Annotated in this window: 52 protein-coding genes (2 of these 52 running past the window's edge); 11 read left to right on the forward strand and 41 right to left on the reverse strand. The window is 65.5% G+C overall.

Annotated features, from left to right (window positions below):
- Positions 1 to 774, forward strand: partial view of a diguanylate cyclase domain-containing protein gene (locus AC07NT_RS12575; RefSeq protein ID WP_498598704.1) — the final stretch only. 1065 nt of this gene lie to the left of the window's left edge; 774 of the gene's 1839 nt are visible here — the last part of the coding sequence; the start codon falls outside the window, past its left edge; the stop codon is at positions 772 to 774.
- 21 nt (positions 775 to 795) lie between these two features.
- Here the strand turns inward: AC07NT_RS12575 and AC07NT_RS12580 are convergent, their stop codons facing one another.
- The 17 genes from AC07NT_RS12580 to urtA all read right to left on the reverse strand — a co-directional run bounded on the left by AC07NT_RS12580 (position 796) and on the right by urtA (position 13953).
- Positions 796 to 1479, reverse strand: a complete 684-nt coding sequence (locus AC07NT_RS12580; protein WP_498598703.1) for a glycoside hydrolase family 3 protein — start codon at positions 1477 to 1479, stop codon at positions 796 to 798.
- 34 nt (positions 1480 to 1513) lie between these two features.
- Complete coding sequence (locus tag AC07NT_RS12585; protein WP_498598702.1) at positions 1514 to 1915, reverse strand: YciI family protein; 402 nt, start codon at positions 1913 to 1915, stop codon at positions 1514 to 1516.
- A gap of 44 nt (positions 1916 to 1959) precedes the next feature.
- On the reverse strand, positions 1960 to 2349 hold the full coding sequence (locus AC07NT_RS12590) for a VOC family protein (RefSeq protein ID WP_498598701.1): 390 nt from the start codon (positions 2347 to 2349) through the stop codon (positions 1960 to 1962).
- Between the two features lie 12 nt (positions 2350 to 2361).
- Positions 2362 to 2748 (reverse strand): VOC family protein, encoded by a 387-nt coding sequence (locus AC07NT_RS12595; protein ID WP_498599162.1) that lies wholly within the window; start codon positions 2746 to 2748, stop codon positions 2362 to 2364.
- Positions 2749 to 2787: 39 nt separating this feature from the next.
- Positions 2788 to 3282 carry a VOC family protein gene (locus tag AC07NT_RS12600; RefSeq protein WP_498598700.1) on the reverse strand — a complete coding sequence of 165 codons (495 nt, stop codon included), beginning with the start codon at positions 3280 to 3282 and terminating at the stop codon, positions 2788 to 2790.
- Positions 3283 to 3310: 28 nt separating this feature from the next.
- Positions 3311 to 4612, reverse strand: coding sequence for an RNA polymerase sigma factor (locus AC07NT_RS12605; protein ID WP_498598699.1), 1302 nt, complete (start codon positions 4610 to 4612; stop codon positions 3311 to 3313).
- A 10-nt stretch (positions 4613 to 4622) separates the two neighbouring features.
- Positions 4623 to 5036, reverse strand: coding sequence for a VOC family protein (locus tag AC07NT_RS12610; RefSeq protein WP_498598698.1), 414 nt, complete (start codon positions 5034 to 5036; stop codon positions 4623 to 4625).
- The gene (locus AC07NT_RS12615) at positions 5033 to 5512 is read right to left on the reverse strand and encodes an SRPBCC family protein (protein ID WP_498598697.1); all 480 of its coding nucleotides are present in this window, start codon (positions 5510 to 5512) and stop codon (positions 5033 to 5035) included. The genes AC07NT_RS12610 and AC07NT_RS12615 overlap by 4 nt, the downstream gene beginning before the upstream one ends.
- A 15-nt stretch (positions 5513 to 5527) precedes the next feature.
- Positions 5528 to 6055 carry an SRPBCC family protein gene (locus AC07NT_RS12620; RefSeq protein WP_498598696.1) on the reverse strand — a complete coding sequence of 176 codons (528 nt, stop codon included), beginning with the start codon at positions 6053 to 6055 and terminating at the stop codon, positions 5528 to 5530.
- A gap of 12 nt (positions 6056 to 6067) precedes the next feature.
- A complete protein-coding gene (locus AC07NT_RS12625; protein ID WP_498598695.1) occupies positions 6068 to 6451 on the reverse strand; it encodes a YciI family protein in 384 nt (127 codons plus the stop codon).
- A gap of 114 nt (positions 6452 to 6565) precedes the next feature.
- On the reverse strand, positions 6566 to 6922 hold the full coding sequence (locus tag AC07NT_RS12630) for a YciI family protein (protein WP_498598694.1): 357 nt from the start codon (positions 6920 to 6922) through the stop codon (positions 6566 to 6568).
- A gap of 81 nt (positions 6923 to 7003) precedes the next feature.
- Positions 7004 to 8113, reverse strand: a complete 1110-nt coding sequence (locus tag AC07NT_RS12635) for a patatin-like phospholipase family protein (RefSeq protein WP_498598693.1) — start codon at positions 8111 to 8113, stop codon at positions 7004 to 7006.
- 186 nt (positions 8114 to 8299) lie between these two features.
- The gene (gene urtE, locus AC07NT_RS12640) at positions 8300 to 8992 is read right to left on the reverse strand and encodes an urea ABC transporter ATP-binding subunit UrtE (protein WP_498598692.1); all 693 of its coding nucleotides are present in this window, start codon (positions 8990 to 8992) and stop codon (positions 8300 to 8302) included.
- Between the two features lie 2 nt (positions 8993 to 8994).
- The gene (gene urtD, locus AC07NT_RS12645) at positions 8995 to 9876 is read right to left on the reverse strand and encodes an urea ABC transporter ATP-binding protein UrtD (RefSeq protein ID WP_498598691.1); all 882 of its coding nucleotides are present in this window, start codon (positions 9874 to 9876) and stop codon (positions 8995 to 8997) included.
- Positions 9873 to 11003, reverse strand: a complete 1131-nt coding sequence (gene urtC / locus AC07NT_RS12650; RefSeq protein ID WP_498598690.1) for an urea ABC transporter permease subunit UrtC — start codon at positions 11001 to 11003, stop codon at positions 9873 to 9875. Before urtC ends, urtD begins: the two co-directional genes overlap by 4 nt.
- Positions 11004 to 11007: 4 nt before the next feature.
- On the reverse strand, positions 11008 to 12582 hold the full coding sequence (gene urtB / locus AC07NT_RS12655) for an urea ABC transporter permease subunit UrtB (RefSeq protein WP_498598689.1): 1575 nt from the start codon (positions 12580 to 12582) through the stop codon (positions 11008 to 11010).
- Between the two features lie 102 nt (positions 12583 to 12684).
- On the reverse strand, positions 12685 to 13953 hold the full coding sequence (gene urtA / locus AC07NT_RS12660; RefSeq protein ID WP_498598688.1) for an urea ABC transporter substrate-binding protein: 1269 nt from the start codon (positions 13951 to 13953) through the stop codon (positions 12685 to 12687).
- Positions 13954 to 14203: 250 nt separating this feature from the next.
- Between urtA and AC07NT_RS12665 the strand changes: the two genes are divergently transcribed.
- Positions 14204 to 16600 carry a bifunctional diguanylate cyclase/phosphodiesterase gene (locus tag AC07NT_RS12665; protein WP_498598687.1) on the forward strand — a complete coding sequence of 799 codons (2397 nt, stop codon included), beginning with the start codon at positions 14204 to 14206 and terminating at the stop codon, positions 16598 to 16600.
- 125 nt (positions 16601 to 16725) lie between these two features.
- Positions 16726 to 19737: a bifunctional diguanylate cyclase/phosphodiesterase gene (locus tag AC07NT_RS12670; RefSeq protein ID WP_498598686.1), complete on the forward strand. Its 3012-nt coding sequence runs from the start codon at positions 16726 to 16728 to the stop codon at positions 19735 to 19737.
- A 17-nt stretch (positions 19738 to 19754) separates the two neighbouring features.
- On the opposite strand, the gene AC07NT_RS12675 is transcribed toward AC07NT_RS12670, so the two are convergent.
- The 13 genes from AC07NT_RS12675 to AC07NT_RS12735 all read right to left on the reverse strand — a co-directional run bounded on the left by AC07NT_RS12675 (position 19755) and on the right by AC07NT_RS12735 (position 35539).
- Positions 19755 to 20738: a tripartite tricarboxylate transporter substrate binding protein gene (locus tag AC07NT_RS12675; RefSeq protein ID WP_498598685.1), complete on the reverse strand. Its 984-nt coding sequence runs from the start codon at positions 20736 to 20738 to the stop codon at positions 19755 to 19757.
- Positions 20723 to 22465 (reverse strand): methyl-accepting chemotaxis protein, encoded by a 1743-nt coding sequence (locus tag AC07NT_RS12680; protein ID WP_498598684.1) that lies wholly within the window; start codon positions 22463 to 22465, stop codon positions 20723 to 20725. Before AC07NT_RS12680 ends, AC07NT_RS12675 begins: the two co-directional genes overlap by 16 nt.
- 149 nt (positions 22466 to 22614) lie before the next feature.
- Positions 22615 to 24690, reverse strand: coding sequence for a TonB-dependent receptor (locus tag AC07NT_RS12685; RefSeq protein ID WP_498598683.1), 2076 nt, complete (start codon positions 24688 to 24690; stop codon positions 22615 to 22617).
- A gap of 132 nt (positions 24691 to 24822) precedes the next feature.
- Complete coding sequence (locus AC07NT_RS12690; RefSeq protein WP_498642674.1) at positions 24823 to 25941, reverse strand: porin; 1119 nt, start codon at positions 25939 to 25941, stop codon at positions 24823 to 24825.
- A gap of 286 nt (positions 25942 to 26227) precedes the next feature.
- Positions 26228 to 27868, reverse strand: coding sequence for a sensor domain-containing diguanylate cyclase (locus AC07NT_RS12695; RefSeq protein WP_498598681.1), 1641 nt, complete (start codon positions 27866 to 27868; stop codon positions 26228 to 26230).
- Positions 27869 to 27983: 115 nt separating this feature from the next.
- On the reverse strand, positions 27984 to 28634 hold the full coding sequence (locus tag AC07NT_RS12700) for a GntR family transcriptional regulator (protein WP_498599161.1): 651 nt from the start codon (positions 28632 to 28634) through the stop codon (positions 27984 to 27986).
- A 75-nt stretch (positions 28635 to 28709) separates the two neighbouring features.
- The gene (locus AC07NT_RS12705; protein WP_498598680.1) at positions 28710 to 29369 is read right to left on the reverse strand and encodes a cysteine hydrolase family protein; all 660 of its coding nucleotides are present in this window, start codon (positions 29367 to 29369) and stop codon (positions 28710 to 28712) included.
- On the reverse strand, positions 29366 to 30748 hold the full coding sequence (locus AC07NT_RS12710; RefSeq protein ID WP_498598679.1) for an AtzE family amidohydrolase: 1383 nt from the start codon (positions 30746 to 30748) through the stop codon (positions 29366 to 29368). The genes AC07NT_RS12705 and AC07NT_RS12710 overlap by 4 nt, the downstream gene beginning before the upstream one ends.
- Positions 30745 to 30951: a DUF4089 domain-containing protein gene (locus AC07NT_RS12715; RefSeq protein ID WP_498598678.1), complete on the reverse strand. Its 207-nt coding sequence runs from the start codon at positions 30949 to 30951 to the stop codon at positions 30745 to 30747. Before AC07NT_RS12715 ends, AC07NT_RS12710 begins: the two co-directional genes overlap by 4 nt.
- A 1-nt stretch (position 30952) precedes the next feature.
- Positions 30953 to 31876, reverse strand: coding sequence for an ABC transporter permease (locus AC07NT_RS12720; protein ID WP_498598677.1), 924 nt, complete (start codon positions 31874 to 31876; stop codon positions 30953 to 30955).
- Positions 31873 to 32952: an ABC transporter permease gene (locus AC07NT_RS12725; RefSeq protein WP_498598676.1), complete on the reverse strand. Its 1080-nt coding sequence runs from the start codon at positions 32950 to 32952 to the stop codon at positions 31873 to 31875. Before AC07NT_RS12725 ends, AC07NT_RS12720 begins: the two co-directional genes overlap by 4 nt.
- Complete coding sequence (locus AC07NT_RS12730) at positions 32949 to 34553, reverse strand: ABC transporter ATP-binding protein (RefSeq protein WP_498598675.1); 1605 nt, start codon at positions 34551 to 34553, stop codon at positions 32949 to 32951. Before AC07NT_RS12730 ends, AC07NT_RS12725 begins: the two co-directional genes overlap by 4 nt.
- Before the next feature lie 5 nt (positions 34554 to 34558).
- Positions 34559 to 35539, reverse strand: coding sequence for a BMP family protein (locus tag AC07NT_RS12735; RefSeq protein WP_498598674.1), 981 nt, complete (start codon positions 35537 to 35539; stop codon positions 34559 to 34561).
- A 178-nt stretch (positions 35540 to 35717) separates the two neighbouring features.
- Between AC07NT_RS12735 and AC07NT_RS12740 the strand changes: the two genes are divergently transcribed.
- From AC07NT_RS12740 to AC07NT_RS12750, 3 genes are read left to right on the forward strand one after another with little or no spacing between them, the layout of a single operon-like run.
- On the forward strand, positions 35718 to 36515 hold the full coding sequence (locus AC07NT_RS12740; RefSeq protein WP_498598673.1) for a cysteine hydrolase family protein: 798 nt from the start codon (positions 35718 to 35720) through the stop codon (positions 36513 to 36515).
- Positions 36515 to 37702: an amidase gene (locus AC07NT_RS12745; RefSeq protein ID WP_498598672.1), complete on the forward strand. Its 1188-nt coding sequence runs from the start codon at positions 36515 to 36517 to the stop codon at positions 37700 to 37702. Before AC07NT_RS12740 ends, AC07NT_RS12745 begins: the two co-directional genes overlap by 1 nt.
- A complete protein-coding gene (locus AC07NT_RS12750) occupies positions 37699 to 38367 on the forward strand; it encodes a TetR/AcrR family transcriptional regulator (protein ID WP_498598671.1) in 669 nt (222 codons plus the stop codon). Before AC07NT_RS12745 ends, AC07NT_RS12750 begins: the two co-directional genes overlap by 4 nt.
- A gap of 14 nt (positions 38368 to 38381) precedes the next feature.
- Here AC07NT_RS12750 and AC07NT_RS12755 read toward each other — a convergent pair whose 3' ends face one another.
- The 5 genes from AC07NT_RS12755 to AC07NT_RS12775 all read right to left on the reverse strand — a co-directional run bounded on the left by AC07NT_RS12755 (position 38382) and on the right by AC07NT_RS12775 (position 43913).
- Positions 38382 to 39203, reverse strand: coding sequence for an ABC transporter ATP-binding protein (locus tag AC07NT_RS12755; RefSeq protein ID WP_498598670.1), 822 nt, complete (start codon positions 39201 to 39203; stop codon positions 38382 to 38384).
- Complete coding sequence (locus tag AC07NT_RS12760) at positions 39200 to 40039, reverse strand: ABC transporter permease (protein WP_498598669.1); 840 nt, start codon at positions 40037 to 40039, stop codon at positions 39200 to 39202. Before AC07NT_RS12760 ends, AC07NT_RS12755 begins: the two co-directional genes overlap by 4 nt.
- Before the next feature lie 5 nt (positions 40040 to 40044).
- A complete protein-coding gene (locus tag AC07NT_RS12765; RefSeq protein ID WP_498598668.1) occupies positions 40045 to 41061 on the reverse strand; it encodes an ABC transporter substrate-binding protein in 1017 nt (338 codons plus the stop codon).
- A gap of 20 nt (positions 41062 to 41081) precedes the next feature.
- Positions 41082 to 42821, reverse strand: a complete 1740-nt coding sequence (gene atzF, locus AC07NT_RS12770; RefSeq protein ID WP_498598667.1) for an allophanate hydrolase — start codon at positions 42819 to 42821, stop codon at positions 41082 to 41084.
- A gap of 165 nt (positions 42822 to 42986) precedes the next feature.
- Complete coding sequence (locus AC07NT_RS12775; RefSeq protein WP_498598666.1) at positions 42987 to 43913, reverse strand: LysR family transcriptional regulator; 927 nt, start codon at positions 43911 to 43913, stop codon at positions 42987 to 42989.
- A gap of 133 nt (positions 43914 to 44046) precedes the next feature.
- Here AC07NT_RS12775 and AC07NT_RS12780 point away from each other — a divergent pair, with 133 nt between their 5' ends.
- The 5 genes from AC07NT_RS12780 to AC07NT_RS12800 are packed head-to-tail and all read left to right on the forward strand — an operon-like array spanning position 44047 to position 50174.
- A complete protein-coding gene (locus AC07NT_RS12780) occupies positions 44047 to 44901 on the forward strand; it encodes a fumarylacetoacetate hydrolase family protein (protein WP_498598665.1) in 855 nt (284 codons plus the stop codon).
- A 7-nt stretch (positions 44902 to 44908) separates the two neighbouring features.
- On the forward strand, positions 44909 to 46996 hold the full coding sequence (locus tag AC07NT_RS12785) for a hydantoinase/oxoprolinase family protein (RefSeq protein WP_498598664.1): 2088 nt from the start codon (positions 44909 to 44911) through the stop codon (positions 46994 to 46996).
- On the forward strand, positions 46993 to 48750 hold the full coding sequence (locus AC07NT_RS12790; protein ID WP_498598663.1) for a hydantoinase B/oxoprolinase family protein: 1758 nt from the start codon (positions 46993 to 46995) through the stop codon (positions 48748 to 48750). Before AC07NT_RS12785 ends, AC07NT_RS12790 begins: the two co-directional genes overlap by 4 nt.
- Positions 48751 to 48760: 10 nt before the next feature.
- Entirely contained in the window at positions 48761 to 49174 is a 414-nt protein-coding gene (locus AC07NT_RS12795; protein WP_498598662.1) for a hypothetical protein, read from the forward strand.
- A gap of 28 nt (positions 49175 to 49202) precedes the next feature.
- Complete coding sequence (locus AC07NT_RS12800) at positions 49203 to 50174, forward strand: Bug family tripartite tricarboxylate transporter substrate binding protein (RefSeq protein WP_498598661.1); 972 nt, start codon at positions 49203 to 49205, stop codon at positions 50172 to 50174.
- 68 nt (positions 50175 to 50242) lie between these two features.
- Here the strand turns inward: AC07NT_RS12800 and AC07NT_RS12805 are convergent, their stop codons facing one another.
- From AC07NT_RS12805 to AC07NT_RS12830, 6 genes are all read right to left on the reverse strand, one after another.
- Positions 50243 to 51736, reverse strand: a complete 1494-nt coding sequence (locus AC07NT_RS12805) for an AMP nucleosidase (RefSeq protein ID WP_498598660.1) — start codon at positions 51734 to 51736, stop codon at positions 50243 to 50245.
- A 59-nt stretch (positions 51737 to 51795) separates the two neighbouring features.
- Complete coding sequence (locus AC07NT_RS12810; protein WP_498598659.1) at positions 51796 to 52986, reverse strand: GNAT family N-acetyltransferase; 1191 nt, start codon at positions 52984 to 52986, stop codon at positions 51796 to 51798.
- Complete coding sequence (locus AC07NT_RS12815; protein ID WP_498598658.1) at positions 52977 to 53816, reverse strand: glycosyltransferase family 2 protein; 840 nt, start codon at positions 53814 to 53816, stop codon at positions 52977 to 52979. The genes AC07NT_RS12810 and AC07NT_RS12815 overlap by 10 nt, the downstream gene beginning before the upstream one ends.
- Before the next feature lie 277 nt (positions 53817 to 54093).
- On the reverse strand, positions 54094 to 55746 hold the full coding sequence (locus tag AC07NT_RS12820) for a GMC oxidoreductase (RefSeq protein ID WP_498598657.1): 1653 nt from the start codon (positions 55744 to 55746) through the stop codon (positions 54094 to 54096).
- Between the two features lie 11 nt (positions 55747 to 55757).
- The gene (locus tag AC07NT_RS12825; RefSeq protein WP_498598656.1) at positions 55758 to 56759 is read right to left on the reverse strand and encodes an NAD-dependent epimerase/dehydratase family protein; all 1002 of its coding nucleotides are present in this window, start codon (positions 56757 to 56759) and stop codon (positions 55758 to 55760) included.
- On the reverse strand, positions 56746 to 57400 hold the 3' portion of the coding sequence (locus tag AC07NT_RS12830) for a glycosyltransferase family 2 protein (RefSeq protein ID WP_498598655.1). 260 nt of this gene lie beyond the right edge of the window; only the last 655 of its 915 coding nucleotides appear in the window; its start codon lies beyond the right edge, outside the window; it ends in the stop codon at positions 56746 to 56748. The genes AC07NT_RS12825 and AC07NT_RS12830 overlap by 14 nt, the downstream gene beginning before the upstream one ends.

The raw sequence follows: 57400 nt of genomic DNA on the forward strand, positions 1-57400 counted from the left end.
CGGGAAGATCTGATCGGCCACAAGACCAGCATGTTGCGTTCGGGCCGTCACGACACGGCCTTCTACGAGGCCATGTGGGCGAGCATCCACAGCACGGGAAAATGGGAAGGCGAGATCTGGAACCTGCACAAGCACGGCAGTCTGATCCCCCTGTGGATCACGATCACGGCGGTGCGCAACGAGCACCGGGCCGTCACCCACTACGTGGCGATCATGAGCGACATCTCCGAGCGCAAGCTGCAGGAGGAAGAGATCCGCGCCATCGCGTTCTATGACGCCCTCACGGCCCTGCCCAACCGCCGCCTGCTGCTTGAGCGCCTGCAGCGCGCCCTGACCCTGGCGCGTCGCAACGGGCAGCACGGCGCGCTCCTCTTCGTGGACGTGGACAACTTCAAGAAGATCAACGACGAGCACGGACACCATGCGGGCGACCTGCTGCTGCAGGAGATCGCCGGCCGGCTCGGTCGTGTCGTACGCGAGTCCGACACGGTGGCGCGCATCGGCGGCGACGAGTTCGTGATCATTCTTGAACACCTCAACGAAGACCCGGCGCTGGCCCGCACCGAAGCCCGCCAGATCGGCGCCAAGGCCTTGCTGGCCATGGCCAGGCCCTACGACCTCGAAGGCCAGACCTGCCAGAGCAGCGGCAGCATCGGCATCGCGATGTTCAACCAGACCGAGATCGATATGGATGTGCTCATGCGCCAGGCCGATGAAGCCATGTACCAGGCCAAACGTGCCGGCAAGAACACCCTGCACCTGCACGAGGGCTGAGTCCGGCGGCCCAACACAATCTCAGGCGTGGTTGACTTCCTGCGCCGTGAGCGTGTAGTCGGTGCGGTAGGTCGTGGAAACCACAGCCCTGGCACCCTGGGCTTCCAGCTGGGCCGGGCTGAGTTCGGCTTGCGCCAGCGCCTGCAGGCTGGCCAGGCTGTAGGCCGTCACGAGCAGGGCGCCATCGACGCCGGCATCGGCACCGCGTATGCGTTGTTCATTCGTCATCGGCGCCGCCAGTGCGCCCTCCAGCAGATGCGCACTGCCCAGCCCGGAACGCTCGGGCAAGCGGGGCAAAAGGTCCTTGAGCAGCCAGTCGTTCAAGGCGACCTTCCTGTCCGCGGCGGCCGAAAACCGGAGCAGCAGCGCGACATGTCCCATCCCGAAGCCATGGCTGCCGGCAACGGAACACAGGCCCCGGGTCATGCCACGGTAGTGCGGCATCATCTTCGAGGTCCAGGGCGTCGGATTGTTCAGGCGCTGGAGATAGGCATCGGACGCCAGGGTGGCCAGATGTTCCACCTCGTACAACACGCAATACCTGGGCTGCCCCTGCAGCGCCACCCAGCGTGTACCCCGGCGAAAACCCGGGATCGCCAGCCGCTCGGGCAGATGTTCATGGGTGTGCCAGTCGTCGTGCTCAGGGATCACCTCCGGGGCGACATCAAAAGACAGCAGCATGGCGGCTTGACCGAGCAGGGGCATTCTTGTGACTCCATGAAAAATAGCCAGGCCAGACTCAGGCCTGGCGCCATGCTACAGGCGTCTCGTTGCTGATCGCCGTGGCAGCGGCGCGCTCGGCGTCGAGAGGGCGTATCTCCAGGGTCAGCCCATAGGCCACGCAGGGGTTCTCGGCGGCCATCGTGGCGGCCTCATCCAGGCTGGCCGCCACGATGAGCCAGTAGCCCCCGATGAGCTCCTTCGCCTCCGCAAACGGACCATCGGTGATGGCCGTCTTCGAGACCACCCGTCCTTCCCGGGTGAGCCGGCTGCCGGGCTTGATCTTGCCCGAAGCCAGATTGCGTTCGTACCAGACATAAAAACCGTCGATGGCGTTCTGGACCTCGTCCTTCGGCGCACGCTCATCCCATTGCCCGCGGCAGATCACCAGGTAGTCGTTCTTGGCCGTTTTTTGTTTCATGGGGTACCCAGATGCGGTGGAGTTTCTCGGTGTGCCGTGTTGGCCTAAGCCGGCTGCCTGGCGTAACTCACCGTCAGCATCTCCCACTGGTGCCCCTCGGGTTCGTTCCAGTAGACGCTGGAGCCGCCGTAGTCCGTGTTCACCTTGTGATCCACCGGGCCGCGCACCGTACTGCGGTAAGCCATGCCGGCGGCCTGGATGCGCGCAAGGATGGCGTCGAACTCGGCTTGGCTCACACGAAAGCAGTAGTGCTCAACGGGGAAGTCTTCGTCGGTCTCGATGAAGTCCAGGGTCAGGCCGGGGTTGATGTAGACCGGAGCGAAGGGGCCGATGCCCTGTTCGGCCCAGGGCACGCCCAGCAATTCACCCAGCAGCCGCGCAGCTGCCTTCTTGTTGCGACAGGAGACGATGAAGTGATCAAGTGCGATGGCCATGGCATGCCTGCTCTATTGCATGGAGTGCAGGCCGATCATATTGCCTTCGGTGTCGAAGACCAGGGCGATGTGGCCGTAGGCGCCGATGGGGGTCTTGGCCCTCTGCATCCTGCCGCCATGCTGCACGGCCCGTGCCGCCTCAACGGCACAGTCCGTACAGCTGAAATAGATCAGGGTGCTGTTGCCGCCGGCCGCAAAGCCGGGCATGCGCACCAGGGCACCAGAAGCGCCATAGACGGCCTGGTCCATGGGAAAGGCCCACATCTCCATGCTCTGATTGCCTGTTGTCGGGTTGTCCAGGCGCGTGAGCTCCACACCCAGCACACCCTGGTAAAAGGCCTTGGCACGTTTCATGTCGTCAACGTAAATCTCAAACCAGCCCACGGGGTTGTTCATAATCATCCTTTCGATATGTGCAGATGCCTCAGACCAACCGCCTCAGCCAGCGGCCCGACGTAATGCAGCGATGTCCAGCTTCTTCATCTGGAACATGGCCTCGCTCACCTTGCGCACCGTGGCGGGGTCCGGGTGCTGCAGCAGGTCCAGCAACAGATGAGGCACCACCTGCCAGGACACACCGTATTTGTCTTTCAACCAGCCGCACTGCTGGGCGGCGGGATTGCCGCCAGCGCCCAGTTTGTCCCAGTAGTGGTCCACCTCGGCCTGGGTCTCGCAGCCGATCTGGAAGGAGACAGCCTCGCTGAACTGGAACACCGGGCCGCCGTTGAGCCCGACGAAGGACTGCCCGTCGAGCTCGAAGCTCACGGTCATGACCGCGCCGGTGGGCTGGCCGTGGTATTCGAAGCCGACCTCGGTGTAACGCGTGATCGTATGGACACGTGAGTTGGGAAAGATGCCGCAGTAGTGATGGGCAGCCTCTTCAGCCTGTCGGTCGAACCAGAGGCAGGTGGTGAACTTGTGGTGTTTGAGCATGGTGTGGCACCTCGCAAAAATCAGTGTGTCAATGCAATGGAGCGCCGTCCGCGCCCATTTCCTGCGCGCGCTCGAGCAGCAGGGCGCGCTCACGCAGGTTCTGGGTGAGCGCAGCGGCGCGTTCGAACTCCTGCCGCGCTTCCTGCGAACGGCCCAGGCGGGCCAACAGGTCACCGCGCACGCTGGGCAACCACTGGTAGGCCTGCAGGGCCTTGTCGGTGCGCAGCGTGTCGATGATGGTCAACCCCGCCTCCGGCCCATAGGCCATGGCCACGGCCACCGCGCGGTTGAGTTCGACCACGGGCGACGGTGCGGTCTGGGCCAGCGCATCGTAGAGCGCGGCGATGCGGGGCCAGTCGGTGTCGGCCGCCTGCGCGGCGCGGGCATGGCAGGCCGCAATAGCGGCCTGCAGGGCATAGGGCCCCAGGGGCTGGTCCTGCTGTGCGCCGAGGGCTTCGGCCCGTTCCAGCGCGGCCAGGCCGCGGCGGATCAGCAGGTGGTCCCACCGCGTGCGATCCTGCGCCAGCAGCAACACGGGGCGACCCTGCGCATCGGTGCGTGCCTGGGTGCGCGAGGCCTGCAGTTCCATGAGGGCCAGCAGGCCCTGCACCTCGGGTTCCTGCGTGGCCAGCTCACCCAGCATGCGGCCCAGGCGCAAGGCTTCGTCCACCAGGGCCGGACGCATCCAGTCCTCGCCGGCCGTGGCCGTGTAGCCTTCGTTGAAGACCAGGTAGACCACCTCCAGCACCGACGCCAGCCGTTCGCCCAGCGCGTCGCCGCGCGGCAGCTCATAGGGCACACGCGCTTCCTGCAGGATGCGCTTGGCGCGCACGATGCGCTGTGCCAGCGTGGCCTCACTTACCAGGAAGGCGCGTGCGATCTCGTGCGTGCTCAGGCCCGCGATCAGCTTGAGCGTGAGCGCGGCCCGCATCTCGGGCTTGAGCACGGGGTGGCAGGCGGTGAAGATCAGGCGCAGCAGGTCGTCACCGATCTCGTCCTGGCGCGCGGCGTCGAGCGCGTCGACAAAATCTGGCACGACCAGGGCTTCGCGTGCTTCCAGGTCCAGGCCGATCTGTTCCAGGGCGTTGTCCTGCACCTTGTGGCGGCGCAACAGGTCGAGCGCGCGGTGTTTGGCCGTGGTCATGAGCCAGGCTCCCGGGTTTTGCGGCACGCCGTCGCGGGGCCAGTGCTCCAGCGCCGCCACCAGGGCATCCTGCGCAGCCTCCTCGGCCTGGCCGATGTCGCGCAGCAAACGCGCCACGGCCGCCACGATGCGCGCGGACTCGATGCGCCAGACGGCGGCTATGGCCTGATGGGTGGCGGAATGCATGTCGGCGGGTTCAGGCCGTCGTGGCCGGGAATGCGCTCATGTCCATATAGGCCAGTTCCCAGATGTGACCATCCGGGTCTTCGAAGCCATGCTGGTACATGAAGCCGTGGTCCACCGCGCTGCGCGGCACGCTGCCGCCTGCGGCCCTGGCCTTGGCCACCTGCGCATCCACCTCGTCGCGGTTTTTGCAGGAGAGGCAGATCAGAACCTCCGTGCTCTTGCGCGCATCGGACAGGGGCTTGTGGGTGAAGGTCTGGCAGAAGGACTCGGTCAGCAACATGACGTAGATGTCCTCGCTGATGACCATGCAGGCGCCCTGCTCGTTCGTGAACTGCGGGTTGAAGCTGTACCCCAGGGCGGCGAAGAAGGCCTTGGAGCGCGGCAGGTCGCGCACGGGCAGGTTGATGTAGATCTGTTGGTTCATGATGATTTCTCCTTTGAGGTGTTGCTGTCGAGTTCCGCCTGCAGGCGGTCGAAGTTCTGCTCGTTGGCGGGCACGGCATAACGGGCCACGGCCTCGCGTGTGGTGGCATCGTCGAAGCGCATGCGCCAGTCCAGGCGGGTGCCGCCCGCCTCTGCGGAAAGCGTGATCAGCAGCTCGAAGTGCGGGGCGTTCTCGTGCTCCAGCACGATGCGCGCCGGCGCCTCGACGGCATGGAACACGCTGCGGTTGGGGTAGTCCTTGCCGTCCGGGCCGTGCATGGTGAAACGCCATGGGCCGCCGGGGCGGAACTCGCACACCTCAAAAGTGTTGCGAAAACCGGCCGGCCCCCACCAGCGCGCGAGGCGTTGCGGGTCGGCAAACGCGTCCCAGATCTGCTCGCGCGACCGCGTGAAATGGCGCGTGCTGAGGATCTCGCGGGCGGCCAGAGGCGCTGCCTCCTTGTCCAATGTGCTCACGGTGTACTCCAGGGTTCAGGTTTTCTCGGCGATCGCCTTGAGGCTGGCCAGCCCGGCCTCGAAGTCGCGGCCGATCATCTTGTCCATGTCGAAGAAGACACCCATGAGCTTGGCGATGAAGGGACAGGCCCCCTCCATGGCCCAGCTGACCTCGGTGCCACCGGCGCGCGGCGTCAGCGTGAAGGTGATGGCATTGCTGCCCTGCATGGGAGCCACCATGTCCAGGCGCATGTTCACCTTGCCGGGTGCGCTGGCGGTGATCTCCAGGCTGCCCTCGCCCACGTCCTGGTTGCCCTTGAATGCATAACGTGCTCCAGGGCCGGCGGCAGGGCCGCTGTAGCTGCCCTGCATGGAGGGATCTTTCTTGTTGTAGGGGTTCCAGGTGTTGAAGGCGCGCATGTCGTTGATCAGCGGCTGCAGCTTCTCGGGCGGCGCCTGGATCAGCAGGCTGCGCTGCAGGCTGAAGGTGTCGGGCCGCGTGGTGGCAAAAAGAAGCAGGCCGGCGATGGCCAGCACGACGATGATGAGGGTGGTCTTGATCATGGTGTTTCTCCTTCAGGGGGCCACAGTGGCAAAGTCTTCCATCTCGTAGAGCCGGCGCACCTCGATCTCGGCGCTCATGCCCTCACCCACGGGGTTGGGGAAACGGCGCGTCCACTCCAGGGCCTCGTCGCGCGAGCGGACCTGGATCAGGGTGTAACCCGCGATCAGCTCCTTGCTCTCGGTGAAGGGGCCGTCAACCACCTGGCGTTTCTTGCCCTCGTAACGGATGCGCCAGCCCTGCGAGCTGGGCGCCAGGCCCGAAGCGTCGAGCAGCACGCCGGCGCGGGCCAGCTCTTCGTGGAAGGTTCCCATCACGGCCATGAGTTCGGCCATATTGGGCGGAAATTTGCCCGCCTCGGAGGTGGGCGTGGCTTTGACGATGATCATGTATCGCATGTCTGCGCTCCTTCATGTAGATACAGCCGCAAAAAGCCGGCTGACATACCCACGACGAACAAGGACAGGCGAAATCGACAGTTTCGAACCCGGGAAAACCCGGAATCGGCGAAATCAGTCCTCGTAACAGGGTCCGACGCCGCGCACTTCGACGGTGCACCACTCGGCGGCCGGACATTGCTGGGCGATGGCCACAGCCTCGGCGCGGGTCTTGCAATCGATCAGGAAAAAGCCGCCCACCATTTCCTTGGCCTCGGCAAAAGGACCATCGATGAGCTGGGCGCGGCCTTCGCGCACCTGCACGCGCACGGCGCGCTCCTGCGAGGCCAGCGATTCGACCGCCAGCAACTGGCCGCGCGCGCGCAGACCCTCCGCGAATTGCTGCATGCGGCCATAGACTTCGCGGCCTTCGGCCTCGGTGCGTGTGCGGCGCTGACCGGTGGGTTCAACCATCAGCAACATATAAGGCATGGCTAGGGACTCCTGGGCGTCAGAAGAGTATGGAGATGTCTTGGATGCGCGCCATCATAGCCTCGGCCAAACGACCCTGCCTCAGCCGAACAGAGCCTGCATGTCGATGGTCGAGCGACGCCCCAGCGCCGCGGCGTCTGTAGTCAACCAGACGTCGCCGCGCTCGCGACCCTGCCCGTGCAGCCGCTGCAGGAAAGGGCCGTGCGGCAGCAGCTTGCTGTCGCTGCGGTCCAGGCTTTCGAGCTGGCTGGTATCGATCATGTGAAACCGCATGTCCAGCAGGCGCTGTTCCAGCCGGCCGTGGCCGAAACGCGAGGCTGCCGAGAACTGGGTGCTGTGGGTGAACATGCGCATCTCGCGCATGAAGTTGGCGCTGAAACCGAGTTCGGCAATGCGCGTCTCGATCTCGGCCACCGTGGTGGGCGTGACTTCGCGACGCAGCGGGTTGAGCAGCACCAGCAGCACGTCGCGTGCATCGCACTCGTAAAACAAGGGGAACACCGCCGGGTTGGCGGTGTAGCCGCCGTCCCAATAGGCCTCGCCGTCGATGACCACGGTGCGGTGGATCTTGGGCAGGCAGGCCGAAGCCAGCAGCACATCCACGTTCAGCTCGCTCTCACGGAACACACGCAGTTTGCCGGTGCTGACCTGGGTGGTGCCGACAAACAGCTTGAAAGGGCTGTGCGTACGCAGTCTGTCGAAGTCGATCTGGTCCGCCAGCAGATCGCGCAGGGGGTTGAGGTCGAAGGGATTGAGCTGCATGGGCGAGAACTGGCCGGCCCAGCTGGAGAAGAGCTTGCCCGCAGGTGTGAAACCGATGGAGTCGCCCTTGCGCCGGGTCATCAGGCCCCAGGGCATCTGGCGGCCCAGTTCGGTCCAGAATTTGGCCAGGGCCGCACTCGCTCCCTCGCGCCCGCCTTGCAGCCAGCCGTGGGCCAGCACCACGGCGTTCATGGCGCCGGCACTGCTGCCGCTAAGGCCTTCGAATTCGATATGAGGGTCCGCCAGCAGCGCGTCCAGCACACCCCAGGTAAAGGCCCCGTGGGCGCCCCCGCCTTGCAGGGCCAGATTGAGCCTGGCCGGTGTGGTGCCGCGCTGACCGGACAGGGCCCGCTTCCACTGCGCGAGCAGGCCGCTCGCAGGCGGGGTGCCGGACTCTGCACCGGCGGGCGTCGTTTCACTTTCGGCCAAGTCAGCTCCTTGTGGGGGCAGGATGTCTTGTGACATCGTCAGGGCGGGTTAACCCTGAGCCATCATACGAGGATGGAGCGCAGTGTGCATGGCACATCTGACTTTTGCGTCGCGCAAGTGTTGCCAAATGATGCAGCAGCTATCGCATGGTGCGTCCATGCGCAGCGCTGGTGCGGATTCAGGGGGTCAGATTGCAACGAGCTTGCGCACGCCGTCGGCTTCCATGCTCTTGCCCTGGCCGGCGGCGATGACGGCGCCGCGCTCCATGACCACGTACTCGTCGGCCAGCTCCTGCGCAAAGTCGTAGTACTGCTCTACCAGCAGGATGGCCATGTCGCCGCGGTCGGCCAGCATGCGGATGACGCGGCCGATGTCTTTGATGATGCTGGGCTGGATGCCTTCAGTCGGCTCGTCCAGCACCAGCAGCTTCGGCCCTGCGGCAAGTGCCCGCGCGATCGCGAGCTGCTGCTGCTGCCCGCCCGAGAGGTCACCGCCGCGGCGGCCCATCATCTGTTTGAGCACGGGGAACAGTTCGTAGAGCTCCGACGGGATCGGCGTACCACCCGGCTTGCTTGCCAGGCCCATGCGCAGGTTCTCTTCCACGGTCAGACGCGCGAAGATCTCGCGGCCCTGCGGCACGAAGCCGATGCCGGCGCGCGCGCGCTGGTAGGGCGTGTCTTTCTGGATGACCCGGCCCTCGAACTCGATACTGCCGCTCTTGATGGGCACCAGACCCATGAGGGATTTCAACAGCGTGGTCTTGCCCACGCCGTTGCGACCCAGCACGACAGTGACCTTGCCCAGGTGGGCCTGCAGGCTCACGTCGCGCAGGATGTGGGAGCCGCCGTAATACTGGTTGATGTTCTTGACGTTCAGCATGATCAGCGCCCCAGATAGACCTCGATGACCCGCTCGTCAGACTGCACCTCTTCCAGAGTGCCTTGCGCCAGGACAGAGCCGTCACACAACACGGTCACGATGTCCGAGATCGCCTTGATGAAGCTCATGTCGTGCTCGACGACCATCAAGGAGTGCTTGCCCTTGAGCGTGAGGAACAGCTCGGCCGTGCGCGCCGTTTCCTCGTCGGTCATGCCGGCCACCGGTTCGTCCAGCAGCAGCAACTTCGGGTCCTGCATCAGCAACATGCCGATTTCCAGCCACTGCTTCTGGCCATGGCTCAGCGTGCCGGCCTGGGCCGTCAGGCTGCCGGCCAGGTGAATGGTGTGCAGCACCTCGGCTAGACGGTCGGACTGGCCCGAATCCAGACGGAAGAACATGGAGGATTTCACGCCCTTGTCGGTCTTGAGGGCCAGCTCCAGGTTCTCGAAGACGTTGAGCTGCTCGAACACCGTCGGCTTCTGGAACTTGCGGCCGATACCCAGCTGGGCGATCTCGGCCTCGCTGTGGCGCAGCAGGTCGATGGTGGAACCAAAAAAGACCGTGCCTTCGTCGGGCCGGGTCTTGCCGGTGATGATGTCCATCATCGTGGTCTTGCCCGCGCCATTGGGGCCGATGATGCAACGCAGCTCGCCCGGGGCGATGTCCAGGCTGAGCTTGTTGATGGCTTTGAAGCCGTCGAAGCTCACGCTCACATCCTCCAGGTAGAGGATACGACCGTGGGTGATGTCCACCTCACCCGCGTTGCGGACACGGCCGTAGCTCGCGGTCTGGCCGCCGGCTGCGGTTTCGAGCCGCGCTGCGTCAATCGCGGCTTGGCGTTCGCGGTAGCGCTGTGCCCCCTGTTCAAGCAGGTCGGGTGTCATGATTTTTTCTCCCGCATCCCTCTGAGTTTCTTCACCAGCCCCACCACCCCATCGGGCAGGAAGAGCGTGACCACGATGAACAGCCCGCCCAGGAAATAGAGCCAGAACTCGGGCCAGGCCACGGTAAGCCAGCTCTTGGCGCCGCTGACCACGAAAGCGCCGACGATGGGGCCTATGAGCGTGCCGCGCCCGCCCACGGCCGCCCAGATGGCGATCTCGATGGAATTGGCCGGACTCATCTCGCCGGGGTTGATGATGCCCACCTGCGGCACATAAAGCGCGCCTGCGATGCCGCACATCACGGCCGACAGCGTCCAGATCGCGAGCTTGTAGCCCAGGGGGTTGTAGCCCGAGAACATGACGCGGCTCTCGGCGTCGCGTATGGCCTGCAACACACGGCCGAACTTGGCGCGCACCAGCCAGCGGGCCAGCAGGAAGAAGGCCAGCAGCGTGATCCCGGTCAGCACAAACAGGAACATGCGCATGTTGTGCGTGGCAATCGGCATGCCCAGGATGCGCTTGAAATCGGTGAAGCCGTTGTTGCCGCCAAAACCCGTCTCGTTGCGGAAGAAGAGCAGCATGGCCGCGAAGGTCATGGCCTGCGTGATGATGGAGAAGTACACGCCCTTGATGCGCGAGCGGAAGGCGAAAAAACCGAAGATGAAAGCCACCAGACCGGGCACCAGCACCACCAGGGCCAGTGTGGCGATGAAGCTGTCGCTCAGCGCCCAGTGCCAGGGCAGTTCCTTCCAGTCCAGGAAGACCATGAAGTCGGGCAGATCGCTCTTGTAGTTGCCGTCGCGACCGATCTGGCGCATCAGGTACATGCCCATGGCGTAGCCGCCCAGTGCGAAAAACAGGCCGTGGCCCAGCGAGAGGATGCCGGTGTAACCCCAGATCAGATCCATGGCCAGGGCGCAGATGGCGTAGCACATGATGCGGCCCAGCAGGGCCACCGCGTAGTCGCTCATGTGGAAGACGCTGCCCGCCGGCACGACCAGGTTGAGCAGCGGCGCCAGCGCGCACACGGCCAGCAAGGCGACGAGGAAGGCGCTCCAGCCCCGGCGGGTGAGCAGCGGGGAACGGGCAGGCAGGGTCAGGGCCATGGTGGGTTCAGGTTTCGACATGGCGTCAGGCTTCCGCACTGCGGCCCTTCATCGCGAAGATGCCCTGCGGGCGCTTCTGGATGAAGATGATGATGAAGACCAGCACGGTGATCTTGGCCAGCACGGCGCCGGTCCAGCCTTCGAGGAACTTGTTGAGCACGCCCAGGCCCAGCGCGGCGTAGACCGTACCGGCCAGCTGACCCACGCCGCCCAGCACCACGACCATGAAGGAGTCAACGATGTAGTTCTGCCCCAGGTCGGGGCCCACATTGCCCACCTGGCTCAGGGCGCAACCGGCCAGGCCGGCGATGCCGGAGCCCAGCGCAAAAGCATAGGTATCGATGCGCGCCGTGTTCACGCCCATGCAGGAGGCGATGGGGCGGTTCTGCGTGACCCCGCGCACGAACAGGCCCAGGCGTGTGCGACCGATCAGCAGGGCCATGCCGGCCAGCACGGCCAGCGCGAAGGCGATGATGACCAGGCGGTTGTAGGGCAGCGTGAGGTTGGACAGGAGCTGCCAGCCCCCACTCATCCAGGCCGGGTTCTCCACGGCCACGTTCTGCGCGCCGAACAGCGTTCGCACCCCCTGCATCAGCACCAGGCTGATGCCCCAGGTGGCCAGCAGGGTCTCCAGCGGGCGGCCGTAGAGGAAGCGGATCACGCTGCGCTCCAGCGCCGCACCCACCAGCGCCGAGGCCATGAAGGCCACGGGCACCGCCGCGACCAGGTACCAGTCAAAGGCTCCGGGCAGGTATTTCTGGAACACCCCTTGCACCACATAGGTGGCGTAGGCGCCGATCATCATGAGCTCACCGTGCGCCATGTTGATGACACCCATGAGGCCATAGGTGATGGCCAGGCCCAGCGCGGCCAGCAGCAGGATGCTGCCCAGGCTCACCCCCGTGAAAGCCGCGCCCAGGCGTTCACCCCAGCGCAGGCCGTCGTCGATCTGGCGGATCGCGGACTGCAACTGCGCCTTGACCTCGGCATCGTTTTCCACGGAGAGCCGCTCGTTGAGCAGCAGCTTGGTGTCGGGCGTGCGGCTCTGGGCCAGCGCGCCCGCGGCCGTCAGCCGTTGCGACTTGTCCTCGCTGGCCAGCAGCACGGCAGAACGGGCCAGCGCCAGCACACCCTTGACGCGCTCGTCCTGTTCGCCGGCCAGGGCCTTGTCCAGCAGGGGCAGACGCCCGGCGTCGGGTTCCTTGAGCATGGCCCGGGCCGCCTCCAGGCGCAGCTTTGCATCCGGGCTGAAAAGCTTGAGCACCGCCAGCGCGGTGTCGATCTCGCCACGCATGCGGTTGTTGTTGATCACATCCTCGGCATCGTCGGGCAGGGTCGCGGCGGCGCCCGTAGCCGGATCCGTGGCCTTGTCATTGCGCACGATGTAGACCTTGCCCCCCGCCACCTTGACGGCGTCGTCGGCCAGGGCCTGCAGCAAGGCGGCCTTGCCTTCGTCGGGATTGAGTACGGCCTGCTGCAGGGCCGTGATGCGACCATCGGTTTCGCCGATGACGATGGCCTGCGCCTCTGCGGGCGTGAGGGCCTGGGCTTGTGCCGCGAGCAACAGCGCGGCGAGTGACAGCAAGAAGTATCTGAGCATGGAAAGAACCTGTAGGGTGGGCACGGGGGGCCGCGCCCACGCTGCAAATCCCGTCACCGGGACAGGATGCCCGCAGCAGCGGGCATCCTTCAGATCAGACGATCACTTCTTTTCCGGCTCGTCCTTCTTCTTGTCGTTGCCTTCGATGTAGGGAGACCAGGGCTTGGCCTTGACCGGGCCCGGGGTCTTCCACACCACATTGAACTGGCCGTCGGCCTTGATTTCGCCGATGAACACGCTCTTGTGCAGGTGGTGGTTCTTCTCGTCCATCTTGCTCACGATGCCCGAGGGGGCCTTGAAAGTCTGGCCGGCCATGGCGGCGATGACCTTGTCCACGTCGGTGGACTTGGCCTTCTCGACGGCCTGCTTCCACATGTGGATACCGATGTAGGTGGCTTCCATCGGGTCGTTCGTCAGCGGCTTGTCCTTGTGGCCCGGGATGTTCTTGGCCTTGGCATAGGCAGACCACTGCTTGATGAAGGCGTCGTTGTCCTTGTTCTTGATGGTCATGAAGTAGTTCCAGGCGGCCAGATGGCCCACCAGCGGCTTGGTGTCCACGCCGCGCAGCTCTTCCTCACCCACGGAGAAGGCGACCACGGGCACGTCCTTGGCCTTCAGGCCGGCGTTGCCCAGTTCCTTGTAGAAGGGCACGTTGGAGTCACCGTTGATGGTGGACACCACGGCGGTTTTGCCACCGGCAGAGAACTTCTTGATGTCAGCCACGATGGTCTGATAGTCAGAGTGGCCGAAGGGGGTGTACTTCTCGTCGATATCGCTTTCCTTCACGCCCTTGCTCTTCAGGTAGGCGCGCAGGATCTTGTTGGTGGTACGCGGGTAGACGTAGTCGGTACCGAGCAGCACCCAGCGCTTGGCCGAGCCGCCGTCCTTGCTCATCAGGTAGTCCACGGCAGGGATGGCCTGCTGGTTGGGCGCTGCACCCGTATAGAACACGTTCTTGGACAGCTCTTCACCCTCGTACTGCACGGGGTAGAACAGCAGGCCGTTCATCTCTTCCACAACCGGCAGCACCGACTTGCGCGACACCGAAGTCCAGCAGCCGAAGATCACCGACACCTTGTCCTGGCCCAGCAGCTGCTTGGTCTTCTCGGCAAACAGGGGCCAGTTGGAAGCCGGGTCGACCACCACGGGCTCGAGCTTCTTGCCCAGCACGCCGCCCTTGGCGTTGATTTCGTCAATGGCCATGAGCACGGTGTCTTTCAGAACCGTCTCGGAAATGGCCATGGTGCCGGACAGGCTGTGCAGCACACCGACCTTGATGGTGTCGGCGGCGTGGGCAGACATGGAAGCCAGGCCCAGGGTGGATACGGCGGTGGCAGCAGCCAGCGCTTTCAGGGTAAATCGACGTTGCATGTGTGTGACTCCAAGTTGATGAACAAGAATCCGTCTCGCAGTACAGGAGTACTGAACGTGAGCCTTGTACTGCGATGGCTTCACTCTATGGATGCAGGCGCCCGGGCGAAATACGCCGGACGGCGTATGCCCGGCAACAGGCGGCAGGCCTGGGAAGCGCCCCCGCTCCAAAAAAACCACCGCCGCGCCATCTGTATGGTCTTCCGTAAGGGATGCGCCCATAATCCAGACCTGTTCACGGCCGCTGCAAATGTTCACATTTGTCCGCTCCCTGGGTTTCAAGACCCGGATCCTGATCGTGATGCTGACCCTGTTCTTGGTCGGGATCTGGGGTCTGGCTTGGCGCATGACGACCGTGATCCAGGCGGACATCGAAAAGCTGCTGACCGACCAGATGTCCACGGCAGCCAGTTATGTCGCGTCCGATATCGACGCCAAGATCCAGCTCCGGTTGCGCGCGCTGATACAACTGGCGAAGTCGATCACACCCGAACTGATAGCGGACCCGAAGCGCCTGCGCACCCATCTCCGCCAGGCCGACCCCGCCCACTCGCTGCTGGAGATGGGGTTTTTCGTCCTGGACGCGAACGGTACGGTCATCGCGGATCAGTTCAATATCCTGCGCGGGATCGGGACCTCTTTCAAGGACCGCCCCTTCTTTCAGGACGCGGTGAAATCTCCCGGCGCGGTGATTTCCGACCCGGTGCTGGGACGACTCAACAACCGGCCGCTCGTGAGCATGGCCATCGCGCTGCGAGACGCGAGCGGGCGGGTGCTGGGCGTTCTGTCCTGCTCCATCTATCCCTCGAACCCCGACCTTTTCGGCCGCATGGAAGGCACCCGCCTGGGACGCACGGGCTACTTCATCGTGGTCTCGCCCCAAAGCCGCCTGATCGTCTCAGCCACCGACACCAAGCGCATCCTCCAGACCGTACCGGCCGGCGCCAACCGCCTGCTGGACCGGCGCATCCGGGAGAACTACGATGGCCCGGGCATCGCCACCACATCGCTCGGGCGCGAGACGCTCACTGTCAGCCGACGCCTGCCCAGCACGGGCTGGCTCCTTATCGCCGGCATCGAGACCGAGGAAATCTTTGCCCCCATCCGTAACCAGAAACAGCAGATTTATCTCTCGGCCCTGCTGATGACCTTGGTGATGTTCCTGGTGCTGCGCCAGATCCTGACCCGGCAGATGCTGCCCCTGGTAAGGGCCAGCGAGTCGATGCGGCAGATGGTCGACGGCAAGACCGCTTTTGCGCCGCTGCCTGTTCCTCGCAACGACGAGATCGGTCAGCTGATCGAAAGCTTCAACGCCCTGGTGCTCTGGCGCACGGTCGCCGAGCACCAGATGGAGTTCCTGGCCCAACACGATGCCCTCACCGCCTTGCCCAACCGCGTGCTGGTCGAAGACCGCTTCAGCCAGGCGGCGGGGTTTGCCGACCGCGGCGGACACAAGATGGCCCTGCTATCCCTGGACCTCGACAAGTTCAAGTCCATCAACGACACCCTGGGTCACAGCCTGGGCGATGCCCTGCTCAAGCAGATTGCCAGCCGGCTGTGCGATGGCTTGCGCGACACCGACACGCTGAGCCGCCAGGGCGGCGACGAGTTCATTGTGCTGTTGCCCTCGCTGGACGATGGCGACGCGACCATCCCTGTGCTAGGCAAGCTCATGGACTGCCTGCAGGCGCCCTTCCACATCGAAGGACACGAACTCACCACCACCGCCTCGATCGGCGTTGCCCTTTACCCCGAGGACGGTACCGACTTCAGCACCCTGCTCAAGCACGCCGACATGGCCATGTACCAGGCCAAGGAAGCCGGTGGCAACAGCTACTGCTTCTTTGACGAACGCATGAATGTCGAAATCCTCGAAAACCTCGCCATGCGCAACGGGCTGAAACTGGCTGTGGACCGCCAGGAACTGGTGCTCTACTACCAGCCCCAGATCAGCCTGGCCACCGGCAAGGTGGTGGGGGTCGAAGCCCTGCTGCGCTGGCAGCATCCGAGGTTCGGGCTGATCCCACCAGGGCGTTTCATACCGGTCGCAGAGGAAAGCGGGTTGATCGTGCCCATCGGGGCCTGGGTCCTGCGTGCCGCCTGCGAGCAGGCCGTGGCCTGGCGGCGTGCGGGATTGCCACCCTTGCAGATGGCGGTCAATCTATCGGCGGTGCAGTTCAAGCGCGGTGATCTGCAGCAAACCGTGCTCGACGCGCTACAGAGCTCGGGCCTGGCCCCGCAGCTGCTGGAACTGGAGCTGACCGAATCGATCCTGCTGCAGGACACGGAGGGCGTGCTCGCGACGGTCCAGGCGCTCAAGAACCTGGGGCTGAAGCTTTCGATCGACGACTTCGGCACCGGCTACTCCAGCCTGTCCTACCTCAAGCGGCTGGCCGTGGACAAGCTCAAGATCGACCAGTCCTTCGTACGCGACCTGGCCACGGATCCGGATGACGCGGCCATCGTGCGCGCCATCATCCAGATGGCACACGGACTGAAACTGTGCGCCATCGCTGAAGGCGTGGAAGACGCAGGCATGCTGGAACTGCTGCGTGCGTTCCAGTGCGACGAGGTTCAGGGCTACCACTTTGCACGCCCCATGCCGGCCGAGGCCTTCGAGCAGTATCTGAGAAATACATTGGGCTGATGCCTGCGCGCAGGGAATACCCGGGTACTTGCCGCACTCATTCAGCACCCGGGCGTGGCTATACTGGATTGGTCCCCACCCCCCCGCAGCCCTGCGGGACCGCTTGAAGCGGCGGTCCTCCGACCATGAGTAATCGGCCTCCCGGAAGTACCCTGGCCAGCAGACCCCTGCTGCTGGCACTCAGCCTGCTGGTGTGCCTGATCGCGCTGGGTGTGCTGCTGTACCTGCAAGCCCATGCCACGGCCCGTCTGGCCGCCTACGACACAACCCTTTCCGCCGCCAGCCTGAGTTCGCGCGCGGTCAATCTCTGGCTGGACGAACGGCGAGCCGACGCCGATGTCGTGGCCGCCAGCCCCCTGTTCCACCGCGCGCTGCGGCTGGGCACACAGAAGCGCGGTGCCACCGATCCCTCCTTGCTCAACACCGAGTTGCAACAGCATCTGGAACTCATCCGCTCGCGCTACCACTACCGCACCATCGTGCTGATCGACGTGCCCAGCCGCCAGCCCCTGCTGATGACCGGTGGTGTGGACTACAGCCCCTCGATGTTCGAACGCATGTTCAACACCATCGACGGCAGCACCGGCCGCTGGGTCGAGATGGCCGGCAGTGCCTCGAACGAGCTGCGCGCCGGCCTGGTGCGCGCCATCGGGAGCGACCCGCTGCTCGCCCGCTACGGCCTGTTTTTCGAGTTCGACGTGGCGCGGCTGACCGATTCGCTCAACCACCAGGAGGCCGCCAGCCAGGGCATCGCCGTGCAGCTGCACGTGCTGCACCCGCAGGACGCGAGCCGCTACTACATCCTCAAGGACAAAGGAACCCTGGTTTTCGACGCGGACAAGCCGCGGGGCGGTGCCACGGTCGAGCGGCTGCTGGGCCTGGCCGGGGGCGGCCGGGCCGAGGGCCGCGACCACCTGGGTCAGGCCGTCTTCGCACAGGCCGTGCGCGTGCCCGAAACACCCTGGACGGTGATTGCCACCCTGCCCCAACAACGCGCCTATGCCCAGGCCGATACGCAGATCGGCGTGAGCCACCTCGCGCTGGGTGCACTCTTTCTGCTGGGCCTGCTGCTGATCCAGCTCTGGCGTCGCGGCGAAAAACTGCGCGGACTGGCGCTGGAAACCGAGCTCATGCGGCACCGCGAGGTGCTGTTCCGCGGCGCCGACGACGCCGTCCTTACCTTCGACATGAACGGGCGCATCGTGGAGGCCAACGAGGCCGCACACCGCATCTATGCCTACCCGCCCGGTAGGCTGATCGGTCTGCACATGCGACATCTGCGCCCGCCCGAAGGGCAACGGGCCCAGCAGGAGTTCTTCGAACAATGCCAGGCCGGTGAAACCCACACCTTCCATGCCGAGCACCTGCGTGCCGACGGCCGCCGCTTCCTGGCCGAGGTCACGGGCGGCCTGAGCGAAGTGGACGGCAAGCGCCTGCTGCACAGCGCGGTGCGTGACATCTCGGCACGCCAGGAGATCGAGACCCGGTTACGCGTGGCCGCCAGCTTCTTCGAACGGTCCAACGCCGCCGTGCTCATCGCCGACGCCGAGGGACGGGTCAAGATGATCAACAACGCCTTCACCCGCAGCACCGGCTACAGTGCCGAGGAGCTGGTCGATCGCCCCTGGGCCGGACTGCAGGAATGCGTGGCCCACGCCGACGAAAGCGCCAAAGGCGGTGACACCCTGCAGGCCCGACGCTTCTGGGAAGGCGAGTTGCCGCAGATCCGCAAGTCGGGTGAGACCTATCCTTCACGGGTCATCCTCACGGCCTACACCGACGCCACAGGCGCCATCGAACAGTACGTGATGGTCCATACCGACCTCACGCGCATCCGGCAGGCCGAGTCGCAACTGCAGTACGCATCGAGCCGCGACCTGCTCACCGGTCTGCCCAACCGGGCCCAGATGGACCTTCACGTTGGTGAACTGGTGCAGCGCGCCCAGCAGGGTGGCAGCCCCTTTGTGTTCGTGATGGTCAACCTGGACCGCTGGCGCAGCATCAACGATTCGGTCGGCTTCTCGACGGCCGACCAGCTGCTGCGCCTGGTGGCCGAGCGTCTGTCGGCCCATTTCCCGGGCGAGCTGAGCGTCTTCCGTTTTGGTGGCGACGAATTTGCGGCCCTGCTCTCGGGCGAAACTGCCGCGGACTACGGCGCCCTCATGGACCGGCTGCTCACCGCCCTGGTCCAGCCCCTGCAACTGGGCTGGCAGAGTTTCCAGCTGACCGCCAGCGCGGGGGTCACCCTGTGCCCGGGCCTGGCCACCACCCTGGACGATCTGGTGCAGCAGGCCAGCGCCGCCCTGCAGGTGGCCAAGCAGCAGGGCCGCAATACCTGGCGCCTCTACAACGCCACGATGGGCCGCAGCAGCTACGCGGACCTGGCGCTGATGCAGGACCTGCGCCAGGCTGCCGCCCGCGGCGAACTCGCCCTGCACCTGCAACCCCAGTACACCACGGCCGACATGCGTCTGGTGGGCATGGAAGCCCTGCTGCGCTGGACCCACCCACAGCGCGGCAACATCCCGCCCTTCACCTTCATCCCCATGGCCGAAGCCAGCGGCCTCATCATCGAGATCAGCCGCTGGGTGCTGCACGAAGCCTGCCGCCTGTGGAGCGGCTGGCACGCCGCCGGGCTGCAGCCACCACCCATCGCGATCAACCTCTCGGCCCTGCAGTTCCACCAGGCCAACTTCATCAAGGAGATCGCCGCCGCCCTGAGCCAGCATGGCCTGCCGGCCGGCGCACTGGAAATGGAGATCACGGAAAGCCTGCTGATGTCGGACGTGGACGCCGCCATCGAACGCATGCACGAACTGGTGAAGATGGGTGTGCGCCTGTCCATCGACGACTTCGGCACCGGCTACTCCAGCCTGAGTTATCTGCGCCGTTTCCCCGTGCACAAACTCAAGATCGACCGCTCCTTCGTCATGGACCTGCCCAAGGACGACGGCGCCATCGCCGTGGCCGTGATCCACATGGCCAAGAGCCTGCACCTGACCGTGATCGCCGAGGGCGTCGAAACCGGTGAACAGCTGGCCTTCCTGCGTCAACACGGTTGCGAGGAAGTGCAGGGTTATCTCTGCGGCCGACCCATGCCGGCCAGCGAACTGCAGAAACTCCTGGCCAGGGCCTGAGGCCGGGTACCGCTGCCTCAGCGCTGCTGCACCGCAATGCCCAGGCGCAACAGCTGCAGGCGCGCTGCCGCGTAACGTTCCTGCGCGGCGAGGGCATAGGCGGCCGTGCCCAGATAGGCCCGCTCCATGTTCAGGCGCACGAGGAGCTCCTGTGTCTGCGGTGCCTCCAGAGCGCTGCGAAACGCATCGTGCAGCCGGCGCACCACGACCGGAGGCAGGCCGCGCGGCCCGGCGATGCCCACGGGCGCATTGGCCACCATGTCCAGGCCCAGTTCTCGCAGGGTCGGCACTTCGGGCCAGCGCGGCACGCGCTCAGCGGTCCAGACGGACAGCACGCGGGCGCGCCCCTGCTCCACCAGGGGCGCAATGGTGCCGGCCGTGATCCCCAGTTCGATGTGACCGGCCAGCAGGGCCGTGATGACCTCGCCCTCGCCCTTGTAGGGCACGTGAAAGAACGTCGCGCCCAGACGCCGCGATATCTCTTCCATGGTCATGTGCATGGTGCCGTGCGTGCCCGTGCTGCCGTAGTTGATGTGGCCGGGCCGCTGGCGGGCGTCGGCCACCAGGGCATCCCAGTCGCGCCAGGGTGCGTCCTGGCGCACAGCCAGGCTCAGCGCGTAACCGGCCAGCTGGATCACATAGCTGAAATCGCGTTGCGGGTCGTAGGCCATCTTCTGCAGATGCGGCAGGCGGAAAACCGGCTCCGGCAGCAGGGCCAGGGTGTGGCCATCGGGCCGGGCCCGCGCCAGTTGCTGTGCGCCCAGCACACCGGCCGCACCGGGTTTGTTGTCGATCAGCACGGGCTGTCCGAGCTGGGCCGCGGCCAGCGTGGCGATGCCGCGCATCAACACATCGGTGGCGCCACCGGCCGGGAAAGGGACAACCAGGGTGATGGCCCGCTGGGGAAAACCGGCCGCCAGGGCCGGCCAGCCTGCGGCGGACAGCAGACTGCCCACCCCGCCGGCCAGCAGGCCGCGGCGCTGCGTCAGAAAGACTCCCATTCGTCGGACTTGCCGGCTGCGGCAGGGGCAGCGGGGGCCGCGCTGCCAACCTTGGACGCCGGGGGCAAGGCCGGCTTGGGCCGGGCCACGGCCGGCGCGGACCGTGCAGGCGCTGCGGCCGCGGGTCGAGGGGCCGTCAGGGGTGCAGCCTGCGGGATACCCGCCGCGCTGTCGGTCCCCAGACGGAAGACAGCCACTGCTTCGACCAGATCCTTGGCCTGGTTCTGCAGGCTGGAGGCGGCCGCAGCCATTTCTTCCACCAGGGCCGCATTCTGCTGCGTGACCTGGTCCATCTGTTGCACGGCCTCGCCGATCTGCGCCACACCCTGGCTCTGCTCGGTGCTGGCCGCGCTGATCTCGCCCATGATGTCCGTCACCCGGCGGATGCTGGCCACCACGTCATTCATGGTCGCCCCGGCCTGGTCCACCAGGGTCGAACCCTGCTCTACCCGGCCCACGCTCTCCGTGATCAGGGTCTTGATTTCCTTGGCCGCCTCGGCCGAACGCCCGGCCAGTGAACGAACTTCCGATGCCACAACCGCAAAACCCCGACCCTGTTCACCGGCGCGCGCCGCTTCCACCGCGGCGTTCAGCGCCAGGATATTGGTCTGGAAGGCGATGCCGTCGATCACGCTGATGATGTCGGCGATCTTCTTGCTGGAATCATTGATGCCCTTCATGGTGTCCACCACCTGGGCCACAACTTCACCACCCTGCACCGCTACGGTGGATGCACTCTGCGCGAGCTGGTTGGCCTGGCGCGCGTTGTCGGCGTTCTGCTTGACGGTGGACGACAGCTCTTCCATCGAGGCTGCCGTCTCTTCCAGCGCACTGGCCTGGTTTTCGGTGCGCGCGCTCAGGTCGTTGTTGCCCTGGGCTATCTCGGCGCTGGCCGTGGACACGGCGTCGGCGCCACGGCGCACGCGCGTGACGATCTGCGACAGGTTGGACTGCATGTGCGACAGGGTGGTCAGCACGTCGGCCACCTCGTCGCGCCCCTCCACGCGTACCTGCGTGCTCAGGTCACCCTGGGCGACGGCATTGGACAAGCCCGAGGCCTGCTGCAGGGCGCGCGCAATGCCGCGTATGAGCGTGATACCGAACAGCGCCGCCACAACCAGGCCCAGGACGATGGAGGCAATGGCAATGCCGCGGATGCTCTGGTAGCGGCTCACAGCGGATTTGTACTCCTCATCGGCCACATCGGCCTGCAGGGTCATCAGGGCTTCGACCGCCTTCTGCACGGCCGGGGCCTGCGGGCTGATCTTGCCGCGATAGATCGACATGCCTTCTTCGACGTTGGCATCGAGAAACGCTTTCGCGGCAGGCACCATGGCCTGCGCCAGATACTCCTTGGCCAGACGCTCGAACTCGGCCGCCAGCTTTGCCTCATCCTTGGTCAAGGTGGTGGCCATATAGGCCTTCCAGATCTCCAGGATCTTCTGGTTGTTGGCGAGGATCTCGGTGTTGCGCCGCGCGAGGATGGCGCTTTCACCGCCCCCGGTGAGCACCATGGCCATGTCCATGACCAGGATACGGTTGCGATTGGTCAGGTAGTTGATGTCGGCCAGCTGCTTGAGCGGCACGGTGCGGTCTTCGTACACCGTGCGCAGGCCCTCGTTGGACTGGCTGGTGGCGTAGAGGCCGATGCCGCCTATGCCGATCAGCAGCAGGCCCAGCAGGCCCAGCAGCAGGGTCAGGCGGGTGGAGATTTTCATGTTGTTCATCTCTGGACTCCATTGCAAGTGGGGTAGATCGAACCTCGCCTGATACCTACGCTCTGCAATCTACTGCCTCCGCCCCGGACGGTCAATCAGACAAACACGACAAAACCGCCCCTTTGTGCATTCTGTCCACTGAAGCACCACGATGCGCTTCAAAAGCGATGCTGCAGGCTGAGTCGCAAAGTGCGCGGTTCGCCGGGATGGATGTGCCGGTCTGCCACGGCCGAAGCCTCGCCGGCCAGCTGTGAGGAGTACCAGTACTCGATGTCGCTGTTGCGCCGGTTCAGCAAGTTGTAGACATCCAGCGCCAGCTGCGTGCGCGAACTCAGGCGGTACACCGTACGCAGGTTGAGCAGCACCGAATCGCCGGAACGCACGCTGTCGTCCTCCACCAATGGTCGTGCACCAACATAGCGCAGGCGCAGCGCGCCGGACCAGGGGCCCAGCGCATCCGCCGTGGCACCCAGATTGGCCGTGCTGCCGGCCGCGCCAGGCACATGCTGGCCTTCCGGGGCCGTGTCGGTGAAGCGGGCCTGCGACCAGGCCAGATCCACGTCCAACGCCAGCCAGCGGTTCACCAGATAACGGTTACTCCATTCCAAACCCCAGCGGCGCGAGGGACGCGAGGCTTCGGTGGTGCCGGCATCGCCTACGAAGCGCAGCTCGGAGTCCAGTTCCAGCTGCCACAGGGCCAGCGTGGTCTGCCAATTCGTCAGCGGTTCACTGCGCAGCCCGGTTTCCGCGCCACGGGTGCGCACCAGAGGGTGCACCTTCTCGGCGGCTGTGCCCGGCTTGGCCGGGTCCACGGTGATGGTGGCGCCGCGTGCGTCGTTGGAATGAAAGCCGTGGCCGTAATTGACATAGAGCTCGGTGCGCGCCGCGGCCGCATAGATCAATGCTAGCTTCGGGCTCAGCAGCTGGTCGCCGGTGGTACCGGAATTGGCATCAAGGCTGGAGTCCACGCGGATGCCCACCACGTCGCCGCGCAGGCCCGTGACGCTGCGCAGCCGCGGCGTCCAGCGCACCTCGGTCTGCGCCCATAACCCCAGGCTGTTGATGCTGACCTGGTCTTCGCGCACCGTGCTCAGTGTGACGCGGTTCTGGCTGGCATAAAGACCGATGGGGGCCAGGCGATCGAAGCGGCCTTGTAGGCCCAGGCTATGCGCGACGTCGCGGCCAGCCCATTGCGTGATGCGGGAGTCGCTCGCGGCAAAACCCGCAGCACGCCGATGTTCGCTCTGCCGGAACTGGTCGCCGCTACTGCAGGTGCCGCTGGCGGCGATGTCGTTCTGGCAATAGCTGAAGTTGGACCAGAGGTCGAGTTCACTCTGCAACAGCCAGGCCTGCACCTTGCGCTGGCGCTCCCCTTCGCGCTGCGCCCACTCGCCCGACAGGCTGTAGCGCTGGGCGCGGCCACCAGTGCTGGGGTCCAAGGAGCCGTAGCTCCCGAGCTGGCCACTGTCGATGGCGCGGTGCGGCACCTGGTCCGTAGATGTCCACTGACCTCGATACGCCATGGCGGCGAGGCTGTAACCGTGTTCGCGTGTGCCCTCGGTGTAGCGCAGCAGGCCGTTGAGCTTGCGGTAGTCCTCGGGCACCTGCCAGGGGCCGTCGTTGTGGAAGAGTTCCAGGCCGTAGAGCCACTGGCCACCACCAGCGCTCAAGGGCGAGCCCGCCAGCAGCGTCCGGGCATAGCCCTTGTCACCCAGGGTGAGTTGCGCCAGGGAACTGTCCATCCGACGCGCGTAGGCGATGCGCGCCACCCCGGCGGAGGAAAAATCCCCGTCCTCCGCGCCATACGGACCCTTGCGGTAGCGGATCTGCTCGACCAGTTCGGGGATCAGGAAATTCAGATCGGTGTAACCCTGACCGTGCGCCTGCGTGGGCAGGTTGACCGGCACACCGTCCACATAGGTGGCGAAATCGGTGCCGTGGTCCAGGTTGAAACCACGCAGGAAATACTGGTTGGCCTTGCCGTCGCCGGCGTGCTGGGTGGCGATCAGCCCGGGCACCAGTTCGAGGGTCTCGGCCGGACGCAGGAGGGGAACCATGGTCAGGCGCGCGCCCGAGACCACCCCCTCGCTGGCTGCGCTGGCGATGCCTTCGACGTTCTCGACCTGGCTGCGCACCTCCACGGTGGAGAGCGCCACCAGCTCCTGCGCGGCCGGCGCACCGGCCGCCAGGGCGAAGCTCAGTGCGCCTGCGCTTTTTCTTGTGCTTCGCAACATCCGGGAAGTATCTCCGTCCCGTCCGCCGCAAAACATACGGCGGACGGCGTAGCAACCCCATAAAAAAGCGCCCCGCAGGGCGCTTAAACCTTTGGAGTACGGGGCCGGCCGGAAAACCGGGCGCCAGGAGAATCAGAAGAAGGAGTACAGCAGGCCCACGTTGAAGGTGTTGGCCGTCTGGTCCGTCGTGAGGCTGCCGGTCAGCAGGGTGGGCGGCGCGAAGTTGAAGGGGACCGAGGTCGAGCCCCTGTTCTTCACATTGGCGTACTGGGCGTAGGCCGTCAGGTCCTTGACGAACTGGTATTGCACGCCCAGGCCCACGGTGTCCATCTTGTAGTCGCTGCCACTGTCCGAACTGCGGTAAATGCCGGCATCGAAGGTGAGCTTGGCGGTGGCGAAGTAGGCACCGCCGAAACCGACCGTGGTCAGCGCATCGTAGGTGGCGGTCTTCTGCTTCACGTACAGGCCCTTGACATCGAAGTCACCGATCTTGTAGGTGGCGCCCACCACGCTGCCCGTCCTGGCTTCGGTTTCAGCAATCACATCGGTACGGTAGTACGCTAACGTGGCCTTGAGCGGGCCGCTGGCGTACGTGCCAGCCAGACGGGTGCCGCTACGCACGGTGGCCGTTTCGGGCACGTAACTAGCAGCGGCCGTGAAGCCAGACAGCGTGGGCGAGGTGTAGGACACGGCGTTGTTGTCGATGGTGCCCAGGCCACCGCTGATCACCACGGCCGCCAGGGAGCTGCCGTAGTTGGAGCCGAAGCGGGCGTCACCCAGCAGCACGCTGTCGAAGGCGATGTTGGACTGGGTGCCGATGGCGCCCGTGCCGAAGGGGGCCTTGATGTAGAGGTAGGCCTTGCGGTTGAACAGCGAGTCGTCGCCGAAGGCGAAACGCGAGTTGCCGCTCGCGGGCTGGCTCAGCAGGAAACCCTGCTCGACCTTGAAACCACCAGTCACGCTGCCCTCCAGCTTTTTCTCACCGGCGATGCCGATGAAGTTGGGGGCGTAACCGCCGGTCACGAATTCGGTCTTGTTGGCGGTCGTGCCTGAGCCGCTGATGCTCGAACTGGCGACACTCGCATCGAGCAGGGCGTAGATACTCACACCTTCTGCGTGGGCGCAGACAGTGGCTGCGACAAGCGCAGCAGCACACAGGGATTTTTGGAAAACAGCTTGCATGAAAACTCCAGTTCCTTGGTTGGGTGATGGGACCTTGAAACTATGGTCGTGGGCCCATGCAGCAGACATACGTCATATGACGTAGCGCCAGAAAGATGCACGCGACAGGCGAGTTGCTGCGCACAAGATGCAAGGCGAAAAGATCCGCTGCGCGCATCACGGTGGCGCATGAATCTCACTCAAGGGAGCATCGTCAGGGGTGCCTGCACAAGCGCGGCGCAGGAGGCACCGCGATGGCACTGAGAAACGCAGGGGCACAGGCACCAGGGCAGTGCCGCGGATGGCGTGGAGCTTGTGCAGGGCTTGCGTCGCTGAGCGCATGCCGGGTCAGGACATGCGGCAGCAGCGCAACAGTTCAGCCTGTCTGCGTGACTGGCTGGTAGGTGCCCACCAGCCCGGCGATGATGTACTGGTTGCGGCCCGCTGCCTTGGCCCGGTACATGGCCTGATCGGCAGCCAGCATCAGCGCATCGGGTGTGTGCTCACCCTGGCTCAGCGCGATGCCGATGGAAACACCGAGCGTGCAGGGCACGCCGGTGATCTCCAGGGGCAGCTGCAGGGCCTGGATGAATTTCGTGGCCACCGTGGCCGCAGCGCTCTCGTCACCCTGCTCCAGATCGGCCAGCACCAGCACGAACTCGTCGCCGCCAACGCGAGCCAGCGTATCGGCCTCGCGCGCAATCACGCTGAAGCGCCCGGCGGTCTGGCGCAAGGCCTCGTCCCCGGCTTCATGGCCCAGGGTATCGTTGACCTGCTTGAACGCGTCGAGATCCATGAACAGCACAGCGACCCCGGTGTTGCGGCGCCGCGCCTGAGCCAGCACCTGCTTCAGGCGGTCGTACAGCAGAGCCCGGTTGGGCAGACCGGTCAGCGGGTCGTAGTGGGCCATGCGCACCAGCTCGGCCTGCTTGTCGTTCAGCCGGGCCAGCAGGCGGTTGAAGGCCGAGACCAGGTAACCGATCTCGTCCTGACGTGCCACGGACAGAGGCACCAGCGGCGCCTCGCCCTGGCTCATGCGATGCGCCTGGGCTGCCGCGCTGAAAACGGGGCGGAACAGCAGGTACAGACCGATGGCCGAGAAAACGACATAGGCCAGCAGGATCAGCAGGAAGACCTGCAGCAGGAAACGCTGCGTCCGCTCGACGGCGGCGAAAGCCTCGCGCGTCGGCAACCGGGCCACCACAAACCAGTCGGTGCTTGGCACCGACACCATGGCACTGATCTCCTCGACTCCCTTGGCGTTCACCGTGATGCCCGTGCCGCGCAGACCAGCCATGGCCTGGTCATGCAGCCGGTTCACGCCGGGCGGCGGGGTGGGCTTGAGCACCATGTCCGGCTGGGAGGCCGCCACAAAGATCTGGTCACGCGGCGAAATCAGCAGAAAACCGCCGCTGGCCGCACCGATCCGGCTTTGCAGGAGCGGATCGAGGAACGCCGGATCGGCCAGGGGCGTGATCCCGGCAAGCACAGCAATGACCTCGCCTCTCGCGTTCTTTTTAGGTACAGCGATCGGAAGGACCGGTTCCTTGACCGCCCGGCCCATCACTGGCTTGCCCAAAAAGGGCTGCCCGGCCATGCCCGCCCGTATGTAGTCGCGATCCGCGTAGCTGGCGCCCCGCCGATTCGGCAGCACGGGGTAGTCGGCCAGGGCCACGCCATGCGCATCGGCAATGAAGATGCCTCCCTTGAACAGGGGCTGGTACTCGTAACGTTGCTGCAGCCAGGCCTGCAGGGCCTGCGGACGCTGGAGCAATTCGGCAGGGAGCGTCGCCGACAAGCGTTCCAGCAGGTGCAGACGCTCGACAACCTTCTGGTCGACGTCGCTGGCAATGTACCTGGCCAGGGCCAGCTGCTGGCTCGCCACGACAGCGCCCATGTCCTCGCGCAGGAAACGGGACAAGGTGTAGTAAAGCACCCCAGCACCTGCGAGCACGATGCACAAACCCAGCAACAGCAAACGCGTGACGATGCTGTCAAAAATGCGGTGGCGGTTCATCAAAAGGGGGGCTTTGGGCTGGAAGCTGAAGGCAGTGTAATGCCCCCGCCGGTACCTTGGGGGATCCGGGGCGTTGGCCCGGGCCGGCCGTGGCGCCGGCGCATCAACCGGGGGTTCAGCCCTGTTGGCGGGCCAGGTGCACCTGGTGCAGCGTGATCTTGCGCACTTCGGCCTGGCTGGTCTGGATGTGGGCGCGCAAGAGCATCACAGCCGGATCGCTGCGCTTGCGCTGGATGGCGCGCAGGATCTTGGCGTGTTCCTCATAGGTCGCGTCGATGCGCGCCTGCTTGGTGAAATCGAGCCGTCGGATGATGCGGATGCGCTCGGTCACGTCGCGATGCACGCGCGTCATCTCGGCATTGCCGGCGGCGGCGACCAGGCTGCAATGGAAGTCCTCGTCCCACTGCGCCACTCGCAGGATATCCGTGCTGCGCTCGGCCACCGGCACCAGCCAGATCGCGGCGATCTGGTCCAGCAGGGCGCGGTCCACCTTGGCATCGTCGGCGCACAGGCGCTGCACGGCCGTGGTCTCCAGCACCATGCGCAGGTCGTAGAGCTGCTCGAACTGCTCGAAGTCGAAGGGCAGCACGCGCCAGCCATTGCGGAACAGCACTTCGACATACCCCTCCTGCTGCAGGCGGAACAGGGCCTGACGCACCGGCGTGCGCGAGACGCCCAGGCGCTCGCTGAGTTCGTTCTCGGTGAAACGGTCGCCTGGCACGAACTTGAAGTCCGCCACGTCGCGCTTGAGCTGCTCATAGACCATCTCGGCGCGCGAGCGGAAAGCCGGTGTTTCGGCGCGGGCGGCAGAACGGCGACTGGTGGTGTGCACAACGGAACTCTACAGCACAGCCAGCAGTTGGGCACTGCCGGCGGTCCAGCCCACGATGGCGCCCTGCGCATGGACCATCTCCACGGTGGCGTCCTTGAAAGCGGGGAAATAGCTTTCGGTGCAGTCTGTCAGCAGCAGACCCTCATAACCGCGGTCGTTGGCCTCGCGCATGGAGGTCTGCACACAAACCTCGGTGGTCACGCCCATGAACAGCAGATGGCTGATGCCGCGGGCCTGCAGCATCTCGTGCAGTCCGGTGGCGTAAAACGCCCCCTTGCCGGGCTTGTCGATCACGATCTCGCCCGCGATGGGTGCGAGCGCGGGAATGATCTGGTTGCCCGGCTCGCCGGCCACCAGGATGCGGCCCATGGGGCCCGCGTCGCCGATGCGCAAGCTCGGGTTGCCACGGTTGCGTTTGGCCGGCGGGCAGTCGGACAGGTCGGCACGGTGCGCCTCGCGCGTGTGCACCACCACACCACCCGCCTTGCGCCAGGCCTGCAACACCATCTGGCAGGCCGGCACGATGGCTTCGAGCAGGGACACGTCGTTGCCCAGGGTCTCGCCAAAACCACCGGGTTCGATGAAGTCGCGCTGCATGTCGATGATGACCAGGGCCGTGTGCGCGGTCTCGAACTCGAACACAAAGGGATGGGCGTTGATCTTCTTCACAGCAGGGGCTCCTTGGGTCCGGCCACGCCAGCGGCCTGCAAGACGGCGGCCGCGCGCAGCGCGAGGTGTTCGTTCCAGGGCGCGGCGACCAGCTGCACGCCCAGAGGCAGGCCTCGGGTGCCCTCGGGCCACATCGGCGCCACCACCACGGGACAGCCCGCGAAGGAAATGGGCTGCGTGAGCAGGCCCATGGAAGGCCGCGTGGGGTGGCGTTGTCCGTTCACCTCGATGAACTCCTGGCCCAGCAGGGGGGCGCTGACCGGCGTGGCAGCGCACAGCAACACATCCCAATCCGCAAACAGGGCGTTGACCCGGTCGCGGTAGGCACGGCGAAAACGCTGTGCGCGCACATACCAGTGTGCAGGCTGCAGCGCGCCGGCAATGAAACGGTCCACGGACACAGGCTCGAAATCTGCCGCGCGGATTCGCAGGTCTTCCAGGTGCAGGCTGCCGCCCTCGCTCGCCGTGACGATGAAAGCCGCCGCGCGGCCCAGGGCCGCATCCGGCCACTCGACCGAAGCGCTAGCCCCCAGCAGCTGCGCCGCCTGGGCCACCACCGAGCGCGCAGGTTCGCTCGCGTGCTCGTGGAAGTAACCACCGAGCACCCCGATGCGCAAGCCCTGGATGCCCGCGAGCAGGCCAGGCACGGCCGGCTGCACACGCAGCGCGTGGCAACCGGGGTCCAGCGGGTCCGGCCCCTGCATGGCGTCATAGGCCAGGGCCAGGGTCTCCACGCAGTCTGCGACGGGCCCGAGGTGGTCGATGCTGTGCACAAAGGGATAGGTCCCCCGCCGCGTCAGACGGCCGAAGGTGGGCTTGAGCCCCCAGACCCCGCACAAGGAGGAAGGCACGCGGATGGAACCGTTGGTATCCGAGCACAGGGCCAGCGGCACCTGTCCGGCCGCCACGGCGGCACCTGAACCGCCCGAGGAACCACCCGAGGTTCGGCCCAGGTCATGCGGATTGCGCGTGGGGCCGTAATGCGTGTTCTCGGTGGTGAAACCGTAGGCGTACTCGTCCATATTGAGCCCGCCCAGCAGCACGGCACCCGCGGCCTGCAGGCGCTGCACCAGCACGGCGTCTTCCTGCGCGGGCGGCAGACCTCGGTTGACCTTGGAGCCCGCCAGGGTGGTGAGGCCCCGGATGTCGAAAAGATTCTTCACCGCATAGGGCAGGCCTGCCAGCGACGGCAGGACTTCCCCCGCAGCCCGGCGCCGGTCCACGGCCGCGGCTTCAGCGCGCGCGCGCGCCACCGTGCGGTCGGTGAAGGCGTTGACCTTGTCTTCGGTGGCCACCATGCGCGCGATCGCGTCTTCGCAGGCTTGTGCGGCCGAGATCTCACCCGCCGCGATGGCGCGCAACAGTGCAGCGCTGTTCATGAACCCACCTGCGGGAAAGGCGCGGGCCGGTAGACCTCGGCCGGCTCCGCCTCGGGCGGCAGGGCATAGGCTTCCAGCGCATTGGCCAGCACGGCCGTGCGCCCCAGGTGCAGGGCCACGGCGCGGGCGCGCGCGTCGTCCAGCGGCAGATCGAGTGCGCGGGCGGTCGCGCGTACGTAGGCGAGCACTTCTTCTTCGTTCATCTCAGTGGCCGGTGTAGGGCCGTGTCAACGCGGCGGGCGCGATCTGCCGACCCACCAGGCCGCCCACGGCCAGCAGCGCCAGCACATAGGGCAGCATGATGAGCAGGGCGCTGGGCACCTGCACGCCCATGGCGGGCAGCTGGAACTGCAAGGCCGTCGCCGCGCCGAAAAGGCCGCAAGCCAGCAGGGTGCGGCCCAGCTTCCAGTTGCCGAAGATCACCGCGGCGATGGCGAGGTAACCCGCGCCGCTGGTCATGCCTTCGGTGAAGGTGTGGATGTCACCGATCGACAGAAAACAACCGGCCAGCGCCGACATGAAACCCGTGAAGAGCACCGCGCCGTAGCGGATGCGCGTGACCTTGAGCCCCGAATTCGCCGCAGCCTGCGGCGCCGTGCCTGCTGCATGCACCGCCAGGCCCAGCGCAGTCGAGCGCATGACCCAGGCCACAGCGATCACCAGCAACACAGCCCCGTAGAGCAGCCAGGTCTGGTGGAACACATGCTCACCCAGCACCGGGATGTCGGCCAGGCCCGGCGGAGCCCATTTGTCCAGGCCCGGGATCTCGGCGCGCGAGCGGCTGCCAAACAGCGCCCGGTAACCCAGGGTGGTGGCGCCCAGCACCAGGATGTTGATGCCGATGCCTGTGACGATCTGGTTGGCGCGCAGCGTGATGCTCAGGAAGGCCTGCAGCCAGGCGATGGGCAGCACACACAGCACACCCAAGACCAGGCCGATCACAGGCGAGCCCGTGGCCCAGGAACCCACGGCCCCCGCGAAGGCGCCCGTGAGCATCATGCCCTCCACGCTCATATTGAGCACGCCCGCGCGTTCGCTCACGAGTTCGCCCGTGGCGGCCAGCAGCAGGGGCGCGGCCAGGCGGATACTGGAGCCGACGAAGACGGCGGCGAGTTCAGGTTCGATCATTGGCGGGCCTCCATGCGCTGGATGGCGAGCGCCGCGCCGGCCAGGATCACGATGATCAGGCCCTGGATCACCACCACCAGCGCAGTCGGCACCTGCGCCACCATTTCCATATTGATGCCCCCCGAACGCAGGAAGCCGAACAGCAAGGAACCGGCGATCACACCGGGCACCGAGCCCCGCGCAAGCAGGCCCACGACCAGGCCGTCGAAACCGTAACCAGACGAGAAGCCCGCCTTCAGCGTGTACTGCTCACCCTGCAGCATGCAGGCCCCGGCCAGGCCGCCCAGCGCGCCGGCAGCGCAGAGCACACCCACCGTGAGCCGGTCCACCGCCATGCCCGCACGCCGTGCAGCGCGCGCGTTGAGGCCGGTTGCGCGCAGGCGCAGGCCCAGCACCGTGAAGCCCAGCACCACGGCCACGACGACCGCAAAAACCAGGCCGATGGGCAGGCCCGCATGCAGCGGCACCGAGGCATCGCCCAGCAGCAACGGCAACTGCGTGGGCAGGGGGATCTCCAGCGACTCGGGCAGGGTGGCCGACGTTGTCATGGGCCGGCGCAGCAGCTGCTCGCTCTGCACACTGCCGTAGACCAGCCACACCGCGATGAAGGACAGCAGCAACGTGGCAATCACCTCGTTGGTACCGGCCTTGACCTTGAGCACGCCCGCGATGCCGCCCCACAGGGCGCCCGCCAGGCAGGCCCCGAGCATGGGCACGATGAAAGCCAGGCCGAAAGGCAGTCCCGCCACCGGCGGCCAGAGGGCGAAGGCCGTGGCGGTGATGCCGCCCACGGCGATCTGCCCTTCGCCGCCCACATTGGTGAGGCTGGCGCGTTCGGCCAGCACAAAACCCAGGCCGACCAGCATGAAGACCAGCGCACGGTTGATCGAGGCCGCCAGGGCGTAAGGCGATCCCCAGGCTCCGTCGGCGAACGCGGCCACCGCCTCGCCCACGGGCACACCCATGAGCGCCACCATCAGCGCACCGATCAGCAGGGCCAGGGCCACGGCGGCCACCGACATGCCCAGCGCGGGGCCGGGCCGCACGGTGCGCCACAAAGTCAATGCAGCGCTCATGCGAGAGCCTCCTCTTGCAGGTTGGCCGCAGCCTGCCCCGCCATCCAGGCACCGATGCGCGGGCGCTCGGCCGGATCGGCCTTGCACGTGCCCATGAGGCGGCCGCGGTAGAGCACGACGATGCGGTCGGCCACGGCCAGCAGTTCTTCCAGTTCCGATGAAATCAGCAGCACCCCGACGCCGCGCGCTGCCACCGCGCGGATGTGGCCGTAGATGGCCTCCACCGCGCCCACGTCCAGGCCCCGTGTGGGCTGGGCCGCGAGCAGGAAACGCAACGGGTCGAGCGTGAGCTCGCGCGCCAGCACGGCCTTCTGCTGGTTGCCGCCGGACAGGCCGCCGAAGGCCACCTCGGGACCCGCGGCGCGCACGTCAAAACGTTGCATCAGTTCACGCGCCGCTCGGTTCAAGGCCTCACGGTCCAGCAATCCGTATTTGCGAAAACGGCTGAGTCGGTCCAGCATCATGTTCTCGGCCACGTTCATGCCCGTGACACAGGCCAGGGCGTGGCGGTCTTCGGGTACCACGCCGCAGCCGGCGGCCGTCAAAGTCTTGGGGCTCTCGCCCGTCATCTCTACACCGAAGATATGGAACCGTCCTTCGGTGGGCTTGAGCATGCCCGAGAGCACCGCGCCGAGTTCGCTCTGGCCATTGCCCTCCACCCCGGCCACGGCGACGATCTCGCCCGGCGCCACCATCAAGGTGAAATTGTCCAGGCGCAGCACGCCGTCGGCGTCGCGCACGGTAAGGCCGTCGGCCAGCAACGCCATCTCGCGCGGCGGCAGGCTCTCATGCGCCACCTGCTTCACAACCCGCTCTTGCGTCATGGCGCCCGCAGGTGCCTGCAGATCACGCTGGATCATGGCGCGCACCAGCATGTCGATCTCCTGCGCCGGCGCATCGGAGCGCGCCACCACCCGCCCCCCACGCAACACGGTGGCGCGGCGCGCCACCAGGCGGATCTCGGCCAGCTTGTGCGTGACCAGCACGACACCGCAGCCCTGCGCCGCCACGCGTTCGCAGACGGCGAGCAGGGCCTCGATCTCCGCGGGCAGCAGCACGGCCGTGGGTTCGTCCAGCACCAGCAAGCGGGGCTCGCGCACCAGACACTTGACGATCTCCACGCGCTGGCGCTCGCCCACCGACAGATCCTGGATGCGCGCATAGGGGTCCAGCGCGAGGCCGTAGCGTTCGCGCATGGTCTCCAGCTTGGCTGCACAGGCCAGGCGGTCGAGCACGCCACGCGACTGGCCCAGCAGCATGTTGTCCACCACCGTCAGGTCCGGCACCAGGCTGAAGTGCTGGTGGACCATGGCAATACCGTGGTTCAGCGCATCGGCCGGTGAATGGGGCATGTAGGGCTTACCGTCCAGCACCATGTGCCCGGCGTCCGGGCTGTGCACACCGAACACCAGGTTGCACAACGTGGACTTGCCCGCGCCGTTCTCGCCCAGCAGGCAATGCACCTCACCCGGCATCAGCGCCAACGAAACCTCCGCCAGCGCCTGCAGGGAACCGAAGCGCTTGCCGAGGCGCTCGATCCGCAGCAGGGGCGCGACGTCCGCGGACGCCGCGCCGGGACCGGTGGCAGCCTCGGTGCGCATGACGATCAGCCCTCCAGCACCTTGATCTTGCCGTTGAGGATGTCCTTCTTGATCTCCTCCAGCTTGGTCTTCATCGCGGGCGTGGCGCCGCAGACGACCATGTCGGACGCCTGGGGACCCATGGCCAGGCCGAAGGCCTTGTAGCCAGCCTTCCACGTGCCCTTGACGGACTCGGAGATGGCGTACTGCACCTGGTAGCCCACACCCGTGATGCTGTAGGCCGGGTACAGCGGGTCGCTGCCGCAGCGGTCGGTGTAGCTGCCGACGATCTTGGTGCCCTTCTCCTTGGCCGCCTGCTCCATGCCGCGCAGGCCCAGGTTCAGGATGTGATAGTGCACATCGGCGCCCTGGGCGATGGCCGCCAGCGTGGCCTCCTTGGACTTGGCCACGTTGTCGAAGTCACCCGTGTAGTTCTCGAAGTACTTGATCTTGGGGTTGATGTACTTGGCGCCGTTGCCGAATTCCTTGCCTGCGTTCACGATGGAAGGGATCTCCATGCCGCCCACGTAGCTCACGGCACCGTTCTTGGACAGCATCGCGGCAGCGGCGCCGGCCACGAAGGCGATCTCGGCCTGTTTCACGTCGTACCCGGCCACGTTGGCCAGGTCCTCACCCTTGTTGCCACCGACGATGGAGAACTTGGTCTTGGGGAAACGCTTGGACACCTTGAGCACGGCGGCCTGGGTCTGGCCACCCACGCCAATCACCAGCGCGTTCTTGCTGGCCAGGTTGGTCAGGGCCTGCTCCATGTCGGCGTAGTTGATGTTCTCGATCATCTGCACCTTGATCTTGTCGCCGAACTCCTTCTGCGCGGCCACCAGGCCGTCGTAGCCGGATTCCATCCAGCCCTTGTCGGACTTGGAGCCGGGGATCAGGATGCCGACCGCCAGCGGGTCGGCGGCCTGCGCCAGGGGCGACAGCGCCAGGACCGCGGCTGCGGTGGCGGCGAGGGTGAAATGGCGACGGGACGTGAACGTGGATTTCATGGCATACCTTTCGCTTAAGTGTTGAGTGAGGTAACTAATTAATTACTTACACGACCATGCTCTGCAATAACAGTGCCAGTGAAAAGGCGCTTTTGACACCGGGAACGGCTCGCGATTGGTGCGTGCGCACCAGATTGCGGCAGTGCATGCCCATAGCCCGCACACAAAAGGAGCTGCGATGAAACGTCACCCCTACCTGCCGGACAACCGCCCGAAGGGCAGCCTCGGCCTCGGTCACCAGTACTACTGGGTTGCGAACGAAAAGGAAGTCGACATGTCCATGGCGCCGCCCGCCCCGGTCCGCGCGCGCATTGCTGCGCAGCCGCAAAACGTGGTGCTGGACCTGCGGCGCACGGCCATCGTCATCATTGATCTGCAAAACGACTTCTGCGCCAAGGGCGGCTGGGTCGATTCCCTGGGCCTGGACTACACGGCCGACCGCACGCCCATAGCACCCCTGCAGAAACTGCTGCCGGCGCTGCGTCAGTCCGGCGTGCCCGTGATCTGGGTCAACTGGGGCAACCGCCCGGACCTGGCCAATATGCCGCCCAACCAGATCCACCTCTACGACAACGGCGGTGCCGGCGTGGGCCTGGGTTACCCGCTGCCAGGTGGCGGCGGCAATGTGCTGGAAAAGGATTCCTGGGCTGCGGCCGTGATCGACGAGCTCGAGCCGGTCGAGGGCGACTACCGCGTGGACAAGTACCGCATCAGCGGTTTCTGGGACACGCCGCTGGACAGCATGCTCAAGAACCTGGGCATCAAGAGCATCCTCTTCGCGGGCTGCAACACCGATCAGTGCGTGTTGCACACCCTGACCGACGCGAACTTCCTGGGTTACGGCTGCGTCATGCTGGAGGACTGCTGCGCCACCAGCTCGCCCGCCTTCTGCGCCGAGGCCACGGTCTGGAACGTGAAGAAGTGCTTCGGCTTCGTGACCGACTCCACGCAGGTGCTGCAGGCGCTGCCCAAGTGATGAAAGCATCCTCATCCCCTTCCGGTGCCTTCGTGCCCGGGCCGCGCGCATTGCGCGAGCCCACAGGCAGGGGTGTGCTGGACGGGGTGCGCGTCGCCGTCAAGGACCTGATCGATCTGGCCGGCACGCCCACGAGCTGCGGCAATCCGGACTGGGCGGCGAGCCATGCAGTACCGACCCAGGACGCGCCCTGCGTGGCGGCCCTGCGCGCCGCGGGCGCACGTGTCATCGGCAAAACGGTGACGGACGAATTGGCCTTCAGCCTCGAAGGCGAGAACACCTTCGACGGCACACCGCGCAACCCCGCGGCCCCGGATCACCTGCCCGGTGGCTCCTCCAGCGGATCTGCCGTGGCGGTGGCCGGGCGCGAGGCCGATCTCGCCCTGGGCACCGACACCGGCGGCTCGGTGCGTGTGCCCGCTTCTTTCTGTGGGGTGCACGCCATGCGCCCCACGCACGGCCGCATTGCACTGGCCGGTGTGCTGCCTTTCGCCGAGAGCTACGACACCGTGGGCTGGTTCGCGAGGGATGCGAAACTCCTGCGTGCCGCTGGCCGGGTATTGCTCGGCACGCAGGAGCCCGCCGAAACCAGACCCCTGCGCCTGTGTCTGGCCGAAGACGCCTGGGCCCTCGCCGAGCCCGCGGTGGCGCAAGCCTTGCACATCTGGGCTCGCACTGCCGGCATCACGGCAAAGCGCCAGGCTTTCGTGCAACCCTGGCGTGAAACGCAGGAGGCTTATTCTTTTTTGCAGGGGATCGAGATACGTACAGCGCTGGGCCCGTGGATCCACGAACGGCAACCCACCTTCGGCCCCGCCATCGCGCCGCGCTTCGCAGGCGCGCTGGCGCTCGATCCTGAGCAGGAAGCACCGTGGCGTCGTTGGCGTGCAGAGATGCGGCGCGAACTCGTCGCGCGCCTGGGCCCGGACGAAGCCTGGCTGCTGCCCGCTGCGCCCGGTGTGGCCCTGCCGCTGAACGCCAGCGGGGAACAGCGCGGTGCTTTTTATGAACGCGCCCTGGCCCTCGGCGCCCTGGCCGGTCACGCCGGCCTGCCGCAGATCGTACTGCCGCTGCTGCAGGTGGAAGGCCTGCCCGTGGGCATTTCCTTCATCGCCGGCCCCGGGCAGGACGAACGCCTGCTGGACCTGGCTGTGGCCCTCACGCAAACGAACGGGAGTATGTCTTGACATCGGCTTCACCCGGCCGCCAGGCGGCCAAGAAAAAAACGCCTGCCAAGCGGGACCCGGTGGCCGCGCGCGCGCGCCTGCTGCAAGCCGCCGTGGACGAGTTTTCCGCGCACGGCTACAGCGGCGCCCGCACCGACCGCATCGCACAGAGTGCGGGCACCAACATCCGCATGCTCTACCACTACTTCGGCGGCAAGGACGATCTCTACGTCGTGGTACTGGAAACCGTGCTGGCCGATCTGCGGCATGACGAACTGCAGCTCGACGCCGACGCCCTGGCCCCGATGGAAGGGCTGCTGCGCATCTTCGACTTCGTGGCCGGTCACTTCGCCGCCCATCCCCAGCTGCGCAAGCTGCTGGCCTTCGAGAACCTCAACGAGGCCCGGCACTTGGCGCGCTCGGGCCGGATACCGGAAATGGCCACGCCGGTGCTGAACCTGATCCGTAAACTGCTTGCGCGCGGCGCGGCCACGGGCGAGGTGCGCAGGGGCGTGGACGCCCTGCACCTCTACGTGGCCATGGTCAGCCTGTCCTACTACGGCCGCGCCCATGCCTTTACCCTCACACGCATCTTCAACAAGGACTTGCAGAAGCCGAACTGGCAACGCGCGCACCTGAAACTCACCCGCGCCATGGTTGAGGCCTACCTCACTCCCGAAGACTGAACGGGTGGTGGGCATCAGCGCCTCACCTCGCGCTGGAAGATCTCCAGGCTGAGCTTCTTGGTGCGGATGAAGCTGGGCTCGGAGAGCGTCTCCACCGTGCGCGGCCGCGGATCGTTGTAGGGCAGGATCTCCGCCACCTTGGTGGGCCGCTTGGTCAGCAGCAGCACCTGATCGGCCAGGTAGACCGCCTCCTCCAGGTCGTGCGAGACCAGCAGCATGGTGGTGCCGGTCTGCATGAACACCTCCTGCAGCTTCTCGCGGATGAAGAGCGTCATCTCGAAATCCAGCGCCGAGAAGGGCTCGTCCAGGAACAGCACCTCGGGCTTGGGCGCCAGGGCCCGCATGATGGACGCGGTCTGCTGCTGGCCGCCTGACAACTCGTAGGGGTAGCGGTTCAGATCGAACTTGACGTCGAAGCTGGCCACCAGTTCGGCCATGCGCCGGTCTACCTCGGCCTTGCTCTTGCCTTCGAGCTTGAGCGGGTAGGCGATGTTGTCGATGGTCCGCATCCAGGGAAACATGGCCTCGCGGTAGTTCTGGAAGACGTAACCGATCTTGGTGTCCTTGAGCGACTTGCCGTCGAACAGGATCTCGCCGCTGTCGATGGGGATGAGCCCTGCGATCATGTTGATCAGCGTGGACTTGCCGCAGCCATTGGGCCCGAAGACCGAAACGATCTTGCCCTTGGGTATGTCGAGATTGAAGTTCTCGTACAGCGGCCAGCCAGCGAAGTACTTGGTCAGGCCGCGGATGGTGATGTGGGTACCGGCAGGGCCGGGCTGGAAAGGCGGCACGGGCACGTCGGCCACCACGGGGGCGTTCAGGACTTCACTCATCTTCCACTCCAGTGCACGATGCGACGTTCGGCAACAAGAAACAGGATGTTGAGCGCGTAACCCAGCACACCCGCGGACAGGATGGACGCGTACATGTCGCGCACGTTCATGACCTGCTGCGAATTGATGATGCGGTTGCCCAGCCCGCTGTCGGAACCGATGAACATCTCGGCCACGATCACGATCACCAGGGCCATGGACACCGCCGAGCGCAGGCCTACGAAGCTGGGCTGCAGGCTCTCCCAGACCAGCACGTCCTTGAAGATCTGCCAGCGTGAGGCCCCCATGACCTTGGCCGCCATCACACGCTGCTTGCGCGCGTTGATCACCCCGTAGGCGCTGTTGAACACCACGATGAGCAGGGCGCCGAAGGCGGCGATGGCCACCTTGTTGATGTCGGACACGCCGAAGATCATCAGGAAGAGCGGGATCAGTGCCGAGGACGGTGTGGAGCGGAAGAAGTCGATCAGGAACTCCACGCTGCGGTAGGCCTTCTCGGCGCTGCCCAGCACCACGCCCAGGGGCACACCCACCACGGCCGCGATCAGGAAGGCCTGCGTGGTGCGCCACAGCGTGACGATGAAGTCCTTGAGCAGCGGGCCTCCGGCCAGGCCGTTGATCAGTGTGGTCACGGTCTCGGCCGGGGGCGGCAGCAGGATGGGCTTGATGGCCCCGAGGCGCACGGTCAGGTCCCAGACGATGAAGAGCAGGACCGGGCCGATGAAAGGCAGGGCCTTGCCCCAGTTGACCTTGCGCGGCGCGGCCGCCACCGGCACCGCCGGCGGGGACCAGGGCGCAGCCGGTGTAGCGGCGCTGGCTGTGGTGGAGTCCGCCATGATGCTCAACCCTTGTAGAGCATGGTGTCGACCATCAGGCGCGAAGAGAAGATGCCCTTCTCCGCGAACAGGTCGAAGAACTTCTGGAAGTGGGCCACGTCGGCCGGCTTGAATTCGTTGTACATCATGTAGGCGGCCAGCGGCACCTCGGCCGTCAGTGCGCCTTCGATGGCGGTGTAGCCTTTCATGTACTGGCGCGCCTCCACGTTGTTGGCACGCACATAGGCCACGCCCTTGCCATAGGCGGCGATGAACTTCTTGGCCTCTTCCGGATGCTTCTTGATGAAGGCCGAGGACAACGAGGCCGAGCCGCCGAACCAGGGGGCCATGGGGTCGCCCAGCACGTACTTGGCGATCACGCCGGCTTCGAGCACGCGGGTGGTGCCGTTCAGGCGACCGATGGTGCCCGTGGGCTCCAGGGTGTAGCAGCCATCGAGCTGGCCTGCGGCCAGCGCCGCCACGTGCTGGCCGATAGGCAACTCCACCACGGTCGCGCCGGTGGCGCCGCCGCGCTCCAGGATGGTCTTGGCCAGCGTCACGTTCTGGATGCCGGGGCCGGAACCGATGCGTTTGCCGGCGAGATCGGCCATGGTCTTGGCCGGGCTGGCCACCGGGACGATGATCTCGTCCAGCACGTTCTTCACGTTGCTGGGGTTGGAGCAGAAGATCTTGAAGGTGCCCGGCGCGGCCAGTTCACCGATGGCGATGTTGGCCGAGCCCGTGCCGTTGGCCGTGCCGTCGGCACGGTCGGACAACACGGCCTCCATCACCTGCTGGGCGCCGGCGAAACGCAGGGCCTCCACATCAAGGCCCGCTTCCTTGAAGTAGCCCTTCTCGATCGCTGCATAGAAGGGCAAGCCGGCCGCGATGGGCCAGTAGCCGATGCGGATCTTGGGGCCGCCCTGGGCACGCACCAGGGCCGGTGCACCCAGGGCTGCGAGCGCCAGGCCGGCGCCGCCGGCCTGCATGAGCTTGCGGCGCGTCGTGGTGGCGGACAGAGACAGAGGGGTCTGGTTTTTCATGGAGCGCTCCTGCACAGTGGTTAAGGGAAAGGATGGGTCAGCGGGGCCTGCGCGCCCTGGAGCGAAGCCAGGTAGGCGCGCCAGCCACCGAAATGGGTGATGTCCTGCGCACCCTGCAGGGCCTGTGCCTCGCACAGGAAGCCCTGCACGCTGCTGCCGTCGGACAACTGCAAGGTGCCTATGCCCAGAGGTGCGGGCACGAGGGCAACAAAGGAACCGTAATGCTCGACCGGCATCTCCCATATCTCGAGCTGGATGCGCGCGCCCTGACCCGCGGCCACACGCAGCAGGCCGGGTTTAGGCGGCACGGTGCCGGCCAGGGCATAGAAACGGTAATCGGGCGCGGTCTCGGCCGTAGCCAGCAGGCGTGCGCCCCGTTCGCTGAGTTGCTTGTTGAGCGGCATGCCTGAGAGGTGCGCACCCACCACAGCCACTTTCACCGTGGCGCACGGGCGTATGCCAGGGATGGGCTGGGGTGCGGGCAGCCGTTCACCCGTGGCGCCCTGCGTGAGACCGGTGGCGTGATGAAAACGCTGGCCCAGTTCCGCCAGCTGCCAATCGCTGGCGCAGGGGCCGATCAGCGTGATGCCGAAAGGCAGGCCGTCCTTGCGGATGCTGCTGGGCACGGACAGCGCCGCGTAGTCCAGCAGGTTGACGAAGTTGGTATAGGCGCCCAGGTTGCGGTTGAGCACCACGGGATCGGCCAGCATCTGCGCGATCGTGTAGTGCGTGGGCGCCGTGGGCACGCACAGCACATCCATGCCCTTCCAGACTTCGGCAGCGCGCTGGCCCAAGGCGCGCAGCCGCGTCTGTGTTTCATACAGGTCGGCCGCGCTGTAGGCCTTGCCTTTGCCGATGATGCTGCGCACCGGCTCCATGACCTCGCTCTCATGCGCGTCGAAGAAGGGCCGGATGGCCGCATAGCGCTCGGCCACCAGGGCGCTTTCGTACAGCAGCGCAGCTGCCTGCACGAAAGGCGAGAAGTCGATGCGCACCTCCACGCCGCCGAGGGCCTTCAGTTGTGCCAGCGCTTCCTTGTAAGCCGCCTCGGCCAGCGCGTCGCCGTAGAACGCCAGCTGGTCCGGCACACCAAAGCGGAAAGCCGCCGGGAAGGGCTGCGACGCCATCTCGAGTTCACGCGAGTACGGGTCCAGGGGGTCGTATCCCCGCGCCGCCTCCAGCACCTGGGCCGCCAGGCCCACGCTGCGCGCGAAGATGGACACGCAATCCACACTCTGCGCCGCCGGCACCACACCGCGTGTGCTGATCAGCCCTTTGGAGGGTTTGAGCCCGACGATGTTGTTCAGGCCCGCGGGCACACGCCCCGAACCCGCGGTGTCCGTGCCCAGTGCAAAGTCCACCTCACCCACGGCCACCACATGGGCCGAGCCCGAACTGGAACCGCCCGAGACATAAGAAGCGTCGAAGGCATTGGGCACCGGCCCCCAGGGCGAGCGCGTGCCGTTCAGGCCGCAGGCGAACTGATCCAGGTTGGTCTTGCCCAGCAGCGATGCACCAGCCGCGAGCAGCTTGTGCACCACGGCCGCATGCCCGGCAGGCTGGTAGGCAAAGGCCTGACAGGCGGCCGTAGTGGGCAGGCCGGCGGCGTCGATGTTGTCCTTGACCGCAAAGCGCAGACCGCTCAGCGGCCCCGTACCACCCGGCAAGGTCGTCTCATAACGGGAGATCCAGGCTTGCGCCGCGCCTACGGCCTGGCCCTGCCTTTGGGCACGGGGAACTGGGGGTTTGAGCTGCACCATCTTGTTGCATTCGATCTTGTATACATGTAGACATGCAACATGTATGCCAATGAATGCAGGCAACCCTGCCGTTCGTCTTGTGCGGCGAAAAAAACAAGATGGGAGATCTGGCCAGGTGATGAACGCCCCACCCCGCCGTCCGGGGTGGGCGCGTCGAAGCCCCCGTCAAGCCCCGTGCACTGGCGGCTTCATCTGTCCGCCCCAAGTCTCCACCGTCTCGCGAATCAGGCGAGACACGATTCTGCTGGCCTGCGTCAACTGCCCCCACTTGGGATGGGCCAGGGTCACATAACGTTTCAGATCCGGAGCGACCAGCCTGGCGGCCCGCAACTTGCCCGAGCTCACCTCCTCGTCTATGGAGAAAGGTCCCAGCAATGCATAAAGATTGTGGTTTTCGATCAGCACTTCTTTTTGCAAGCTCAAAGAATCGGCGCCGATCACGGCCTGGAAATGGAACCCCAGGCTGCGCGCGGTCTCGTCAAGAATGGATCTCCAATGGGCGGGGCGTCGCGGTAGCACCAGGGGTAGGTTCTCCAGCGCCTTGAAGTCCACCGTTTCCCCCCGAGTGGCAGGCGCCTGCGGACTGGAAACCAGATAGGTGTGGACCGTCGTCAGCAGGATTTCATCCGGACTGCGCGGTTTGTCGAACCGGAACAAGATGGCCATGTCCACCCCACCTGAATCCAGCATGGCATCGAGCTCGCCGCCCTGGCCCTCACGGACGTTGAGCACGATCCTGGGATATTCCTGCCGCAACCTGCTGAAAACACGCGTCATCAGGGGGTGCGCCACGGAGGGCAGGATCCCGATGCGGACCTCACCCATCGGTACTGTGGACGACTGACGAATCTCGGCAAACAGCTCGTCGCAACTGCTCAGCCATGCCCGCGCACGCCGCTCTACATGCTGCCCGAACTCAGTCAAGGCCACCCCCCGGCCGGTACGGCGGAACAAGGGGCTCCCGCACTGCTTTTCGAGCTCGCTGATCTGGCGACTGATATGCGACTGCACGGTCTGCCGCTGCGCTGCCACCTTGGTGAAGCTGCCCAGCTCGGCGACCTCAAGGAAAAGACGGAAATCCTGAATCTGCATAAACGCCCTCTGTTATGCCAATTTAGGCAACTCTGAAATCTCAGATTAGATTCTATGCAGATGACTCATCCCTTTCTAGACTGCCGACCTGTAGACAACCCCGCCGTCGCAGACGGCCCCCAGGAAACAGACCATGAGCTTTGTCAGTTTTGAAATCGATGGCCGTGCGAGCTACGGCATCTGGAAGGATGAGCAGACCTGGATTCAGGCGCCCGCAGCGTTTGAAGCCCAGTTCCCGGACCTCAAGTCGGTGATTGCGGCAGCCCAGCTGCAAGAGCTGGACCGCGCTGCGCGCACATCGGGGCGCACCGTGCAGGCTGCACAAGCCCGCCTGCTGCCGGTCATCCCGAACCCGGGCAAGATTCTTTGCGTGGGCTTGAACTACAAGTCCCATGTGGCCGAGACCAAGCGCACCGACAGCGAGCATCCGGCCATGTTCACGCGCTACGCCGACAGCCTGCTGGCCCACGGCGCGCCCATGCCCAAGCCCAAACAGACGCAGCGCTTCGACTTCGAGGCGGAGCTGGCCGTGATCATCGGCAAGGGCGGACGCGCCATCCCCCAGGCCCAGGCCTTCGAACACATCGCGGGCTATGCCTGTTTCAACGACGGCACCGCACGCGACTGGCAGCGCCACACGCACCAGTGGACGCCAGGCAAGAACTTTCCGGCCACCGGCCCCTTCGGTCCCTACATGGCCACGCGCGAGGAAATCCCGGACGTGACGCAGTTGACGGTGCAGTCGCGCCTGAACGGCCAGGTCATGCAGAAAGCCTCGGTGGCCGATCTGATCTTCACGCTTCCCGTTCTCATCGAGTACATCTCGGGCTTCACGCCGCTGGCGCCGGGCGACGTGATCGCCACTGGCACACCCGGCGGCGTGGGAGACCGTCGTGAGCCCCCGGTCTACATGAAGGCCGGCGACGTCATTGAAATCGAAATCACCGGGCTGGGCGTGTTGCGCAATGTCATCACCGACGAAGCCTGAGATCACCATGAACACCACTCCCTCCAGAAAATCGCTGCGCATCGCCGTCGACATCGGCGGTACCTTTACCGACATGGCCGCCTTTGACGAAACCACCGGCCAGCTGCTCTTCGGCAAAGCGCTCTCCACCCATGGCCAGCTTGTCAACGGCATCCAGGACACCATCAACAGCGCCAGGATCGACTGGCGTGATGGCCACCTGTTTCTGCACGGCTCGACCATCGCGATCAACACCCTGCTCGAACGCAATGGCGCCAAGACCGCCCTGCTGATCACCGAGGGGTTTCGCGACATCTACGAAATCGGTCGTGTCAACAGGCCCGATGCCTACAACCTGTTCTTCAACAAGCACCAACCCCTGGTGCGGCGTTCGCTGCGCTACGAGGTAGCCGAGCGGCTGCGCGCCGATGGCAGCACCCACAAGCCGCTGGACGAGGCCGCCGTGCGCGAACTGGCGCGTGAGCTTAAAGGCCAGGACATCGAAGCCGTCGCCGTGCTGCTGCTGCACTCCTACCGCAACCCGGCGCACGAGCAGCGCGTGAAGCAGATCCTGCAGGAAGAAATCCCCGGCGCCTTTGTCTGTGCCTCACACGAACTCTCCCAGGAGTACCGCGAATTCGAACGGGTCTCGACCGCCGTGGCCAATGCCTACGTGGGGCCACGCGTCTCCGAGTACCTGAGCCAATTGGAGAGCCACCTGGGCGGCCAGGGCTTCGAAGGCGACTTCTACATCGTTCAGTCCACCGGCGGCCTGTTCCCGGTGGAACATGCCAAGGTCGGTTGCGTACGCATGCTGGAGTCCGGCCCTGCGGCCGGCGTGATCGGCGCACAGGCCATCTGCGCCCAGCTGGGCATGGGTGACGCCATTGCCTTCGACATGGGCGGCACCACCGCCAAGGCCGGGGTGATCAGCGAGGGACGTCCGCTGACCACCGGCTCGGCGTTGATCGGCGGCTACGAACGCGCGTTGCCGATCCAGATCCCGATGATGGACATCCACGAAGTCGGCACCGGCGGCGGCAGCATCGCCCGCGTCGAGACCGGCAAAGCCTTGCGCGTAGGACCCCAGAGCGCCGGCTCGATTCCCGGCCCGGTCGCTTATGGCCGCAGCGGCACCGAACCCACGGTGACCGATGCCAACCTGCTGCTGGGTCGGCTGGACGCCGAGCACTTCCTCGGCGGCGAACTCAAGCTCGACCTCGCGGCCTGCCAGCGCCAGATGCGCGAACGCGTGGCGGGCCCGCTCGGGCTGGACCCGGTGGAGGCAGCCGATGGCATCCTGCGCATAGCGGTGACGCAGATGTCGCACGCGGTCAAGGCGGTAACGACAGAGCGCGGCCTGGACGCCGGCAGCTTCACGATGGTGGTCTACGGTGGCGCTGGCCCCCTGCACGCTTCGGCCATCGCACGCGAGATCGGCATCCGCAAGGTGCTGATTCCCTATGCACCAGGCTACTTCTCCGCCTACGGCATGCTGTTCTCGGATCTGCGCTACGACTATGTCCGATCCGTGTTCCGCAAGCTCAACGACGTCTCCTTCGAAGACATCGAGTCGCTCTACCAGTCCATGGAAGACGAAGGGCGTGCGGCACTGGCGCAGTCCGGGATCAAGGCCGATGGCATCGTGATCGAACGCGCAGCCGACATGCGTTACGTGGGGCAGGAACACGCTGTCACGGTCGATCTGCCGCTGGCCTTCTTTGAGGGCAAGGACCGCAACGCGATCAAGCGCCAGTTCGATGAGCTGCACAAGGTGCGCTATGGCACCTCCGCCCCCAAGGAACCTGCCGACCTGGTGAGCCTGCGCGTCACGGTGCTGGGCACCATGAAAAAGCCGCCGAAACACAGCGTCGCCCAGGGCGGTACCACACTGGACCCGCAGGCCCTGCGCGCCGTCAAGCCGGTGTACTTCCGCAGCTCGGGCTGGACCGACACGCCGGTCTATCTGCGCGACCGCCTGCTGGCGGGCAACGTCGTCACCGGCCCGGCACTGATCGAGGAACACGCCTCTACCACCGTCGTGCAACCCGGCGACGCGCTGCGCGTGGACGAACTCGGCAACCTGCAAATCGATATCGGGAGCGACCGGACATGAAACTGCCCACCCACACCAAGACCTCGAAGACCGTCGATCCGGTCACCGTCGAAATCATCCGCAACGGCCTGTACGCCGTCACGGAGGAGATGAAGACCAACCTCACACGCACAGCCTACAACCTCATCATCTACGAGGCGCTGGACTTCACGGTAGGTCTGTTCACAAAGGAAGGTGATACGGTTTCCATCGGCCTGGGTCTGCCCATGTTCATCCGCGGCATGTCCGAGACCGTCAAGGCCAAGATCCGGCACTTCGGTTACGAGAACATCCTGCCCGGCGACATCCTGGTCACCAACGACGCCTACACCACTGGCAGCCACCTGAACCATTTCACGTTCACGATGCCCATCTTCCATGAGGGCAAGCTCGAAGGTTTCACCTGCTGCATGGCCCACTGGCTGGACGTGGGCGGCACCTTGGGCAATGTGACCACCGACATCTTCAGCGAGGGGATCCAGATTCCCATCATCAAGTACCAGCGCGAAGGCGTCGTCAACCAGGACCTGATCGACATCATTGCCATGAACGTGCGCCTCGCAGAACGCGCCCTGGGCGACCTGCGCGCACAGATCACCGCCATCACCACCGGTGAACGCCGTTACGTGGAGCTGCTGCAGCGGTATGGCGCCGATGCGGTCAACAGCTCGATCCAGCAGATCATGGACTCGTCGGAGGCGGTGGCACGCCAGAACACCCTGTCCATACCGGATGGTGTGTACGAAGCCGAGTCTTTCATGGACGACGACGGCCTGGAGATCGGCAAGCGCATCCCGATCCGCGTGAAGGTGACTGTGCAGGGCGACGAGATGACGATCGATCTCTCGGACGTGAGCAAACAGGTCAAGGGGTTCTACAACTCGGGCTTCACCACTGGCATTGCCTGCGCACAGGTGGCCTACAAATGCCTGACCACGCCGACCGACTACCCGGTCAACGACGGGTCCTTCCGCTCGCTGAAGGTCGTCATGCCCATGGGCACTGTCATCAGCGCCGAGCGCCCCTACCCCATGCGCGTCTGGATGACCTTCCCCATGACGGTCATCGACACGATCTTCAAGGCCCTGGCACCCGCCATTCCGCACCGCTCGATTGCCGGTCACCACGCCGATCTGGTGTTCCCCAATATCCACGGCATCTCGCCCGAAGATGGGCGGCTGTTCATCGTCGGCATCGGTCCTCTGGGCGGTGGCTGGGGCGCCAAGAGCAGCGAGGATGGTGTTTCGGTCACGGTCTGCATCAACGACGGCGACACGCACAACAGCCCGACCGAGCAGCTGGAGGCCAAGTACCCGGTGCTGGTGGAGAAATACGAGATCCGCCAGGATTCAGGCGGCGCCGGCCGGCATCGCGGTGGACTCGGCGCCGAGATGGTGGTGCAGGCGCTCTCACCATTCACCGTGACCACCCGCATCGATCGGGTGCATTGCAAACCTTGGGGCCTGGAAGGCGGCGGCGATGCCATGGGCAACGGCCTGGCGGTACGGCACAAGGGCGTCTGGAAGACCGACCATCTGAATGCCAAGATCTTCAACGTGCGCCTTGAGCGTGGTGACGCCTACAAGATGCTGTCAGGCGGCGGCGGCGGCTTCGGCAGCCCGCTGGAACGCGACGCAGAACAGGTGGCCGAGGATGTGCGTGAAGGTTATGTGAGCCGCGCACAAGCTGAAGCCCAATATGGTGTGGTGCTCGACGAAGGCTCACAGGTCCAACACCCGGAAACCTCGCGCCGCCGCTCCCAGATGGCAGGATGAGCTGAACCTCATGGACGCATCCCAGCGCACTCAGGCGGCGTATCTGTCCGATCTCTGGCATCGGCTGGCAACGCAGCACATCGCGCTGGGTTGCACCTGCACGATGAGCGGGGTGACTGTCACGCTTGAAGACTTCGAGCGCGACATCGCGGACTACTTCTTGGGGCAGAGCGAACGCGAGGGAGCGACCGAGGTGGTCGATTTTTTGCTTGTGCAAGGCCCGCTGGCGGAACAGCCGCGGGCCGTACGCGACATCCTGCAACGCCTGCGGGACGGGGAGGCCAGCATCGAGGTGGCCGACTGGCTGCTACCGCGCATGCGCAAGACGCTGGAATCCTATGCGGAACTGCATGGCCCCGCCCTGGCCGCCCCTCTGCTGGGCGGCTCCGCCGCCTGGCGTAGCGCGTACCGCGGCGAAGCCTGATCTTTTCACTTTTCTTCAGGAGACAACCATGAAAACTCGTGCAAACAAACTGCTGGGGCTGATGCTCGGCCTGCTCATGACCAGCATCGCCTCCGCCCAGGGGAAATTCCCGGATGGGCCCATCAAGATCATCGTGCCCTTCGCCGCAGGTGGCGGCGTCGACAACGCGGCGCGCCTGCTGGCCAGGCAACTGCAGACCGATCTCAGCGTCCCCGTCATTGTTGACAACCGCCCCGGCGCCAACGGCACCATTGGCGGCAAAGCCGTACAGGCAGCGCCCTCTGACGGCATGACCCTGCTGTTTTCCGCGGCCACCCAGCTGCTCACCAAGGAAGCGATGGCCAAACCGCCCTACGATCCCCTGAACGACTTCAGCTTCGTGGCCCGCACTGCAACCGCCCCCCTGTTGATGGTGATCTCCCCCGATCTGCCGCACAACCAACTCAAGGACGTCATGCAGGCCGCCCGGCAGAACCCGGACAAGTGGAACGCCGGTCTGCCTGCCCTGGGCGCGCCCAGCCATCTGGCCACACTCATGTTGGCCAAAGAAGGACAACTCAACCTGGCCACCGCCGTCTACCGCGGCACAGCGCCGGCTCTGACCGATGTGGCTGGTGGGACAACCCAGATCTTGATCGACTCGATCATTTCACTGCAGACCCTGGCCAAAGCCGGCAAGGTCAAGCCCATCGTCGTGACATCGGCCAAGCGCAGCGCACTGATGCCCAACGTCCCCACCGCTGTAGAAAGTGGCTACCCCAACTTCGTAGCAGAGTCCTGGTACGGCGTCTGGGCCCCCAAAGGACTGCCTGAGGCTCGGCTGCAGGCACTGCACAAGGCCATCAACGAGGCCACGCGGCAATTGGCCCAGGCCGGCACCTACACCGCTCTGGGCATCGAGCCTGTGATTGAGAGCATCGATGAATTCAGGAAATACAGCCAGCGCTATGTCGCGGACAGCGCGGCCTTGCTCAAAAGCAGCGGTTACAAGCCGGAGTAACAGCGTCATACCTCTCCGGAGTGGCACCAGGTGATCCACTCCCGCATGGTTTTGAGGACTTCTGCCGGCTACTGAAATGCCACTTCCGCAAAGCTCCGCAGCTTGCGGCTGTGCAACTGGTTCAGACCCGCTTGGCGCAGCAATTCCAGCGCGCGGATGCCGATGCGCAGGTGCTGGTCCACGCGCTCGCGGTAGAAGTGGTTGGCCATGCCGGGCAGCTTGATCTCGCCGTGCAGGGGTTTGTCGCTCACGCAAAGCAGGGTGCCGTAGGGCACGCGGAAGCGGAAGCCGTTGGCGGCGATGGTGGCGCTTTCCATGTCCAGGGCCACGGCGCGGCTCTGGCTGAAGCGGCGCTGGGGCTGGTTGTCGGGCAGCAGCTCCCAGTTGCGGTTGTCGGTAGTGGCCACGGTGCCGGTGCGCAGGACGCGCTTGAGCTCTGCACCGTGCAGGCCCGTGACGTCGGCCACGGCCTGCTCCAGGGCCAGCTGGATCTCGGCCAGGGCGGGGATGGGCACCCAAAGGGGCAGCTCCTCGTCCAGCACATGGTCCTCGCGCACATAGGCGTGGGCCAGCACGTAGTCACCCAGCTGCTGGCCGTTGCGCAGACCGGCGCAGTGGCCCAGCATGAGCCAGGCGTGCGAACGCAGCACGGCGATGTGGTCGGTGATGTTCTTGGCATTGGCCGGGCCCACGCCGATGTTGACCATGGTGATGCCGTTGCCGTCAGGGCGTACGAGGTGGTAGGCCGGCATCTGCGGCAAACGCGGCGGGGCCTTGCCCAGCGCGTCGCCGGGTTGCGCAGCCTCACCCGTCCGTCGTGTCACCACATTGCCGGGTTCGACGAAGGCGGCGTAGTCGCCGCCCGCGTCCTCCATGAGCTCGTGGCCCAGGCGGATGAATTCGTCGATGTAGAACTGGTAGTTCGTATAGAGGACAAAGTTCTGGAAGTGCTCGGGCACCGTGCCGGTGTAGTGGCGCAGGCGGTGCAGGGAGTAGTCCATGCGCGAGGCGGTGAACAGCGAGAGCGGTAGGGGCTGGCCCGGCTGCGGCTGGTAGGTGCCGTTGGCGATGCCGTCGTCCATGGTGGTGAGATCGGGCAGGTCGAACCAGTCGCGCATCAGCTGGCGCCGCTCGGCGCTGAGGTTGCCCTCGATGTGGTCGTTCTCGGCAAAGGAAAAATGCACGGGGATGGGCTGCTTGCTCGTCGCCACCTCCAGCGTCACCCCGTGGTTGAGCAGCAGCAGGCGGAACTGCTCCAGGTAGTAGTTGCCGAACAGGTCGGGCCGTGTGAGTGTGGTTTCGTAGACCCCGGGGCCGGCTACAAAACCGTAACTCAGGCGCTCCTGCGCGCCCGCTGCCTGGCGCAACACCGTGTCGGTCCGGATGCGCACCAGGGGATAGAAGGCCCGCACCGGCCCGGCGCTGTCATCCCCCGCCACAAAACGTTGCATGCCCTGCCGCAGATGGGCGATACCTGCGTCGTAGATCAGATGGACCTGGGCCAACGCTGCGGCGGCGTCATCGTAGGCTTGCGGAGAAATGAAGGGCGGAAGATGGTGCATGCAGAGATTCTGCCAGCCATCCCAGGCCGCCTCCGCCGGGCAGGCGGCCCTCTACCCTGTCAGGAAGCTGCCGCAGCCGGATCTGTCTTGGCACCGGCATCGGCGCCCGCGCGCCGCTGGCGCCAACGATCCAGTGTGCGCTTGCCCAGCAGGCCGAGCAGTGCCGCATGGCCGCGCAGCGTGTTGTTCGGAATGAAATAGGACCAGACGCCCGCGGTGTGCGGCCTGAACCGGATGGACCAGGGCGGGAAGTTGACGAGACTGACGACATCCGTCTCTGCGTCATCGCAGGCCTGCTGGATGATCATCTGGAGCAGCACGTTGCCCGGTGCGAACTTGGCGTAAGTCTCGCTGTAACCGAATTTAAGAATGTGCAGGGTGCGCCCGGTCTTCAGCGCAAACTGGGCCGCCACGGCCTCGTCCCCGAACCAGAGCAGGTTGATGACGCAGGCCCCTTCAGCGCCCGCATCACGGACCAGCGACTGGTAGAAAGCCTGCAGGGCCGGCTGGCAGTTGATCGCCCCGCCATCGCCACCCTTCCAGCCGGACGCCTCGATCGTCAGAAAGTGCTCGAAGGCCCGTTGCAAAGCCTCGCCGCTGGTGGCCGTCTCGGAGCGCACGGTCCAGGTCTCCTCCGCACGGCGCAGCTGGCGCCGCACGTTGCGGCGGAAATCACCAGTCATGGCAGCAAGGGCGTGTTCGTAGCCGGCGTGCGCCTCAAACCAGGCACTGGTGTCGTGCTGCAGCGCCTGGGCGCGAGGCGGAAGGGCATGGGCCGCCGCATAGCAGATGGCTGTATCCTCGCGTAGCTTGCGCAGGCGCAGCCCATCCCAGCGCAGCCCCGAGCGGCTCTTCAGCCAGGCCACCAGTTCCTGCATGAAGTGTGCGTTCTCGGGAATTTTGCGGAAAACGAAGTCCGAGAGCTGGAGTTGATCGTCATCGATGGTGCCCAGCAGCTTCGGCGCGAAAGGGCCGACCCGGTAATTCTGGTACTGCAAGGGAGCGACAGCTACCAGCGTACCCTGACGTCGCGCGGTCACGAACCAGACGGCGTCCGGATCACCGGCGCCTGAAACCAGAAACGCCAGTGTCCATTCAGGTCGGTGCTGGAACGAGCAATCGACTCCCAGGGTCTGGGCCAGCTGGCGCCATTCCGCTTCGATCCGGCGATAGCCGGCAAGCCCCTGGACGGCCTCGAATTCGAGACGCGCGGGCGTGGCTTGTGGCTTGTCTGCGTGGTTTATCTGCATTGCGGGCAAACGAACAGGCGGGCGCAAATTCTCAGGAACAGGGCATCGAGCTTGCCGACCGACGCCACGAAATTGGCCCGGATCCGCCGGTAGGATTCCGGCAACCTCGGGTCATTGCGTGCGAGGCCGTTCATGATCGACGCTGCGCCGGTACGGTAGCGCACCACCGGATGGTTGAGGAAAATGAAATCGCTGGCCAGCGCCATGCGCGCCCACAGATCGGCGTCCTCGCACACCGCGATGTGCTCGTCAAAGCCGCCAACCTGCTCAAAGACGGAGCGCCGGGCAATGCAGGCCGAATTGATCAGCACCGTATCGCAGTACACCTGGTTGGCCGCAAATTTGCGCCGGCCCATGATGCGCGAGGCCCTGTGCGCCGCATTGCGAAAGTACGCTTCGTGATCAAGCAGCCTGGCGGCATCGTCACCAAAGGGGGTCACCACCCCAAAGGCCATGCCAGCATCCGGGCGCGCGTCGAGCGATTTGACGAACATCGCCAGAGCCCCGGGCTCCAGCAAATCGTCGTCGTCCAGGAAACAGACATAACGACCGCGCGCACGGTGCGCACCGTCGTTGCGCACGCGGGCGGGCCGCCCCCCCGAAGGCTCGGAGCGGGCTACATACGTGATGCGCGCGTCCCCAATAGAGGCCACGGCGGAACGCGCCGTCGCTCCGGGTGCATCATCCATCACGATCACCTCGACAACGACACCCTGCTGGGCCAAGGCGCTGCGCACCGCTTGTCCTACCAAGTCTTCACGTCGGTAAGTCGGAACGACCACCGACACATCGATGGTGTCTGCGTTCGACTTGGCTTGCATTTCGTTCATCTCAGAACAGACTTTCATGTACAGAACCACAACATCCGACAACAGCATGCCGGCCAGGACCCGCTTCCTCGCACAAGGAAGCTCTAAAAATCTCTTTTTCCAGGCACCGTGCAGTCGATTTCCTCATGCATCGTGAGCCCTGTCGTCATCGCATCGAATGGCACTTATTGTGCGCTACGACAGCAGTGGCAAAAACTTCAAACACTGTCTCTCCCTCTCCCTCTCCCTCTTCCCCTCCGCGCCACCTATCCTGAGTCAGCTTCGCGCAGCTGTACAGCTAGAGCTGCTGCCGCAGATGCTTGGCCAGCCTCACCGCCATCGCAACGATGGTCAGCGTGGGGTTCGCGTGGCCGCTGGTCGGGAAGACCGCCGAACTGGCAACGTACAGGTTCGGCACGCCGAACACGGCGCAGTTCACATCCACGACACCTTGCCGCACGCTGGTGGCCATACGTGCCGTGCCGATGTGATGGCCACCCAGGGGAGGCGAACGACGGAGGCGATCGCGCATGCGTTCCTCGTCGATGTCCAGACGACAAGACCCGCTGCGGGCCAGCGTGTCACGCAGCAGCAAAAAGCCACGGCAGGCGGCATCCACATCATCCTGGCTGAGGCGCCAATCGATGCTGACACGCCGCAGGCCATGCGGATCCTGTTCGTTCGTCAGCGTGACACGGCTGTCCGGCAAAGGTGTCTGCTCTGAATTGAATTCGAGCGGATAGGTACCGTCGGCGTTGGCCACCAGGGTATAGGGCAGCTTGCGTTGCGCCAGCCGGATGCGGAACAACCAATCCAGACCGAAACGCGCTGCCTGGGGCAGGCCCAACAGCACGTTGCGCAGGTGGGCTGCATTGGATGAAGGCGGGCTCTCTGCGTTCGCGGCCAGGATGCTGCGGTACTCCGGGATCAGTGTCGACTTCGCAAGGTAGATCGCGGACATCACCGCGCTGCCGTGGGTCGCGTCGGAATAGCTCGGGAAGTGCAGCCGGAACGCCATATTGGGCAGACGGTGCGCCTTCATCGCCTGGGCCGTAAAGCGCAGCTGGCGACGGCAATAGATGCCATCGCGCGTGCGTTCGAAATCGAAAACGACAGGCGCACCATGCGGCACGACACGACCCAGCGTGTTTTCGAAGTGGCACATGTAATAGCGCCCGACGCAGTCGCCCTGGTTGCCCAGACCGGGACCGTCAGGATCCGAAAGCAACAGCATGCGCGGCACCTCGATGCCCCCCGTGGCCAGCACGAAAATCCGGGCGCTCACCCGCCTGTGGCGCCCGGCGCGATCCATCAGCTCTGCCGCCTGGATGCGTTCGCTGCCGGCCGCCCGCTGCAGCCGCAAGCAGCGTGCCCCCAGCAGCGCGGTCACGTTCTCCGATTTGGCGATCCGTTGTCGGTGGCGTGTGCCGAAATCCGTCGGCAGGCTGTAGCGCTCGATGCGATCGTTCATGACCACGGCGTCGCCGTCGGCTCCCGCCCCCGTGAAACCGCCAATGGTGGGAGCCGGGGTCTGCAAGGACCCGTTCACGCTGAAGTCGAAATCACCGGCATCGCAATATTGCAGGGCCGCCGGGTAGTAGCGCGCCAGTTCCTCGTAGGCCATGGGCCAGCCACTGTTGGCGATATGCTCGCGCGGCTCCAGATCCGTCGGGTCATAGGGCACACAACGCCCGCCCCAGACATTGGTCGTGCCGCCAAAGCGTACGCGGCGGAACTCCGTGGGGTCCGGATGCGGCGGCTTGGCCTCGCCGCGGTAGTAATCCTCTAGCCGGGGATCAGTCTTCAGCGTGCCGGCCTCCAGCAGGAGCACCTTGAAGCCGCAACCATCGAGTTCGTTGGCCAGCGTGATCCCGGCCGCCCCCGCACCAATGATGCAGACGTGAGCATCGAGGTCAGCCTCATCGATTTGATCAAGTGTCGCGAGAGTCATGGGTGATTCCGTCAGACGGTGGAGGTCCGGTTGCCAGCAAGGAACCAGCGCGCGCATTCGTCGAGCCCCTGCTCCAGCGGTTTCCAGCGCAGTCCCAGCACCTGTTCTGCCCGCTCGACACGCATGCGCATACCCAACCGGCACAGATCCGTCAACCACGGTCGCACAGCGGGAATCGCATCATTACCGACGATACGCTCGCGAATTTTCAGCAAGGGACCGAACAGGCGCAGCTCAAGCTGCAGACGCCGGCGTCCGATGCGTGGCACAGGCTGGGTCTGGAGCGCGTGCGCGTACCGCATGAAATATTCGTTCCAGGTCGGCACCGCCGGACTGCCGAGATTGAAGGCCTGCCCCGCGGCTGTTGGCATGCGCAGCGAGGCCAGAATCGCGGACGCAACGTCGTCCACATGGACGAGGTTGCAGCAGCCCTGGCCCGCGTCGCCCAAGTCGCCGAGTCGCCGGGCGACCAGCAGGCGCGCAATACGATCGGTCCACCAGGGACTGCCTGGGCCGTAGACGATGCCGGGCCGCAAACGCACGGCATAGGGTCGCTCCGCGGCCAGCCTGTCGACCAGGGCCTTGGCCGTGCCGTAGTCGCTGTAGTCCTCGCGCAGCGGGCTGTCCTCATCCACAGTGCCGGCCACACCTCCGTAGGCCGCCAGACTGCTGAGGTAGACCACACGCGGCGCCACCGGCATCCTTGCCGTCACATTGAACAGTGCCCGGCCACTCTGCACAATGCTCTCGGGCGAACCCGCGATGCAGTTGACGACACCGGCAGCACCTTCGAGTGCAGACTGCAGCGCGCGCTCGTCTCGGGCGTCGATCGCCAGCCGGCGCGCAGCCGGGTGCAGGACAGCCCCCTCGATCCTGCGTCCCACACCCACAGGACGGGCCCAATCCGACGCGGCAAGCGCATCGACCACGCGGCGGCCGATGAAACCACCCGCCCCCAGGACAACGACGTCCTGCCGGTCCGATGCAGCGGCAAGCACGCTAGGCGTATTCACCGTAACGGGCACCCAAAAAAGCGGTGAGCTTGCCCACGTTGGCCCAGGCCTTGATCAGCCAGACAACGGCACGATGCCGGCCCAAGGGCAGGCTCAACAAAGCCAGCACCAGGGCGATGCCGAACTGTGCGAGCCAGCGCAGGCCTTCCAGGAACAGGCGCAGCGGGTGATGGTGACCGAAGCGACCCGCGATCACGAGCCGGCCGAAGTGCTGGCCACCGCTGTATGCGCGTTGCAGCAGCCAGCGCGCCGACAGGCGCTTGGGCTCCACGGGCTCGAAGACGGGCGCTTCGTCACACCAGATCACTTTGGCGCCTTGCGCGATCAGGCGCATCAGCATATCGCCATCCTCACCTGTGGAAACGCCGTAGGCTACGTCGAAAGGACCGGGCAACGCACGCAGCGGCTCGCCCGCGAGCAGCACATTGCCGAAACGCAGGTGGCTGGTCAGCACGATCTCGCCCGTGACCTGGTGTGGCCAGTCATAGAACCGGCCGCGACGGATCCAGGCCGGCGCGGCTTCGGGGACCTGTGGCTCTACCGGCCCCAGAACCCCATGAGCGCCGTGATCCCGCGCGGCCTGCATCAGGCGCTCCAGCCATTCGGGCGGAGCACGCTCGTCATCATCGACAAAGGCGAGC

It is taken from the genome of Hylemonella sp. GW821-FHT10B10, assembly GCF_059415585.1.

Bases quoted from the DNA above. Each gene is read 5' to 3' on its own strand.
- AC07NT_RS12775 (WP_498598666.1), bottom strand. From the start codon at position 43,913: ATGCAGATTCAGGATTTCCGTCTTTTCCTTGAGGTCGCCGAGCTGGGC.
- AC07NT_RS12800 (WP_498598661.1), top strand. From the start codon at position 49,203: ATGAAAACTCGTGCAAACAAACTGCTGGGGCTGATGCTCGGCCTGCTC.
- AC07NT_RS12730 (WP_498598675.1), bottom strand. From the start codon at position 34,553: ATGCGCACCGAGGCTGCCACCGGTCCCGGCGCGGCGTCCGCGGACGTC.
- AC07NT_RS12605 (WP_498598699.1), bottom strand. From the start codon at position 4,612: ATGCATTCCGCCACCCATCAGGCCATAGCCGCCGTCTGGCGCATCGAG.
- atzF (WP_498598667.1), bottom strand. From the start codon at position 42,821: ATGGTGCAGCTCAAACCCCCAGTTCCCCGTGCCCAAAGGCAGGGCCAG.
- AC07NT_RS12755 (WP_498598670.1), bottom strand. From the start codon at position 39,203: ATGAGTGAAGTCCTGAACGCCCCCGTGGTGGCCGACGTGCCCGTGCCG.
- AC07NT_RS12630 (WP_498598694.1), bottom strand. From the start codon at position 6,922: ATGCCTTATATGTTGCTGATGGTTGAACCCACCGGTCAGCGCCGCACA.
- AC07NT_RS12620 (WP_498598696.1), bottom strand. From the start codon at position 6,055: ATGATCAAGACCACCCTCATCATCGTCGTGCTGGCCATCGCCGGCCTG.
- AC07NT_RS12740 (WP_498598673.1), top strand. From the start codon at position 35,718: ATGAAACGTCACCCCTACCTGCCGGACAACCGCCCGAAGGGCAGCCTC.
- AC07NT_RS12625 (WP_498598695.1), bottom strand. From the start codon at position 6,451: ATGCGATACATGATCATCGTCAAAGCCACGCCCACCTCCGAGGCGGGC.
- AC07NT_RS12765 (WP_498598668.1), bottom strand. From the start codon at position 41,061: ATGAAAAACCAGACCCCTCTGTCTCTGTCCGCCACCACGACGCGCCGC.
- urtC (WP_498598690.1), bottom strand. From the start codon at position 11,003: ATGTCGAAACCTGAACCCACCATGGCCCTGACCCTGCCTGCCCGTTCC.
- AC07NT_RS12780 (WP_498598665.1), top strand. From the start codon at position 44,047: ATGAGCTTTGTCAGTTTTGAAATCGATGGCCGTGCGAGCTACGGCATC.
- AC07NT_RS12675 (WP_498598685.1), bottom strand. From the start codon at position 20,738: ATGGGAGTCTTTCTGACGCAGCGCCGCGGCCTGCTGGCCGGCGGGGTG.
- urtD (WP_498598691.1), bottom strand. From the start codon at position 9,876: ATGACACCCGACCTGCTTGAACAGGGGGCACAGCGCTACCGCGAACGC.
- AC07NT_RS12725 (WP_498598676.1), bottom strand. From the start codon at position 32,952: ATGAGCGCTGCATTGACTTTGTGGCGCACCGTGCGGCCCGGCCCCGCG.
- AC07NT_RS12665 (WP_498598687.1), top strand. From the start codon at position 14,204: ATGTTCACATTTGTCCGCTCCCTGGGTTTCAAGACCCGGATCCTGATC.
- AC07NT_RS12700 (WP_498599161.1), bottom strand. From the start codon at position 28,634: ATGGTCTATGAGCAGCTCAAGCGCGACGTGGCGGACTTCAAGTTCGTG.
- AC07NT_RS12690 (WP_498642674.1), bottom strand. From the start codon at position 25,941: ATGTCTGCTGCATGGGCCCACGACCATAGTTTCAAGGTCCCATCACCC.
- AC07NT_RS12810 (WP_498598659.1), bottom strand. From the start codon at position 52,986: ATGCAGATAAACCACGCAGACAAGCCACAAGCCACGCCCGCGCGTCTC.
- AC07NT_RS12785 (WP_498598664.1), top strand. From the start codon at position 44,909: ATGAACACCACTCCCTCCAGAAAATCGCTGCGCATCGCCGTCGACATC.
- AC07NT_RS12805 (WP_498598660.1), bottom strand. From the start codon at position 51,736: ATGCACCATCTTCCGCCCTTCATTTCTCCGCAAGCCTACGATGACGCC.
- AC07NT_RS12710 (WP_498598679.1), bottom strand. From the start codon at position 30,748: ATGAACAGCGCTGCACTGTTGCGCGCCATCGCGGCGGGTGAGATCTCG.
- urtE (WP_498598692.1), bottom strand. From the start codon at position 8,992: ATGCTGAACGTCAAGAACATCAACCAGTATTACGGCGGCTCCCACATC.
- AC07NT_RS12695 (WP_498598681.1), bottom strand. From the start codon at position 27,868: ATGAACCGCCACCGCATTTTTGACAGCATCGTCACGCGTTTGCTGTTG.
- AC07NT_RS12585 (WP_498598702.1), bottom strand. From the start codon at position 1,915: ATGAAACAAAAAACGGCCAAGAACGACTACCTGGTGATCTGCCGCGGG.
- AC07NT_RS12715 (WP_498598678.1), bottom strand. From the start codon at position 30,951: ATGAACGAAGAAGAAGTGCTCGCCTACGTACGCGCGACCGCCCGCGCA.
- AC07NT_RS12670 (WP_498598686.1), top strand. From the start codon at position 16,726: ATGAGTAATCGGCCTCCCGGAAGTACCCTGGCCAGCAGACCCCTGCTG.
- AC07NT_RS12790 (WP_498598663.1), top strand. From the start codon at position 46,993: ATGAAACTGCCCACCCACACCAAGACCTCGAAGACCGTCGATCCGGTC.
- AC07NT_RS12720 (WP_498598677.1), bottom strand. From the start codon at position 31,876: ATGATCGAACCTGAACTCGCCGCCGTCTTCGTCGGCTCCAGTATCCGC.
- AC07NT_RS12820 (WP_498598657.1), bottom strand. From the start codon at position 55,746: ATGACTCTCGCGACACTTGATCAAATCGATGAGGCTGACCTCGATGCT.
- urtB (WP_498598689.1), bottom strand. From the start codon at position 12,582: ATGCTCAGATACTTCTTGCTGTCACTCGCCGCGCTGTTGCTCGCGGCA.
- AC07NT_RS12745 (WP_498598672.1), top strand. From the start codon at position 36,515: ATGAAAGCATCCTCATCCCCTTCCGGTGCCTTCGTGCCCGGGCCGCGC.
- AC07NT_RS12795 (WP_498598662.1), top strand. From the start codon at position 48,761: ATGGACGCATCCCAGCGCACTCAGGCGGCGTATCTGTCCGATCTCTGG.
- AC07NT_RS12600 (WP_498598700.1), bottom strand. From the start codon at position 3,282: ATGCTCAAACACCACAAGTTCACCACCTGCCTCTGGTTCGACCGACAG.
- AC07NT_RS12590 (WP_498598701.1), bottom strand. From the start codon at position 2,349: ATGGCCATCGCACTTGATCACTTCATCGTCTCCTGTCGCAACAAGAAG.
- AC07NT_RS12610 (WP_498598698.1), bottom strand. From the start codon at position 5,036: ATGAACCAACAGATCTACATCAACCTGCCCGTGCGCGACCTGCCGCGC.
- AC07NT_RS12580 (WP_498598703.1), bottom strand. From the start codon at position 1,479: ATGCCCCTGCTCGGTCAAGCCGCCATGCTGCTGTCTTTTGATGTCGCC.
- AC07NT_RS12760 (WP_498598669.1), bottom strand. From the start codon at position 40,039: ATGGCGGACTCCACCACAGCCAGCGCCGCTACACCGGCTGCGCCCTGG.
- AC07NT_RS12735 (WP_498598674.1), bottom strand. From the start codon at position 35,539: ATGAAATCCACGTTCACGTCCCGTCGCCATTTCACCCTCGCCGCCACC.
- urtA (WP_498598688.1), bottom strand. From the start codon at position 13,953: ATGCAACGTCGATTTACCCTGAAAGCGCTGGCTGCTGCCACCGCCGTA.
- AC07NT_RS12685 (WP_498598683.1), bottom strand. From the start codon at position 24,690: ATGTTGCGAAGCACAAGAAAAAGCGCAGGCGCACTGAGCTTCGCCCTG.
- AC07NT_RS12815 (WP_498598658.1), bottom strand. From the start codon at position 53,816: ATGAACGAAATGCAAGCCAAGTCGAACGCAGACACCATCGATGTGTCG.
- AC07NT_RS12680 (WP_498598684.1), bottom strand. From the start codon at position 22,465: ATGAACAACATGAAAATCTCCACCCGCCTGACCCTGCTGCTGGGCCTG.